Source organism: Xenorhabdus szentirmaii DSM 16338, from assembly GCF_002632585.1.
Taxonomy (GTDB): Bacteria; Pseudomonadota; Gammaproteobacteria; order Enterobacterales; family Enterobacteriaceae; genus Xenorhabdus; species Xenorhabdus szentirmaii.
The window spans coordinates 417,410-475,080 of sequence record NZ_NIBV01000001.1 but is presented as its reverse complement, the minus strand read 5'-3'; the positions used below and the strand labels follow the sequence as shown (position 1 = coordinate 475,080).

Below are 57,671 nucleotides of genomic sequence, written 5' to 3'. Positions count from 1 at the left end.
TGGTTTATATCTTTGATTAAATCAATGAATTTATTTGCAGTTATAATATGGTGAAATAATGCGAAAGGTTTTATTGAAAAAAACAAGTCTGGCGATTTTTATTAATGCAGTTTTAATATCATATTCTTTTGCTGAACAGGAACAGCAACAGAAACCGCCAAACAACATTGTTACAGACATTGTTAGTGAGATATGGAAGAATAATAAGGTAGAAGTTGATAAGAATGGGAAGAATGTGACAGGAGAAAATATAAGGGATGACAAATCTCGGATTAATGATGAAATGGAGTCTGTGTTATTTGAAAGGCCGAGAAAAGAGAGGGGTTCCGAGATTACTCACAATGCATTGGCGTTGCTCGGCTCGAGAATTCAAGATAACGCTGCCTATACTACTGCATTGAACAAATCGACTATTTCGTGGGGTTCCCATTTATCTTTTGCGTCGGGAAAATCAACCATTGATAATTTTTCTACACACAGTATCGCGATGGGGGAGTCGGCTATTGAGCGGCAGTCTGATTACTCTACTGCGTTGAATAAGTCAACAATTGGTGCGTTTAGCCAAAATTCTTTGGCTATTGGTCAGGGAGCAAAAGTTCACAATGAAGCAAACAATAGTATTGTAATAGGGCAAAATGCGTCTTCGTCTAAGGCAAATGGCATTGCTTTGGGGGAACATGCGAAAGCTAAAGAGATTAACTCAGTTGCTATTGGTGCAGGTGCTATAGCGAATGAAGCTGATACGGTATCATTCGGAAATGGACTCCAAGTACCTGAAGGAGTTACAAAGGAACAGATGAAGGAAAAAGGATATATAGGACGAAACAAGCGGTTGGTAAATGTTGCTGAGGGTATAAGTAATAACGATGTGGCCACTGTTGGGCAAATGAATAAACATGTCGCTAATAACATATTCTTTTTTTCGAATACTGATTCAACAACTCCAGCGTTGGCATCGTCATATTATGTGGGAAGCCCTTCTTTTAAATCCACGGAAAGCAATGTTGTGTCATTTGGTGATGACAAAACAAAATTGAAGCTAACTAATGTTGCAGATGGCGAAAAGGCTCACGATGCAGCAACTTATGGGCAATTGACGAAGGTAGAAACAGAATTGAAGGGCTCTATGGCAGGGCTAAAGGATGAAGTGAAAACATCTGAGAAAAATGCGGCGGATTCTGCGAAAGAAGCAGCAAAATCAGCAAGTGGTGCGTATCAATTTGCAGAAATATCGGCAGAAGCAGCGGATGGTGCGGAAGCTGCGAAGAAAGCAGCGGAAGAGTCAAAGGAGAAAGCGGAGGGCTTTGCGAAAGCAGCGGAAGAATCAAAAGGGAAGGCGGAGGGCTTTGCGAAAGCAGCGGAAGAATCAAAGGGGAAAGCGGAGGGCTTTGCGAAAGCAGCGGAAGAGTCAAAGGGGAAGGCGGAGGGCTTTGCGAAATCAGCGGAAGAATCAAAGGAAGAAACGGCAAAATTAACGCGTGATGCGGGGGGGTTTGCAGAATCAGCGAAAAGTGCAGCCAAGGAAGCTAAAAAGACCGCAGCAGAAATGGATAACAAAATCAAGTCAGCGGCTGAGCAAGCCAGTAAAGAAAAAGTTAAAGAAGTCGAAGAAAAAGCAGAAAAACTAGACCAGAAAGTGGAAGAGAAGACAAAAGAGGTCAAAAAAGAAATCAAGGAAGAAGCCAAGGAATTGTATAAATACGCTGATAATAAGGCTGACGCACTTCGTGATGAATCTGTTGCCCGCGTTGGTGAATTAAAGGCTGAAATGTACCAAGGCTTTAATAAGTTAGATAACAAAATCAATCGGGTAGGAAAGCGTGCTAATGCCGGTATTGCTGGTGTGGCGGCAATGACCAACATTCCATACAGTAATACCGATCGTTTTAGCGTGGGTGTGGGTTTAGGGAAATATCATGATGGCAGTGCGGTTGCGGTTGGCGCACAGGCTAAACTGACTGAAAATGTCAATATCAGGGCTTCTACAAGCTGGAATAATGACGAAGGTGCAGTCATGGGAGCAGGGGTCGCAATTGGTTGGTAATATACACGTAAAATAAACATTTATCAGGCGTCGATTGGCGCCTGATTTTTTTTGTGCGCCGAACGCCAAACATAGTATGTATTGCCCAGAGCTGTACTCTCTGCCCGCAATGAGGGGATTTTTTTGTGTTGACGTTGAAGCTGACATGCTGATGATACTTTGACACGGAAATACGCAGCCGTAATGAGCAGAAAAATGATATTGGGGAATGCCATAACATGGCCTACGGCCTCTGTTATTGTCAAATATCTTGCGGGACGAATTGGGCAAAAAACCGAGGGGCAGTAAGCTGGATGCTTATAAAACGGCGATTGAAATTTATTTATAAAAAATAGGTGTGTGTTTATAAAGAATAAAGCAGTACAGCCAACAAAAGGGCAGTTTGAAAGACGAAGGGTAATAAACCGTTATAAACAGATAAACACCTTCTCAGAGAGATAAATAAAGTTTTTCAGGGAATTTAAAACGGATAATGAATAGCAGAAAAATGTCGTTGCGTGAACTCGGGAACATATATATCAGGGGATAGGGATATAGCAACCAGCATGGCACGGTGCTGTAAGAGGACAGCGGGAGTCTTCCCGCCATCGACTCGATTGGATTAAAAACGATACTGAACGCCAGCGGAAATAGTATAGTTGGTATTACCCATACTACCCGTATTGCGATAGGTTTCAGAGCTGCGTTCACTATGATTAGTTAACTGCACATCCCCTTTTTTATTATTGTCGAATTTATTCCAAGTCAGTTCACTGAATACTTTTACATTTGGCGTAATATAATAGCCTGCATCAACGCCAATAGAATAATAGCGTGAGTTGCTTGTTTTTGCTTTGAACGTTTCGTTATTTAAAATATGCTCATCAGTGTCTTTTGCTTTAACCCACGGGCTGAATTTCAGCAACGCATTAAACTCAAAGTCCTGATAGCGATATTGCCCGGTCAGCCCCAAATAGGGAGTGTTGAATTTTTGTTTGTATGTGATCAAGGGTTTGTTTTCGAAAGTTTTGGGCTTATTTTCATAGATCCCATGCCCTCCAGTTGCCTCCCAACTGAAATCAGTTTGCTGATAACCAAGAACCCCGCCGAGCTTGTATTCTGGCTGTTTCAATATCCAGCCTTTTACATTGATATCAAATTCACTGGCGCTATTCAGCTTAGTATTTTCGTGATAAGACCAGTGAGTCCATTTAGATTGGCTACCGTTCATCCAATCATAATCGTCCATTTTTCCACTTTTGGATGATGATGCATACCAGCCACGAGCGTTCAGGGTTAAATACGGCAACGCATCCCAGGCTAGATCACCTTTAATAACCGCTGTATTCTTAATTTTCCAAATCAATTCACTGGTTTTATCCCCTGAGATTGGGTTATATAGATATTCCTTTGTCTCAGCTGAAAGTATACCTAATGAAGCACTGGCTGATATACTACTTGAATTGAAATTAATCGGGCTGGTATTTTCAACTTGCGTTGTTTGCACTGCTTGTGCTGCGTATGCGGTTTGCGCAGCAGCCAGACTAATAATACCTAAAGTAACTAATTTAAGTTTCATTGATAATAGTTCCTAGTTTACAAATATATCAATCATTCGAAGTTTCAATATCGGGCTATCTCAATATATTGAGGGCGTGGGATTTTAAAATTTTTTCTCTGAATGTTTTTTTGTCTACTAAATATATTTTTTTATCTGTTTAAATATCGCCAGATAGAAATAATTCATAATGATTTCATGATATTATGAATATATTTAGTAGCCATTATGTACTCTAAACGCCATCTTATTAACACAGTTTATGAGTGTTTACCATACTGATTAATAAAATAATAACTGGAGTATAGTTGAATTATTTGTTTTTATGATTAAATTTTAATTTATTATTTGTATAATTGATATTTATTCTAAAGTAAGTTGAAGTAGATATATTTTGGTTTTTTGATGCGCTATATGAGTGATATTTTATTATCACGTAATTTAAGAGCCTACTCTATTAGGCTCTTACTCAAATCAGTTATTCTGTTACTCAGAAAAATATTTATCCCAAATCTTCTGATAAGCCCCATCTGCTTTTATTTCCATAATGGCTTTATCTATTGCGGCTTTTAATTCTGCATCATTTTTGCGGAGCAATACGGCAGTTTTTGCTGCCTGAGTATCTGCGGCAACAATTCTTACCGGTGCATCCGGACGATGTTTTTTATAATCGAGATAAGATAGTTTATCGTTAATTGTGGCATCAGCACGGCCTGTGCTCACCAGCTCAACTTCCTGACTAAAACCGTTGGCACTGATAATGTCGGCACCATAATGTCTGGCGATCTGGGCAAAATTATTGGTCAGGGTATGGGCTGATCGCTTTCCTTTTAGATCGCTGAATGTCTTAATGTCGTTATTGTTTGTCCGGGTGATCAATACTGCCTCTGAAATAACATAAGGCTGGGAGAAACTGTATTTTTTCTCACGCTCCGGCGTAATGGCAATTTGGTTCATCACCGCATCAGAGCGCCCGGCATCAAGACCACCAATCAGCCCGTCCCATTTGCCTTCGATAAATTCAGGTGTCACTTTCATGCGCAGTGCGATTTCCCGGCCGATTTCCACATCAAATCCGGTCAGTTTTCCGGAGGCATCATGATAACTGAATGGGGCATAAGCACCTTCTGTCCCAATTTTGAATATTCCCGTGGAGTGAATAGCATTAAGGGTGGATTCAGGAGAGGATTGCGCATAAGCAATATGATTGAAGCCAAATTGGACTAAACCCACCAATAATATATTGAGTATGAATTTCATTTTATTTCTCCGAGAGGAAACAGTTATTTTTGGTCATTTTTTTGTGATAACAGTTTTTACTATAACGGGAATATAAAAACCTTTATATATAAAATATTGTTATATCATAGAGGGTTAGTGACTTATGATTGATGGTGAGTTTGTACTGTAAACTGTGTTTATTATCAGATGGCTGATTTTAATTAAACGGAAGCATGTCACAAAAATTTCTGAAAAAATTGTCATGACATAATGGCCTGATATATTTGGGTTTCTCTATTCATAATGTATAGCAATGAGATGGCCATTCTTTTACATAAAGCCCATTGGGTATATATCGATTATCCCACACCGTTAAATTCAATTGTAAATATAGGTGCCAAGTGCTAAGCCCATTATTCCGAAAGGGTATGGTTCATTCTCTACCTGTCTGTATCTCTTTCTTTCTTATTTTTGTGTCGATTGGCGTGCTTTATCAAAGCCATGGCGTTCCATTATTGGAAACGTTGGCCGGGTCATTACTCATATATGCCGCCCCGTTGCAGGTAGCTGCGGTTGGCTATTTGGCTGATGGCACATTATTTTCCATGATCATTCTGGCCTTGCTGATCAATTTTCGTTTTTTCCTGATGGCAATGGTGATGACGCAATATTTTCAGGGCATACCAAAACGGAATATTTTACTGTCGATGCTGGGGGTTAGTGCCAGCACGTATGCGGTAACACATTCATATATCTCTGCATCTGTGGGAAATATGGCAGATGGGAAATCTCAGTTTCATTTTTATCTGGGGGTTGCCATTCCTTGTTTTGTGATTACATTTTGTGCCACTTTATTGGGGTATATTTCAGCAGAACATTTGAATTATGAGTTCCTTTCTCTGTCTTTGGTGATGTTGGTTCCCATTCATTTTGCATCTCTGACTGCCAAACGATCGGGCAAGGATATGTCGGTACTGGCAACGGTAATGGGAGGAGTATGTGCTCCATTATTGAATGAAATGGATATTCAATTAATGGATCTGGCGTTACCGATTTTGTGCGGGGTTGTGATCGCACTTGTTGAGCGGAATCTGAGAAAGGATAAAGCATCATGATGTTGTTGATTGTAGCCATGGGGATGGTGAGTTTTGTGTTAAGGGCGGCTCCTTTTCTGGTCAGTAATCACCGATTGTTTAAGGGAAAAAATCTGCTGATTACTTCATTGGATTATGCTATCTGTTTTATTTTGGGAACCATTATTGTCAATATTTCCCTGAATAATTTATCTCTGAGTGAAGTAATTGATCAATTTAATATTAAATATGTGATTGCGTTGATAACGGTAATTTTAGCTTATTTCATCAGTAAATATACACATTCAATTTTAAAGAGTTTGGGATTTTCGTTGGTCTTCTTTATGGTCGTGCAGAGGTTATTAGGTTAAACGTTATGATTAAGCTAAAAGTGATATAAGATAAAAAACCACTGCAAAGAAAATTGCAGTGGTTTGAATAAATGCCAATCAGTATAAATTACAGTGCAGCGATGGTTTCTTTCTGTGCCAGTAACTTCGCTTTCGCTTCGTTATTGGTTGCCAGACGTTCACGCTCTTTGGCAACAACCGCTTCCGGCGCACGGCTGACAAACCCTTCGTTAGCCAGTTTGCCTTCAATGCCGTTGATCTCTTTATCCAGCTTCTCGATTTCTTTATCCAGACGTGCCAGCTCTGCCTCTTTATCAACCAGACCTGCCATTGGGATCAGTATTTCTGCTCCGTTGATCAGCTTGGTAACAGAAACCGGTGCTTCTTCACCTGCTGCCAAAACGGTAACAGCAGAAAGACGGCCCATTGCCTGAATGAAGTTGAGGTTTTCAGCAACACGGCGTTGTGCATCTTCGTTTGCATTACGCAGCAGAACTTCCAGTAGCTTGCTTGGCGCGATATTCATTTCTGCACGAATATTACGTACTGCAATGATGGCTTCTTTGATCCACTCCAGATCGTTCAGCGCCAGTTCATCCACTTTCTCCTGAGAGAATTCAGGGAAAGATTGCAGCATGATGGTATCGGCATCAATGCCTTTGACCACTTTCACGCGCTGCCAGATGGTTTCGGTGATGAAAGGAATGATCGGGTGCGCCAGACGCAGCAAACCTTCCAATACTTCAATCAGGGTATGGCGAGCCGCACGGACTTCCGCTTCTGAACCTTTGTTGATCGCAGGCTTGGACAACTCCAGATACCAGTCACAGAATTGGTTCCACGTGAATTCGTAAAGAATGTTGGCAGCAATATCGAAACGGTAAGTATCCAGCGCTTCGCGATAGGCTTTCACGGTCTGGTTGAATTCTGCCAGAATCCAGCGATCTGCCAGAGAAAGCGACATTTCACCGCCATTCTGACCACAATCCTGTCCTTCAGTGTTCATCAGCACAAAACGGCTGGCATTCCACAGTTTGTTACAGAAGTTGCGATAACCTTGCAGACGTTTCATGTCCCAGTTGATATCACGGCCTGTTGAAGCCAGTGCGGCCAGTGTGAAACGCAGGGCGTCAGTACCGTGGGCTTCAATGCCTTCCGGGAATTGCTTTTCAGTGCGTTTACTGATTTTCTCAGCCAACTGCGGCTGCATCATATTGCCGGTACGTTTTTCCAGCAGGTTTTCCAGAGAAATGCCGTCAATCATATCCAGCGGATCGATAACGTTCCCTTTGGATTTTGACATCTTCTGGCCTTCATCATCACGGATAAGACCCGTCATGTAGACCGTTTTGAAGGGCACTTGCGGTTTGCCGTTTTCATCTTTGATGAAGTGCATGGTCATCATGATCATGCGGGCAATCCAGAAGAAAATGATGTCGAAGCCACTCACCAGCACATTAGTCGGGTGGAAGGTTTTCAGGGCTTCGGTCTGCTCAGGCCAGCCAAGGGTGGAGAATGTCCACAGGCCAGAGGAAAACCAGGTATCCAGAACGTCTTCATCCTGACTCAGAACAATGTCAGCGCCCAGATTGTTTTCACGGCGGACCTCTTCTTCATCGCGGCCAACATAGACATTGCCTTGCGCGTCATACCATGCCGGAATACGGTGACCCCACCACAATTGACGGGAGATGCACCAATCCTGGATATCACGCATCCAAGAGTAGTACATGTTTTCGTACTGTTTCGGCACGAACTGAATGTCACCGCTTTCAACGGCTTCAATGGCGACTTTTGCCAGTGGTGCAGTACGGACGTACCATTGGTCAGTCAGCATTGGCTCGATAACCACACCACCACGGTCGCCGTAAGGAACTGTCAGGTCATGGGGTTTGATCTCAACCAGCAGGCCTTGTTTTTCAAACTCAGCCACAATCGCTTTACGGGCAGAGAAACGTTCCATGCCACGGTATTCGGCAGGAATGTCGCTTGAGTAGATTTCAGAAACTTCACCGTTGGTATCGAACACTTCTGCGGTTTCGCGGATGTCACCGTCGAAAGTCAGGATGTTGATCATGGGCAGGCTGTGGCGCTTACCGACTTCATAGTCATTGAAATCGTGGGCGGGGGTGATTTTCACGCAGCCAGTGCCTTTTTCCATGTCCGCATGCTCATCGCCAACGATAGGAATGCGACGGTTGACCAGCGGCAGCAGGATTTCTTTGCCAATCAGGTCCTTGTAACGGGGATCTTCCGGGTTAACCGCAACACCGGTATCGCCCAGCATGGTTTCCGGGCGTGTGGTGGCGACAATCAGGTAATCCTTGCCTTCAGCGGTTTTCGCGCCGTCAGCCAGCGGATAGCGCAGATGCCACATAGATCCTTTGACTTCACGGTTTTCAACTTCCAGATCGGAAATTGCAGTGCGCAGTTTGGGGTCCCAGTTTACGAGGCGTTTGCCACGGTAAATCAGATCATCCTGATAAAGGCGAACGAAGGCTTCTTTAACGGCCTTAGACAGCCCTTCATCCATAGTGAAGCGTTCACGCTCCCAATCTACGGAGTTACCCAAGCGACGCATTTGATTGGTGATGGTGCCACCCGATTCCGCTTTCCATTGCCAGATTTTATCGATAAAAGCGTCGCGGCCGTAATCGTGGCGGGTTTTACCTTCTTCTGCCGCGATTTTACGCTCAACAACCATTTGTGTCGCAATACCTGCGTGGTCAGTACCTGATTGCCACAGTGTATTTTTACCCTGCATGCGCTGGTAACGCACCATTGTATCCATAATTGTCTGCTGGAATGCGTGACCCATGTGCAGACTGCCGGTGACGTTGGGCGGCGGAATGACGATACAGAAACTTTCGCGGCTGGTATCGCCATTCGGTTTGAAATAACCGCTCTGTTCCCAGTGCTTATAAAGAGGTTGCTCTATCTCTGTCGGGTTGTATGTTTTATCGAGAGATGGCTCAGAATGCGTTTGATTAGCGGGTGTCTTTTCCATTGTATCTTGATATTCAATAGGTTGGCGGGGTTGCCATGGTCAAATTAAAGCCAACGCCACGATAGGATTTATATCGTTCGCGAGCTAACTGTTTTAGATTTTCATCAATAGGAACGAAGTCTATCACTTCATGGAAAGCTGTGGCAAAGTCTGCAAAGTGAGGAAGCAGTGTCACCAGAACATCCCGGGGGGCATTGCTTCTTTTTTGTGGCCAGCACAGTTCTACCGGTGCGCCATAACGCGGGCCTTCTCCGGCAAGGTTGTGCGGTACAAATTGACTGGGTTCCCGTTGCCATAATGCTTCGTCCAGTTTTTCGGCCTGTTGCTGGCTTTCACAAGCAATCAGAACCCGCTTCCCTGCCCGCCATTGGTCAGCAGCAAGCTGACATGCCAGCCATTCATGTGGCTGCAACTCATCAGAAAATGATGATTGTTCCGGTGACCGCGTTTCTAATGGCGGCTTTTCTAATGGTAGCTTTTCTAATAAATAGAAGGTGGCGTTTTTCATAGTTTATTGGCTGCAAGATTATAGGAAACGATGATGGAAAAGGGTATTGCATCTGCAATACCCTTAATGTCACTCATTCCCTTACTTTTATGCCACATTTTCATTAAATGTTTTCGTTAAATGAAATCTGCGGCCGGGCATTAATCATCAGAATTCAAACCTGAACGATTTAACAGGAATTGTGACAAGAGCGCAACCGGCCGGCCGGTGGCCCCTTTTGCTTTACCTGAACGCCATGCTGTTCCCGCAACATCCAGATGAGCCCAGTTGTATTTGCTGGTAAAGCGGGCCAGAAACGCGCCAGCGGTAATGGCACCACCCGAACGCCCACATGAATTCACCATATCGGCAAAATTGGATTCCAACTGCTCGGTATACTCATCGCCCAACGGCAGGCGCCATGCACGATCTCCGGCTTGTTCCGAAGCATTCAGCAGTTCATGTGCCAGCGGATTATGGTTGGACATCAGGCCGGTATAATGGCTACCCAGTGCAACAACACAAGCACCGGTCAGTGTGGCGACATCAATGACCAGCTCAGGGTCAAAGCGCTCAACATAAGTCAGGGCATCACACAGTACCAGACGGCCTTCTGCATCCGTATTGGTCACTTCGACGGTTTGGCCGGACATGGTGGTCAAAATGTCGCCCGGACGGTAGGCACGTCCGCCAGGCATGTTTTCACAGCCAGCCAGAACACCGATGACATTGATGGGCAATTTCAGCTCGGCAACAACACGCATGACGCCATAAACGGAAGCAGCGCCGCACATGTCATATTTCATCTCTTCCATGCCTTCGGAAGGTTTAATGGAGATGCCGCCAGAGTCAAAAGTCAGCCCTTTGCCCACCAGTACGACGGGTTTCGCATTGGCGTCTTTGCTGCCTTTATACTCCATGACTGCCATCAGGGATTCATTTTGTGAACCCTGACCCACCGCCAGATAGGAGTTCATGCCAAGCTCTTTCATCTGCTCTTCACCAATGACCTTGGTTGTCAGATTATCGGCATTGTCAGCAAGCTGGCGCGCCTGTGATGCCAGATAGGCAGCATTACAGATATTGGGTGGCATGTTGGCCAGATCTTTTGTCGCCTTAATACCGGATGCAATGGCAAGACCGTGCTGGATAGCGCGTTCACCGCTGGTTAATTCGCGGCGGGTCGGGACATTGAACACCATTTTGCGCAAGGGGCGACGCAGCTCATTTTTGCTGCTCTTGAGCTGATCAAAAACATACAGTGATTCTTTGGCTGTTTCGACTGCCTGACGCACTTTCCAGTAATTGTTGCGCCCTTTTACGTGCAGTTCAGTCAAGAAGCAAACTGCTTCCATTGAACCGGTTTCGTTGAGGGTGTTGATTGTCTTCTGGATAATTTGCTTATATTGACGCTCATCCAGTTCACGTTCTTTTCCGCAGCCAACCAGTAAAATACGTTCAGACAGCACATTAGGAACATGATGCAGCAACAAGGTTTGACCCACCTTGCCTTCAAGTTCCCCCCGGCGCAATAAGGCACTGATATAGCCGTTACTTATTTTGTCAAGCTGCTCTGCGATAGGGGAAAGACGGCGTGGTTCAAATACGCCGACAATAATACAGGCACTGCGCTGTTTCTCCGGGCTACCGCTCTTTACACTAAACTCCATGCGTTCTCCTGAATCTTAAAGACAAAGACGGATACAATCGCTAAAATATCACGTTGCGCATTAATTAATCCCAAAGGAAAGTAACTGTTATGCTAAGCTAAGCGCATTATTTTTTAGTACTTAGCTAACGATAAGTATGTTCTAATTTGGGAACCAATATATGGAATGCTTTGGTATCATTTTAGCAATGGGGAAGCCAAACTGATGCATATAAATGGTAGATATACGACGAAGTTAGCGACTTTCCTGCAAAAAGACAAGTTTTCACAGGCGTAATAAGCGTGATCATCATTAGATATCTAGTACGGGAAACCCTGAAAAGCCAAATTGCAATACTTTTCATCTTATTGCTGATCTTTTTCAGCCAGAAATTAGTTGAGGTATTGGGTGGGGCAGTTGAAGGCAATATTCCCGCAAATTTGGTTTTATCGTTGTTAGGTTTAGGTGTGCCAGAGATGGCGCAACTTATTTTGCCCTTGAGTCTATTTCTCGGGGTACTCATGACATTCAGCAAACTTTATACCGAAAGTGAAATCATCGTCATGCATGCCTGCGGATTGGGCAAAAGTGTCTTGGTGAAATCCGCCCTTATTCTGGCATTGCTGACAGCCGCAGTGGCGGCGGCCAACGTCATATGGTTCACTCCGTGGTCCTCTAAACATCAGGAGCAAGTGCTGGCGGATGCAAAAGCCAATCCAAGCCTTGCCGCCTTCGTGGAAGGGCAGTTTAAACCTTCCCGCGATGGTAATATGGTGCTTTATATCGGAAATGTGAAAGGCCATAACTTTGAGAATGTCTTTCTGGCCCAGCTCCAGCCGTCGAATGATCAGCGTCCTTCTGTTGTAATGGCCGATGGCGGGCATATGGAAGAACGCCCGAATGGCAATCAAGTTGCGGTGCTGCACAAAGGGACACGTTATGAAGGTACAGCCATGCTGCGTGATTTCCGTATCACGGAATTTACGGATTATCAGGCTGTCATCGGGCATAAAAAAGCGGATATCGATAACAGTAAAGTTGAGCAACAATCCATTGAACAGCTTTGGCATCACACCGATGATGATTCCCGGGCCGAATTTCATTGGCGCCTGACATTAATTGTTTCTGTCCTGATCATGGCGTTGATGGTTGTCCCCTTAAGTGTTGTGAACCCGCGTCAGGGGCGGGTACTCAGTATGCTGCCTGCAATGCTGCTGTATCTGGTTTTCTTCTTGCTGCAAAGCTCCCTGCGTTCCAATGGCAGCAAAGGCAAACTTGACCCCATGTTCTGGATGTGGCTGGTTAACGGTTCGTATTTTGCCTTGGCAATCGTACTTAATTTGTGGGATACCGTACCCATGCGCAAACTGCGTTCACGCTTTAAGAATCAAGGGGCGTCATGATGTTTGGGGTATTGGACAGATATATCGGCCGGACAATTCTGCAAACCATCCTGATGACTTTGTTTATGCTGGTATCACTTTCCGGCATCATCAAATTTGTTGATCAGCTGCGCAAAGTCGGTCAGGGGGAATACACGGCATTTTCAGCGGGCATTTACACCTTGCTGAGTGTACCCAAAGATATCCAGATCTTTTTTCCAATGGCAGCCTTGCTTGGGGCACTATTGGGGTTGGGGGCACTGGCAACGCGCAGTGAGCTTGTGGTCATGCAGGCTTCGGGATTTACTCGCTTGCAAGTGGCAGGCTCTGTCATGAAAACCGCAATTCCGCTGGTTTTGTTGACGATGGTGATTGGAGAGTGGGTTGCTCCGCAGGGAGAGCAACTTGCCCGTAATTATCGCTCCCAAAAAATGTTCGGTGGCTCATTGATGTCGACAACCAAAGGTTTGTGGGCAAAAGATGGTCAGGATTTTGTCTACATTCATAGCGTAGGTAAAGATAACGCTTTGAATGGTGTCAGTATCTACCATTTCAATGACAAGAAAAAACTGTTATCGGTGAGATATGCCGCTTCCGCAGTCTATGATGAAGACAATCATTTGTGGAAATTATCTCAGGTTGAAGAATCTGATTTAACGCAATTTAACCAGATCACGGGGTCACAGCGTATTTCTGCTGACTGGCCAAGCCGGCTGACACCTGAAAAGCTGGGAGTTGTTTCCCTTGATCCTGAAGCACTCTCCATCCGGGGCCTGCATCAATACATTGCTTACCTTAAACAGGGGCAACAGGATGCAGGGCGCTATCAACTCAATATGTGGAAAAAGATCTTCGCACCTTTATCCGTTGCGGTAATGATGCTAATGGCACTTTCTTTCATATTCGGCCCATTGCGTAGCGTACCGATGGGATTCAGAGTTGTTGTGGGCATCAGCATGGGCTTTATTTTCTACGTATTGAACGAAATTTTTGGCCCGCTCAGTCTGGTTTATAGTATGCCGCCAGTATTGGGGGCGTTGTTGCCAAGTTTGTTGTTCTTTAGCATCAGTATTTACTTGCTCTTGCATAAAAAAACCTGACAGATTGGCATAAAATCAAAAATCCCTATCGCCTCCACTTTCAATAGTGGGGGCGATTTTTTCTGAGCTCTTTTTGTGACTGCTCCCACCGTAAACGGCGAAGAGCAGGCACAGCAAGAATTAGGAAATCTATATTGGCTATCCGGTGATTTAATTGACGAATCGGCTCCCGGTATTTTAATTGACGCAGCGATGGATAAATTTGGAAGAATAGATGTTGCCATTAATAATGGGGTATTAATCATACAGGAACTATTAATGAAATAGATATTGATAAATGATGTCACATGGCTAGAGTTAATGTGTAAGCCGCATTTCGATTCACTTATCTTTTCCTGAAACATGCTGTTGAAGCTTTATGTGAAGCATTGAGTCTTGAATTTGCGAAAAGTCCAGTAAAGCTTTCATGTATTGCCCCAGGTCCTGTCCATACCGAATTGCATCGAGATCTTGCAATTCATCCGTCAATATCAAGAAATATAACTCGGCCATTAAATGCGGATGATGTGGCAGAGACAATTCGTTGGGTGATGACACAACCCAGCCATATTAATATTCCGCAGATTGTGGTATTGCCACAAGATCATTCAATATAGTGATAATCAAGTTAATAAGATATGCCTTTAAATAAGGATGAAAATATATGGACCCTTTTTCATTTGGATTAGTGATGGTTTCGGCAATTATGCATGCAGGTTGGAATCTTTTCGTCAAGAAAGATGAAGATAAATTTTTATCTCTTACTGTTATGGCCGCGACTTCAGGTATACTTTGCGCATTATTGCTTTTATTTACCCCCGGAATAAATGCAGGTGCTTGGAAAATTCTCATTATTTCAGCCCCGCTTCATGCTGGATATAGAATTTGTCTGAGCCTTGGCTATAAATATGGCGATATGAGCCAAGTTTATCCTATTGCACGTGGTGCAACACCATTACTTGTGACATTGCTTTCTGTCATTTTGCTTGATATTCATTTGGCTCTTTCTCAGGTAGTGGGAATTATCGCTATTGCTATCGGTATTATGTGGTTGAGTTTCCATCGGGGTCTTCCAAATAACCATGAAGGGCGGGCTATTAGTTTTGCTCTTGGCACTGCGGCTTTCATTACCGTATTTACATTGCTTGACAGTAAAGGTGCACGACTCAGTGGCGAAGCATTCTCGTATGTGCTTTGGTTGTTTGTGCTGGAAGGGGCTTTAATGTTTGTGATTGCTGCATCTGTAAATAGGCGGCGATTATTTGATTATATTAATCGCAATGGAAAAACGTGTATGGTTAATGGCGCCGTTATGTCTGCGGCACATGGTTTAATTATTCTTGCTCTTGCACGAAGTCCTGCTGCATTAGTATCTGCTTTGAGAGAAACCAGTGTGATCTTTGGCATTATTTTCAGTGCATGGATACTTAAAGAGAGGATAGGGCCAATAAAATTGTCTTGTACTTTACTTGTGCTGGTCGGCATTTTTTTTACCATTTTCAAATAGCAGTGATATTGTCAAAATCTGAAGTATTTATCTTGTCCATATGACTTTATTTACCCAAAACGCCATAAAGCCCATTACTCAGAGGGAGCCGCAAAAGTGAGCTTAACTTTTTGCGACTTCCCCTTTTCTTTAGGGCAAGGAGGCTATCAGGCTAAACCTGATGATGATTGCGTACCAATGCGGCCACTAATTCATTGACTCCGTTTGTCACACGGCTGAACTTGCTTTGCTCCTTGCGGGTAATCACCACAAATACACCAATATTTTGTTCAGGGATCATCGCCATATAGGTATTGAATCCGCCACCCCCGCCGGTTTTTTGGTAAATACCGGGGATATTATCTTTCGCATCCATATATACCCAACCCAGCCCGATGCCATCAGCGGTACCGGCAACATCCATCCCTTTGATTGATTGCAGATCCGCTCGCTTAAAATAGACCCCTTGTTCACGACTGGCGGTTTGTTTACGTAACTGATTTTGGGAAGACAAAAACTGTTGCATCCAGCGTTGTATATCTGAGGGGGTGGAATAAATACCACCGCTGCCTGCGGCGGCAATGGTATTCACGCAAGGGCTGGACTTAACGCCTTCTATCAAGCGGGCACATTGGGATTGCGTGGGTGTCAGCGTGGTATCTTTCATGTGATAAGGGCGGGTTATCTCCTTTTGCAGAAGACGGGAATAAGGCTCTCCAGTCGCTTTGGAAAGGGCATCCGCCAATAAATCATAGGCCAGATTGGAATATGACGCTGTTGTACCCGGTACTGCCTCTATTTCAGCGGTTTTCAGCCAAGTCCAGCGATTATCCTGAGTTGGCCAGATAAATACAGGGCGTCCCCACTTTCCCCCGGGTTGTTCCCGTGGCAACCCGCTGGTGTGACTTGCCAGATGATATAGCCGGATGGGTTTTCCTGAGCCATAATCCGGTACGCGAACACCGTGATGCGTATATTTTTGCAATGGATCGGTAATCTGAATCTGTTCTTTCTGTGCTAATTTGATCATGACCTCGCTGGTCATTAATTTAGTAATGGAAGCGATACGAATCAAAGAATCCTTATTGGGTTTAATACCGCTCCCTGGATAAGTTTCCCCAAAGCTGCGATGCACAACCTGATTGTTATCGATCACAACCATGGCCATTCCTGAAGGGTTGCTCTCATTAAAAATGGATTGAGAATATTGATCGACAAGTGCCATGGCCATTTTTTTGGTATTGTTATTACCCTGAAAAACTTCCCACTTTGCCGGCTGTACATGGGGTTTCTGGTATATGTTCTGGTCCGCATGATCAGAACTGGCACAAGCTGTAATCGTCCATGTTAGGGTGGAAACTGTGCAGAGTTTATAGAGCCATTTTTTCATTTTTGGGTTAACCAATCAGGGCGTGTTCGAATAGGGAAAAGTGGTTATTTCTTTTTCTTAAGCATTGCCATAATGGCACCGATAATGATACCCACTAGGATGCCTGTAAAAATCCAGCTGATAATAGTCATGATAATTCACCTCATTGCATTGTATTGTTTGGAATTATATAAGGAGTTTGAAGGTTGTCTATTGGCCGGAAGGAATTGTGTGAAAGTAATAAGGGCCGGTTATGGGTAGAATTGATTGTGTTTTGAACGAGATTGGTTAAAAAACAGCGCGAATGTCTTTTTTTTCATCACTTAAACAAGATTGGAAAGGATAAGTGTTGCGAATGATCTTCTGACAGGTATAATGGCCCCCGTTCTCCGAACCCTTCAGTGCCGAAGTGGCGAAATCGGTAGACGCAGTTGATTCAAAATCAACCGCCTTCGGGTGTGCCGGTTCGAGTCCGGCCTTCGGCACCATTCGTTAGTTTACTAACGTCTACCCAAGTCTACAAAATCCCTAAAAATCCCACCAAATCAAGATATTTCGTTATCCTGACGCCTACTGTAGTCCGTTGCAATCAAGATGCAGCGAAGGCCATAATTCGGGGCTCTTACCGTTCGATTATGAGAATGCCCTTAACAATGAAACTTAATGCACGACAAATCGAAACTGCAAAACCCAAAGAAAAAACCTACAAACTCGCCGATGGCGGCGGTCTCTATTTAGACGTCTCGTCACGCGGTTCAAAATATTGGCGAATGAAATATCGCCGTCCAACAGATAAAAAAGAAGATCGATTGGCTTTTGGTGTGTACCCGACGGTGTCCTTAGCTGATGCCTGAGCCAAACGAGACGAAGCTAAGAAATTACTTGCTCAAGGGATTAATCCCAAAGCCGAACAAAAAGAGGCACAATCCGAATCAGAGGGAATATTTACATTCGAGCATATTGCTCGCGAATGGCACGCGAGTAATAAACGGTGGAGTGAAGATCACAGTGGTCGGATTATGCGAAGCCTTGAACAGTACATATTCCCCCATATTGGCGCTCTTGATGTACGTACTTTGCGAACCAGCCAACTGTTAACTCCTATCAAAGCCGTTGATACTGATGGTAAACATGATGTAGCTCAGCGTTTACAACAGCGTGTAACTGCCATCATGCGTTACGCAGTCCAAAATGACATTCTTGAATATAGCCCTGCCAATGATATGGCTGGCGCTCTCATCACAGTAAAATCTAAACATCATCCTGCCCTACCTAATGAGTGTCTACCTGAGTTTTTGACTCGTCTTTCTTGTTACCGTGGGCGCTTACTTACTAAGATCGCGGTAGAACTAACTTTATTAACGTTTGTTCGTTCCAGTGAAATGAGGTTTGCCCGTTGGGAAGAAATCGATCTTGAAAGGGCTGTTTGGCATATACCGGCGACACGAAAACCCATTGAAAGGGTTAAGCATTCTCAGCGTGGTATGAAAATGAAAACCGAACATATTGTGCCGTTGAGTCGCCAGGCTGTATCACTTATTGAAAAATTACATGGATTGAGTGGGGATAGTGAAGTGATGTTCCCCGGCGATCACGATCCAAAGAAAGTCATGAGTGAAAATACCGTAAATAATGCTTTGCGTGCTATGGGCTATGACACTAAAACAGAAGTTTGTGGCCACGGATTCCGCACAATGGCACGCGGTGCGATGGGAGAATCCGGCCTGTGGAGTGATGACGCGATCGAGCGCCAGTTAAGCCATATCGAACGAAACAACGTCCGGGCAGCCTATATTCACACCTCCAAACATCTGGACGAACGGAGGCTGATGGTGCAGTGGTGGGCGGATTATCTGGATGCCAACCGGGAAAAACCCATTACACCGTATGACTTCGCCAAACCACTGCGCGACAGTAAAAACCGATAGTGCATTTTTTTAATCCATTAATTCTCATTGTAAGAAAAACAATTAACACTGTTCATTTAAGGGGGTTTTTTCAATAATTCGCCTGTCATCCAATAACGTCCACGATGAGCGCTCAAGGACTCGGTAACAGGAGAAAAAATATGACAATGACAGCACCGAAAGAAAATCTTATTCGTTTGCCGGAAGTTCAACGTAGAACGGGTTATAGCAAGGCGTGGATTTACAAATTGATTAGCAATGGAGAGTTTCCGAAACAAGTCAAACTCGGTTCTCGTTCAGTCGCGTTTATTGAATCAGAAATTGATAATTGGATTGCACAACGTATTGCAGGATCACGGGCAGCATAACACCTAAAAGAACATGACATAAAACACGTAATATAAAAAAACAACGCCCCAGAGTGCGCGAACACAACCGGGGCGTCTGACCAACAACCGTTAATTGAGGTAACGATGATGGCTGATATACAGCATACCCAAACTCACCCTAAATTTACATCTTCAGATAAGACCACGCGTCAAAAAACACTCGACCTGATCCAATCTGTGAAAAAATCTGCTGCCTGCGTGTGGCATCAATATCCCGGCAAAAGACAAACATGGTGCCTGCCCGATCTGCGGCGGCACTGACCGTTTTCACTTTATTGATGATCACCATCATGGTAACTGGCATTGCCGCCAGTGTGATACCCCAAACTATGGTGATGGGCTGGATTTGGTGGCAAGAACCAAAGGAATTTCTATTACTGAGGCGGCGAAAATCGTCGCAAATACACTGGCATTGCCTTTACCTGAACCCAAGCCAGCCAGAGAAACCACTTACACAACATGGCCAATTGCCGAAAAAGTGGCGGCACTGGTGGCAAAATCCGTTACCGGACATTCGCCATACCTGAGCGCAAAGGGGCTGCAATGCCCCAATCAGCAATTGCTTGAAGATGGCTCCTTATTGTTGCCACTAACAACACTGGACAAGAAAGTCACGGGTGCGCTGCTTATCAGGCCGGGTGGAAAAAGAAAACACCTGTTTGGTACTCAAAAGAAAGGAGCATTTATCGCCCTGTCTGAGCCGGGCGAACATCCCGACACAGTCATCATTACCGAGGGTTACGCTACTGCACTGACGGTCAGCCAGTTATATAATGGCCTGATTCTGGCGGCACTGGATGAGGGAAATTTATGCCCAGTGGCAAAAGCCGTTCGGGAGTACTGGCCGGACACAAAAATCATTATTGCCGCAGATAATGACTGGCACGAACCGGACGAACGGGATAAAAACGGCAAACCCAAAAAGAATGTTGGTAAAATCTCGGTAGAAAAAGCGGCTATTGCAGTGAATGGTTGGATCACGTTACCGCCGACAGAACATAAAGCCGATTGGGACGACTACCGCCAACAACACGGTGTAGAAACGGCAAAGCTGACGTTTGTTCAAGGGCTTTATCAACCGGCACCCATAACGAAAAAAGCTGCGATTCAGCCCAATGATGGCGAATCGTCAAAACTGACCTTATGTCAGATGGGTGCCAGCCAATGAATTTAAATAAAAATATTTATAGGTGAACAGTTTTATCCCTAATTCTTTAATAGGGTGGGGGGTTAAATAAAAATGGTTTTTCTGGCGGGTATAGTATTTTTCAAGATCCCTGATTTATCTGGCTAATACATTAACCAGATAAATCAGGGAAGACAAGCGTAGCGCGTCAGTGTCGTGTTAAACAAGCCAAGATGTTTATGTTCGGTGAAATAAGAAGATCTTCCTGACTGGCAATTAATTTGGGATTTCAAACCTAAGATGCTCTAGATTCTGCCAATCCAGCGTAAAATCTTCGATAATAGCACCATTATATATATTGCCAGACAATATTGACGGGAGTTTTCAATAACTTCTCAACTGTGTTGATAACTGACTGCAATCCTTCTTCCGTGTGGACAAGTTCCATTTCTCTGTCATTGCATATCAAAGCATAGCAGCCGAACGCGCCACAGTTCTGGTAATCTAACTCAGGAAGCGACAGTGTTTGTCCACAACAAGGGACTGCCCACTTTGTATGGATTTTTCCCAGCCTTGATTCTTGATGCCAAATATAATCCATTTTTTCATTCCACCATTCTGTAATATTACTTTTACAGCATCGGCATGAAGGTATTCTAAAAAGTTCCATACCATGAAACAGTTCTATATCTTCACCAACATAATGCTCAATATAAGGTATCCCTGCAAAATGCCTCGCCGGTTTTCTTCTCAGTGTATTTATATAATCGGTTGTGGCATCCATTGCTGATGATTCTGGAATATAGGAAGGGTCTTTAGGTACAAACATTAAATAGGAGTCATTCATATTATTTTATTTCTCTTCGGCACTTATTGTATAAATTCAACATCAGCTATGAGCTGATAAACTCATAGCTGACTACAACAACACGATATCAAGCGCAAAATCCGTTCTGACTGGCAATCAATTTTGCACCACAGGCGGTTTGCATACCTTCCAATGCAATGTTTTTTCCTTGATATTTTAAATTACTGCTCCCTTCGACAATCGGAAAGGTTCCTTTGCATTTTGGGCAGGCGACTAAATCACCCTTAGCGGCAATAGGTATACCTTGATAAACATAATCATTAATAGCGCTAATAACCTGACCACCATGATCTGTTGTGTCGTTTAATCGAATAACCGCTTTGCCTGCCATAGTTATATCTCTGCTATTAGTGGTAATAACTGTAAATCCCGCAAACAGATTTCGATATCATTGGATTTATTGATATGTTCTTTATTGTCTATATCAAAAATATCTTTTGTGGCAATAATCAATGTGCCCACATTACCTGCTTTATCAGGGATAGGTAAAAGTTCTGTTGCCATTGGAACTGAAGTTGTATCAATTTCTGTAGGTAAATAAATCATACAACCAGCCCCTAAGCGATCAGGAAATACCTTTTTTTTGTTTGCTGTATATCTATTTGCCTCAACTGCAATGTAAGAATAACATCTACTGGAAATAAGAAACCTAACAAATTCAACTAATAGTGGAAACTGGAACTCACTCTCTTTAATATTTAAATTCAAAGATATTTTTGTTTTACCCAACTGTTCCACTCGGTAATTTTGATAAAATATTGAACATGAAAGATCATCAGATTCCCCATCCCAAATTTGCTTTCCAATAAAAGGAAAGTTTTTCTTATAACTCGATTCAAATTCACAAAGCGCCTTATCTGTTGGAGCTTGATCATCAAAAACAGGATACAGAATAGCCTCTTTACGTGTATGCCCTGGTAAATACCAAGTTTTATTGCGTCCAAATAATCTATCAAGTTGCGAAGTTATTTGGTATAAATCAGAAAAAATTAATTTAGGTGTTAATTGTTCTTTCCAATCAAAATATACTTCTATTTCCAGTGATGAGATATTCATATATTCCTCAATTACTCTACGAATGGTGTGTGAAAAACTTTAATGTTTGTATGGATAGAAAATACATTGGAATAATAAGCAGCTATTTCAGCTTCCATAAAATGCCAATGAGAATTTGGAATACCCTCGAATGAAATACATACATTTTGTTGTCGCTGTGCTTGATTTTGCATCGATTCATGTCCCACCCACCATCCTTGAGGGGTACCATTTTTAAAAAATTGCTTATGTTTAGCTTTAGCTTCAAGAAACAGACATTGTTCAGGTTTCCAACCATCGAAACGAACAACCTTGCAGTTCCAAACCTGAATACGATTTGTTGCAGCGTCATATACAGAATTACAAATCTGAATCTGGTAAATGGTTGATATAGCTGAAATACTAACTACTTCCCAATAAGGACTGACATTACCTATAGCCGGGCATTCTTTACATTTAGTACGAGATGAAGTAATAACTTCTGTGTCTGATTTAGCATTATCTTTTTCATCTTCCTTATCTTTTGTGGCTTCATTGATACCGACTCCTACACCAACTCCAATTGCTATCCCAGCCATAGCAGTTAAAGTGTATTCAAATGCTGCCGCAATTGCAGGGACGGCAAAAAATAAAGGTACTGGCATCTTAATGTTTCCTTTTCATTAAATTATCTAGTATTAGCAGGTAATCACGGTATTGCTGTTCTGGATTATCACCTGCGTTCAACATGTTTTTAATTTCAGGGGATGCGTGATAATTACGATTAAATGCCACAAGATAGAGGTAAGAACGTATTAATTTCTCATCTTTAAACCCCATATCAATCAAATCCAGATACGCTTCTTTTAACCGTTTATGCAAGCTTTGTTCGCTTTCATCTCTGACTAATTCAGCATGTTCTGACTGAATTTGCTTTCGAACGTTGGTGATATAAGCTTCATCTTCCGCATCGATAAATTTACCGACCTGTTCCTGACTGAGTTTTATCATCGTTGTGCTCCTTTCACAGAATAAAACTGATCATTCAGCCAATATTCCCATTCATCAATCGATTGTGTGAATGCGGTTAGCTGTTCCTGACTAAAAATATCTGGGATTTGATGCAGAATGCGCGGATCGTAAAAACGTAGCAGGGCTGTTTCGCCGCTTTCCAATTGAACGTTCAAGTAGGGTTCGAAATGACGGGTCAGTGCATCCAACGACTGTGGCGTATACACCCATGAAACAGCAGGAAAAGTTTTTTCCAAAGTTAAGAACCGTTCCATTAATATCGTATCGTGAGTAATGTCAAATAACCACGGCCCGGCAAAGGCGATTTCAGAATCCGGAAATTGGCGAAACAGCGGATTATTCAGCCCTGCAAGGTAAGTTAATTCTTCATCAAAGAGTCGTTCATACTGTAAGCCATCAACCAACGCATACCTTTTCATATTAGGGTGCATTGTTTGATATTTCTGCCATTCTTCCTGTGACACTGAAATCATGATTGCCCCCTGATAACCATGGCAGAACCGCCTAATGCAGCTTTCATCAAGCAACTAATACAAATTTTCTCTGGCGGGGTGACTGACACTTTTTCCGCTTGAGCCACATTAATGGATGACAACTTATCTAACATATCCGGCAATTTTCCGCCCCAACCTGAACCATTGCCCGGTGAACCACTCCCCATATTAACGGCAGAGCTGCTGCTGATCCCGCCCGCATCGATTTTCAGAAAATGACCAGCGGCTTGAATGGTCAATTCAGAACCGGCATCAATCACAACTTTAGTTCCAGAACTCAAATGAATTTCATTGCCGCTTTGGGTTAACAGCGCATCGTCGGCTTTGATATGGAGCTTTTGCCCGGTTGACAGCGAAATATCATTGCCTGCCTGTACGCGATATTCATTATCAATGCGTAAATGGGCGTCATTTTTAATGTGGTGTGTCCGGTTATGGCCTACATTGTGGGTTTCATCATTGAGCACCTGCGCTTTGATGTCTTTTTGCGCATGAATAAACACTTCTTCACTGCCTTTGGCATCCTCAAAACGCAGTTCGTTAAACCCGTCGCCTTTGTGGGTTTTGGTTTTAAACGTGGTGCGGGTTTTGGCAGACGGTAAATCCAGTGGCGGGCGATTCAGGCCGTTATAGGCACAGCCCGTCACTATTGGCCGGTCAATATCGCCGTTGAGATAAGAGACTATCACTTCCTGCCCGATGCGTGGGATCGCCATAAAGCCAAACCCATTGCCGTTCCAACCCTGTGTCACACGCACCCAACAGGAGGCACTGTCATCGGCCTTGTCGTAGCGGTTCCAGTGAAAATGCACTTTGATGGCTCCATCTTTATTAACGAAGATTTCTTCGCCTTCCGGCCCAACAACGGTGGCGCTTTCATCACCGTCTGCCAGTGGCTTGTAATGAAACGGCGGTCGCCAGTCGGCAAAACCGTCGATAAAGCTGAAATCGTTGCTGAGTGTGGTGCCCTCGCCGCTGTTATCGCCCAATGCCTGTGGGCAACGCCCATGATGGCTGATTTCAATAACCTGCCAACGGGTATTGAGCGGGGTATGGGGGTGATTTTCGATTTCGAAGATTTTGCCCGGCTGCAGTTTGATGCAATTGCTCTGCCCATTACCCCGTTGCGTCTGGTTTTTCAGCACTTCATGGCGGTATTTCACGAACGGTTTGCCTTCTGCTTCCTGCTGGAAACGTCCGTAGCTCTCGTAAATGGTGTAGGGGGTGAGTGAGCCTAATGCCTGATATTCCGGGCTGCTCTCCAATTGGTACACCGGAGAAAGTGGCCTGTCCGGGTTGTAATCCCGGTGAATACTGCGTTTGGGTGCCATGCTGACGCCAAGACGTACCTGATAAATCACATCCTGCCCGTGGGCGGTGTCAGGCTGGGGCTGGTATTGCAGCGGTAGATTGGCCGTCATCCCCAGATGGCTGTCACTGAAAAACAGCGTTTCATCTTCAAACCAAAAACTGATCCCCTCTTCGGCCGCCAGCCGGCAGAAAAAAGCATAGTCCGACTCCCGTTTCTGGGTGGTGTATTCCCGGTTGTGATGGGGATTTTCCAGTTGCGAATCGGCACGGACATAATGTTTTTTCAACAACAAGTTAAGGATATCCGGCACACTTTGGCGATGGTAAATATGGCTGTCCTGATTGAGCGTCAGCCGCCAGAGGAAAGGGCGCACGGTGAAGGAATACAGGGTCTTGTTACCGTCAGTACCGCACCAGTCAGCGTGGGAAATAATCCCGGTGATTTTGCGTTGTTCAGATTCCCCGTGGAAGATTTGTAACACGGCTTCCTGCATCAACAGCGCAGTTAAATCGATTTCCGGCTTGGGTTTAAACGGGTTGTCAGGTAAAGACTGAACCAGTGTCAGGTTCAGGGTGAAGAGGTCAGACAGCCCTTCCCGCAGGGTAAAATCCGCCACGGCAAACGTCTCTTCGGGCAAATCCCCTACCCGGCAAAGAAAACGCAATCCACTTTTTAGCATTTTATCTCCTTATCTTCATTAACATCTCAAGGCACTACATTTCACTGCGCCGCCCGGTACGCTGCCGGAATGTCCATAACGCCTGTGACTCACCCTGCCGGTAAATGGTGAGCAGGATGAAATTATTCTGCACAACAAAACACGTCAGCAGTTCGTCGATTACCCGGCAGAACTGGTACATGATGCCGTCATTGTCATAACAGTCTGGATCAAGGGTGATATGCAGATAGTGACCATTAATGGGACGCCCCTGTCCCTCTTTCGTGTTGTCAATACGTGCATCTGACCGGGCGTCAATTTGCACAATGCCGTTAATATGCTGCTGTATCCGGCGGCTCAGCATGCGATCATGATCCGCATAACAATCATACAGACGCAAAAATCCTTTCAGCGATTCAGCATTGAACAGCAAAAAAGGCGGACAGTTTAAAAAATCGATCAGCGGCCAGTCGGATTTACCCATCACCATGGGTGGAAAATCGGGTGACACCGCCGTGATATTGCGGGCGTGTAAATGCGCCGGCACTGATGCCTGTGTGTGCGTAATTTCACCAATACCCAATTGCATGGCCTGAATATGGTAGCCGGAAACATGGGCGCACACTGTCTGGGGTGGCAAATTCTTCGCCGCCGCGCCATCCATACCAATAAAGCGGATCTGGTTATGCAGACGTCCCAGTAAATCGTCTGTGACCCATGACTGAAAGTAGACGTTATCAGGATCGCCCTCATTCAGCAGCCAGTCGCTTTTGGATTGGAATTGGTCAATGGGCAGGAAGCAGCAGGGTTTACCACGCGAGGCGCTTCCTGGCACCGTTTTTTCGCCGGGCTGTTTGGCTGTCTGAATGTTTTCCGTACGGAAAAGCCGCACGGTATCTGCCAGCGTCAGCGGATAACAGGCATTACCCGGCTCTAATGACATGGGCTGACTGACCATCGGCTCCAGATGAACCGCAGGCACACAACCAAGCTGAAAAGCATCCCCCAGTGAATCCAGCGGCAGTTCCCCGTTCAGGCGGATAATCAGCTCACAAGTATTATCCGGATTTAACTGCAATTCGCGTTGCTCCCTGATATCCAGCGTCATGAAACTGAACACATGAGGCAGGCAGTAATATTCAGTCATTTGTTGCAGACGGGCAAAAGGCAGGTCTTCGGTGGGCAATAATGTTTGCCGGAAGTTTTCACTCCAGCCCAGAAAATCACTGCTTCTGAGCCTGATTTCGTTTTCCGTTGTCAGCAGATAAACCTCCTCAATCTGCATATCCAGCCATAAACTTAACTGGGCGGCGCGGTTTGGGTCGGAACCCAAAAAGAAATGCAGTTTTCCGCCTGACCAGACAGGAGATGTATTTCCCGTTTGCTGTAGCGTCAGCACAATATCGCTGTATTCGCGGGTTTTTTGGATCTGTTTATCCAACACCACAAACGGCTCAACAGGCAAATCACGGCAGGTATGAAACTGTAGATTCTGTTCTCCCTCAGCGGCCGTTACCGGTGTATCCTTGGGAATATGAGCGGCACCCTGATGCACGCCCTGGTGGGGCGTGAACTGCATAATCGTGGTTGGAGGTACAGGCCGCAGGGTATGCGGCCAGATACGGGCGAGTGTTTCATGGGACACTTCGGGGCAGGTATCATCAATTTTACTGCACACACCGGAAGACAGCAGGGCAAAACCCTCCATAATCCGCAGGATATCCGGATCATTGGGATGCTCCAGCAATTCGGCCAGATAGAAGTTTTCCGCTGCGGTTAACTTCATTTTTTCGCGCAACCAAGCCAGCTCTTGCAGGTATAGAGATTCTTTATGGTTTTTCATGTCTCTCCTTTTTTGCGCAGATGTCCGAGTGAATAATCTATCGGCATTTCATTTGAAATATTTATAAATAAAAAATAATTTGGACTAAATTTGGCTATGATACGCAATTATCCGTTAATTTAATTGATGGGTTTCATTTTTTTTACGATTCAAGAAAAATCTTAAAAAACAATCGCAGTAATCATTTGACCCCCTTCACTTCAACCGATAACATCTTTGCTGACAATAACGATCCATCGCCTGTCAGGATCGCCTTCGGGTGGCGAAATAAATCTCCCGTAGCCTGAAAGGGAGAGCAAGTATTGCGGTACATCTGCGCACTTTTGGAAGCAGATATCGTTGGACAATAACCCCTCGTCTGGCGATGAAAGTTATCCGGTTTCTGGACTCACCGGCTCATCATTCACGCAGAGCAGTCCCCTGCCACGTTTATCATCACAATTTAACCCTGCACGATCTTAATCCATACTTTGATTAACTCGCGATAAGTCCCGAATACTGTGCGGCGTCACTTGTGTATGAGCTGCTCGATTACCAAGTGACGCCGCCGGGCGGCAAACGTTCAGAGCACAACCAGACTGGCTTTTCGACCGATTTGAACCCGGTATTACTGGGTGACAGCGCTTTCACAGGCACTTTTTCACCTCTTACCGACTTATTCCGTTTGTTTTTCACCCACTGCCTTGCAACAGGCCGATGCAGTAAAAAAGGAGACATCACACCACGTCACGATTAATGAGGCGTTCATCCTGAGCTATCAGGCTCTGAACGGGGAGCATGTCATCGCCGTGCTGAGCACGCAGCGAACTCCTGCAAAAACTCAACATAACCCTCGCCCTGCTACACATTATCTGACGTACCACGGAATGGTGAACCTGAACCGACACGCAGAGATTTGTTTAAAAACGAATGAAAAATGAATAAAAACAGAGGCAAAGTGGCAGGAGATGCGGAGATGGCGCAGAAATCAGTGCGTTCAAAAGTTGAGCGGTTCAGGAAAGAATTTATCACTCATGCCCGAAAAGCCGGTGGGAGTTTTGCCACGGTCGCTGACCGGGAGCGCATTGCCAGGCAGTTCCTCGACTATTTGAAAAACAACGGCATTAAACTCAGGCAAATGGATAGCCTCAAGGCGAAATATATTGAGCGCTATATTGCTCAGCGTAAGACTGACCATATCAGTCACAGGGCACTGCAAAATGAGATGTCAGCACTGAGAGCGATTTTAGCGCAGGCCGGAAAGCTTAAGTTGGCCGCACCGGACAATCCGCGTCTGAGCAATCGGGCACTCGGTATTGCGGATATGAGCCGCAAGGGCACGAAGGCTGCGCTGACACTGACAGCGTTCAGAGAAATTTTTCAGCAGGTCGAGCAAAAAGACCGGGGCGTGGCCGCCGTGATGCAACTGACCTATGTGCTGGGGCTGCGTACTAAAGAAGCCGTGTGATGTGGCACACTAATTTTGGTCACCATTACAGAGGTGATATTCTTACCTCAATAAAAAATAGGTGACATTATGCAAAGACGTTTTAGTTCAGAATTCAAACTGGAATCCGCACTACTGGTGCTTGAACACAACTATTCTATCGCCGAGGCAGCCAGAGTCATGAATGTCAGTAAATCTGCCATGGGGAAGTGGGTTAATCAGTTAAGGGATGAGCGACAGGGACTCTCACCCAAGGCAACGCCAATCACACCGGAGCAGCTTGAAATCCGTGAATTAAAGAAAAAATGTAACGCCTTGAAATAGAAAATGAAATTATAAAAAAGGCTACGGCACTCTTGATCTCGGACTCCCTGAACAATTTGCGTTAATTGAACGATTCAGAGTGCATTACCCCGTCGTTTTGCTTTGCCAACTCTTCGGCATACATCGCAGCAGTTATCAAGCCTGGCGAACCCGAAAAAAATCGCCAGATCCCGAACGTGTTCGACTAAAGAGCTTAATTCGCGAAGCTTTTCAGGAAAGCCACGGCTCTGCGGGAGCCCGGACTATGGCGTTGATGGTCACCGCGAAAGGTCGGCCATTAGGGCGTTGGCTGGCGGGCAAATTAATGGCTGAAATGGGGCTGGTCAGTTGCCAGCCATCACGGCATAAGTCCCCGCGGGGAACACCAGAACACCTTGATATCCCTAATCACCTTGGACGTCAATTTGCGGTCACCGAACCCAATCAGCTCTGGTATGGCGACGTGACATTTGTGTGGACAGGGAAAGGTTGGGTTTATCTGGCGGTGGTGATTGATCTGTTTGCCCGGAAACCTGTCGGCTGGGCAATGTCTTGTTCACCGGATTCAGCATTAACCAAAAGGCGCTCAAAATGACTTATGAATCAAGAGGAAAACCATAGGGTGTTCTGTTTCATAGTGATCAGGGCAGTCATTATACCAGTAAAGCGTTCAGGAAATTATGGAGTCATTACCAGATCAAGCAAAGCCTGAGCCGTCGGGGTAACTGTTGGGATAATGCGCCAATGGAGCGTTTCTTCAGGAGTCTGAAGAGTGAATGGATCCCATTGACAGGGTATCGAAATGCGGAGGAAGCCACGCGCTCTATCATCAGTTATATAACGGGCTATTACAGCCAACTTCGTCCCCATTGGTATAACAATGGGTTGACACCGAATGAATCAGAAAATGTATTTTGGAAAAACTCTCAGGAGGTGACCAATTTTCGTTGACCATATATGGACGTTCCCGGTTATGCAAACATTGAATTGATACGGTTTTGCGACCATATATCCGGCGTCATTGTGGGCTAAATCACCCGCGCCATAATGTCATTCGAACCCTGTTTCCTTATCACAACATAGGTATATCACTACCTTGGTCAACTACAGGCTATTACAGGGACGGTAGCCGTTTTTTCATCAGTGTATGCAAACTCAATAAAACGTCTTTTTCAATCTGTTAATTCACCGCTTTCTTCACCATAAAATCCACATCATCTTTCAAAATGCGCCAGATAATGCGCACTAGTTTGTTCGCTAAAGCGACTGTGGCCTTCATGAAGCTACATCGGGCAAGTAACTTTCTTAACCACTCGCCCAATGCATCATCACGTTTTTGACAACAGCGCATCACCGCCCGGGCACCGTGTATGATTAACGTTCGCAGGTGACGGTTGCCCTGTTTGGTCATGCCTGACAGATGGATTTTCCCTCCAGAACTGTATTGACGTGGCACCAGCCCACACCAGGCCGAGAGCTGACGACCCTGCGCGAACTGATCTACATTGACGTCACTGACAAAAGCGGCGGCAATCAACGGCCCCACACCGGGAATGGTCAGTAAGTGGGCGTAACCCGATTGCTGACTTGAAACCGCCTGAATCTCTTTATCCATTTCGTGAAGACGAGCATCAAATCGCCGCATATCGTCCTGTAATGAATGCAACAGGCGACGAAGAACAAAGGATAAAGCATTGTTTCCGTCTTCCAGAATATCAGGCAGGGCTTGCCGGAGTTGCTGAATGCCCGCGGGGAGCACAAGACCTTGTTCAGCGAGCAACACCCGCATTTGATTAACTGATGCGGTACGTTGTTCCACGATGAGTTGCCGTGCACTACGCAGGGCTTTGATATCCTGTTGTTCGACCGTTTTGACAGGAACAAAATGAATCCCGGGGCGGCAGGCGGTTTCACAAATGACCAGCGCATCATTAGCATCATTTTTTTGATTTTTACAGAATGCCTTGACATGCTGAGTCGGGATAAGCTTGATTTCATAGCCCATGTTCTGGAGCGTTCTTCCCCAGTAGTGCGCGCCCTGGCAAGCTTCCATCGCAATGAGGGTATTGGGCGGAAACGTCCTGAGTGTATCCAGCAATTTTTGCCGTGAGATTTTTTTATTCTAGGCCACAGAATTATCCGTTGACCAGACACAGACTTGGAAAACGTTTTTGGCGAGATCAATGCCCACCACTTTAATTGTGTTCATGAGAAGATCTTCCGAAATGCAATATACTCAGTATAAAGTTAAAGATGACACTGTCAGCCACTGAAAAAGGGAACGTCCATCACATCACAACACCTTTGAGTTCCTGAGTGAGGCAAAGAGCTTTTATAAGGTGTTACCTAAGCGACTAAATAAATACAGTCTGGAATTACACGGTGACAAATCGCAACTCATTCCTGCGGGACACATCGCAGCACTGAGAGCAAATCAGTTTGGCAAGCGTCTGCCTACGTTTAACTTTCTGGGGTTTACCTGCTATTAGGGACAATCATGAAAGGGTTTCTGGCGACTGAAATTTAGTAGCCGAAAAGACCTCTTCGCCGCCAAATTGAAAGGACTCAGGGACTCCCTCTGAAAGAGCTGGATAAACGTCTCAGCCATCTGAGTACACAACAAGAGGATAACTGACTCTACCGAGTATCGATCCTCTGGGAGTACCAGCTTTGATGATAGTCTTGGGCTACAGCACAAACTTCAAGAATGGTCGCCATTTTGCCAGTATCTGGGACTGGTTCAAGAGAACATAGCGGCTGAGGTAAAGTCAGGTTACCCGCTCCAAAAACCTTGCGTAACCGTCTACTGTTGGCGAATGCGGGTCACTTCGATAATCAGTATTTTCAAAAGGTCTCGCAGTGCTGGGTGGTCGAAGAACGCCGTTATTGTCTGTGGTTGACGAACTTATCTGCAACCGAATTTACCGCTGACGATATTATGGCCGTTTACCGTTGTCGTTGGTAGGCTAAGTCTCTGTTTAATTAACTTAAATCGCATAAAAGTGGGCGAAGTTTTGCCACAGGCCATAAATCTCTGGAAGAAAATATTCTCTGGCGGGGCTATTGTTTAGATTTAGTCTGGTAAGACGTTTACTTCCGGCAGTGTTTTTATTGGAAGCCTCCAGCAATAGTTGAATTTGGTTATGAGCCATATTAAATGGTGTTTTTCATAAGGCATGGTCAGAAATCGTTTTTGTTTACAGAAAACGAAGGAATACTTAACCCAAAATGCTTTCAAGACACCAGAAAAAAATAAGCAAAACAGAACATTGGATGATGTGTTTTGAAAAAAATTAATTGTTAATACCCAGTGTATGAATACAACATATAATCTTTTTCTTTCATGTATTAATAATATTAATTATTTTAATTTTCTTAATATTTGTGATTATTAAGTTTCATTGATTTCATTCATATATAGGGAATGCTAATGCTTTATAATTGTGCAAAGAATTTAATTAAGTTTTTTAGTGTATTTCTAATTTCAGGAACTAGCTTATCCACATGGGCTATCACTAATTCAGATAAAAATTTGAGTGGATTAGACGAAAATGTGAGAAAAGTAGATATTACAGAATTTGGGGGAGCTCGCAGACTTACACAAGATCAAACGGAAGCACTTCGGACCGCATTGAATAATGAAAAAGCTCATAATATTATTTTGTTTATTGGTGATGGGATGGGGGACTCTGAAATAACTCTAGCACGTAATTATGCTAAAGGAGCAAGAGGGGTATTTGAAGGAATTGATGCTCTACCTTTTACAGGACAATATACTCATTATTCCTTAGATAAAGAAACTAAAAAAATAAATTATGTTTCGGACTCTGCATCCTCAGCAACTTCTTGGGCAACGGGAGTAAAAACTTACAATGGTGCATTATCGATCGATGTTTTTGGCAATTCTTACCAGACTTTATTGGAGCTAGCAAAAAAGAATGGAAAAGCAACTGGTAATGTCACTACAGCCGAGGTTCAAGATGCCACACCTGCAGCATTGTATGCTCATATTACAAGGCGTGAATGTTATGGACCAATAGAAACTTCAGAAATGTGTCCTGATGATTCTCTTGAAAAAGGTGGAAAAGGGTCTATTACGGAGCAACTTCTGGCTATACGTGCAGATGTGACATTAGGAGGGGGAATAGATATTTTTTCCCAGCGGTCAATGGCTGGCATCAATATAGGAAAAACGTTGAAACAACAGGCGTTGGAACAAGGGTATCAATGGGTAACAGATGTTGCATCATTGAATATGGTTAAAGCCGCAAATCAAAACAGCCCTTTATTGGGAGTATTTAATGAAGAGGTTTTACATGAAATGTGGGAGGGGCCAAAAGCAATTTATCATGGAAATATTAACGAAGCTCCTGTGAAATGCAAACTGAATTCGAAAAGAAGTCCACAGCAGCCGACATTAGCACAAATGACTAAAAAAGCTATTGAACTATTAAAAACCAATAAAAATGGCTTCTTTTTGCAAGTAGAAAGTGCATTGATTGATGATTATGAACACTCGGCAAACCCATGTGCACAAATTGGTGAAGTAGTTGCTTTGGATGAGGCAGTACAAGTTGGTTTGAAATTTGCCAAACAATACGGGGATACATTAGTGATTGTCGCAGCGGATCATGGACATTCTAGTCAAATTATTGAACCTAATGTTAAAGCTCCTGGTTTGACCCGTTCACTGATTACTAGAGATGAAGCTGTTATCACGGTGAGTTATGGTAATTCTGAAACAACTTCTCAGAAACATACCGGTACACAATTACGTGTAGCAGCTTATGGCCCACACGCTGCAAATATTGTTGGATTAACCGATCAAACAGATATGTTTTTTACCATACGGGATGCTATGGGTTTGAAATAATATATAGGATAGTTTCTTATAACAATCACTCGCGCAATATTCATGATGTACGAGTGATTTTACGTAACCTGAATTCTGTCTAAGCCATCACTGACGGTTTTCTACTCAGAAGAAGATTTTCCGGTGACGGCTTAAATGAAATTCGGGCTACTTGCTTCTTTTGGGTTCTTTAAATTGAAAAAATGATAATCGGTACTCTCATTTTTCTTAAACGAATGGTATTACCTCTATGAAAATAAGTTTTTACTCAACTAGAAGCCGAACGATAACCACGTAATGAACGTTTCCAAACTAATCGTGATATGATAAAGAAAAAGGTAGCTATTCCTAGCGAACCTAGTGCTAGAGGTAAATTTAACATCCCTAACAGTGCCATAACTGGAGCACTGGTCATGACACCAATGGGGATTAGAAAACTAAATATTAGCCTCCAAGGCATACCAAATAGGTGTATAGGCCAGCGAGCAAAACCCAATAATGAAGAGATAACATTGGTCAAGTTTTGTATGCGAATTAATGTAAAAGAGGTAGCAATCGCTAGAATAAACAAAGCGTAAGTTGTGGCAAGCCCTCCTATTGATAAAATGATAGCCATAGCAACGTTAATAATCGATGGCTGAATATCTAGCTGTATAAGAGCATAAATAATCAGACCAAGCCCAAAGAAAAAATCAATCAATTTCCATAGTCTGATATCAATAAGCGAACAGAGAAACAGTGAATCGACTGGTCGGATTAAAATATAATCAAATAAACCTGTTCGAATACCTGACATGGCAGATGAAAGACTGGGAGAAATTAAGCCTTCGACAGTAGCAGTTAACATCATATACCAGCCCATTAGTACCAGCATTTCATCAAAAGACCAACCTGCAATAGAGCCTCGTTCGTTAAACAATACTAACAATGGTAAAAGTTGCAGCACCGCCATGGTAAGTGAGAGTAAACCGTCTATTATAAAATCCCAACGGTATTGTATTGAACGTTTTACACTTAAAATAAATGCCATACGAATGACTGAAAGAGAATGTCTCATTATCCAAACGCCAAATAACGGCGGACGCCTTGCCGCCAGACCAAAAGAGCAGTAGCACACAGTAGGGCCACGAATATGAACTGTAAAATTACCCATTGAGTAGCAATAAGCAGAGAATGTTTTCCGGTTAATATCTCTACTGGCAACGAAATTACAAATCGGAATGGCAGCCAATTGGCAATATTTTCTGCCCATTTTGGTAATAAGGCTAAAGGAAACATATAGCCTGATAGGACACTACTGGCAGCTACATACATTTTATGTATAACCAATGAACGCTCAATCCAAAAAGTCAAACCTCCAATCAGCAAATGAATACTTTGATTGATTAAAAAAGCCCCTGATAATGCAAATATAAATAAGCTAAATTGTGGTAAACTGAATGGTTGGCTCAGAAAATTCATCGCCAGAGTCAATATCAAAATAGGTATAGCAACAATTAGACTTAATATCAGTTCGGCAATAGTAATTGCCAGGTAGTTAATGAAAGGATGAATAGGGCGCATTAACCAAAATGAAAGTTCACCAAGACGGATATTTTCGTTAACTTCCCAGACACTGTTACAGCTGGTTAATATAGTGGTAACAAGAACGGCAATATAGTAAAGATTAAAATCCTCTGTGGTATAGCCTTGAAAAGAACCATCTTGAGTTACTGAGCGCCAAAAAACCAGCATGATTAATGGCATACTGAGTGTGACGAGCCAGAGCAGAAATTCGGCTCGGAATGAGAATGTTTCAAATAATCGGACTTTTATAAGAGCGAAAAGCATGTCGGTTCGCCTCTATTCAGAAAGTTATTTTTGTTTGGCTTTAGATTTTATTTTGGTTGGGATGACCAAAAATCTGGCGTAGTATTTCTTCCAAAGGAGGATCTTCTATAGTGAGATCAATCGCCAGTTGTTGCTCAACCAGAAAATGTACAAGTCTAGGTACATGATCGCGATGTACTCGAATTTGGGAACGTTCTTCGGTTTGTGAAATGAGTGAACCAAAACGTGAAAAATCGGGAATATTAATCTGGCGATTCATCGAAAATGAAATTATTTTCTCAGGGTTTTGTTTTGCTGTGAAGGTTCGCAGGTCTCCATCATAGAAAATCGCGCCCTGATCAACAATAATAATTCGTTGACACAATACTCGTACATCTTCCATATAGTGTGAAGTCAGTAGAATAGTGGCATTGTGGCGGTGATTATATTCAGCAACGAAATCACGTAAAGAGGCTTGCATAGCGACATCAAGGCCAATAGTTGGTTCATCAAGAAAAAGAACCTTAGGTTGATGTATCAATGAGGCTGCCACTTCACATCGCATGCGTTCCCCTAATGAAAGCTGACGGGTGGGTTTGGTCATGATGCTGCTCAATTGCAGTAATTCGCTTAATTCTTTCAGCGTTTTGTTATGTACAGGTAAGGGAATTTCGAACAGTACTCGGATCATTTCAAACGTATCAACGGGGGGCAAATCCCAGATTAATTGCCCTTTATTACCCATAACAAGACCAATGCTATGCAGAAAAGTTTTTTCACGTAAATAGGGTGTGTATCCCTCGACGGTTATTCGTCCACTGCTGGGATGTAATAACCCACTGAGTAACTTTATCAATGTGGTTTTTCCTGCACCATTAGGGCCTAGTATTCCTACTCTCTCACCATCTTCTATCTGGAAGCTGACATTTTTTAGTGCAGCAACAGTTTCATACTTCCTTTTCCAAAGTGAGAGCAGTGCTGAATGGAAACTCTCGTTACGCTGATGCACTCGATAAGTTCTGGAAATTTCTTCTGCTCGGATCATATTCAGTCAACTCCAACAACATGCTGTGCGACACGTAATGCATTTGCTTGAATGGTGAGAGTGGGATTTAATCCGCCGGGGAAAGGCATAAAACTGCCATCCACAACATAAAGATTTTCTAGTTCGTGGACTCGACAATTAGGATCTAAAACTGAACGGGTCGGATCTGTACCACTGCGGCATGTGCCATGTAGGTGAGTACTTCCTTCTTCAGAACGAGTACGCTTAGAATAAATTTGTGTGGCACCTGCGGCGTGAAGAATATCAACAGCTCGTTCAGCCATATAGGACAGTCGTGCCAAATCATGAGGGACTGTCTGATAGTCGATCATTATTTTAGGTATTCCCCAAATATCACGATGAGAAGAGAGTTTCACCCGATTTTCATAGGCCGGAGTATCTGCAATGATGGTTTCTAATTCTAAGGGTAGTAGTTTAGGGAATTCATCGGGGGCAGAGATGGTACGAGCTTCGTAAATTAATCCCCCCATTCCACTAGGGCAACGAGCATCAAGATAGTGGTCCAAGATCGCCAACGTAGAGAAAGGGCCACGAAGACCAATAGCATGATTACTCATGGTATTAGTTACTGGCACTACACCACGTATACGCTGACTGAGTTTCATACATAGTCCACGACCAACGAGATCATGCCGATTACCAATACCATTGGGAGCAAAATGGGTGACTGATCGCAATAAAAGTGCCGCACTCTGTATTGCATTACAGGCAACGAAAAAATACCGTGCTTTTACATGGCGAATATTACCATCTTCTAGATCTAGACAACGCAGTGCACTAATTTGCCCTGCGCGTTCTTGCTCCAGCGCTACGCCTCGGATACCTGAAAGGAGAGTAAAATTGCAGTGGTTAACCAACTGTTTGATATAGATATTCAAGACATCACTTTTAGCACCGTTGGGGCATTGGAAATCAATACAACGTTTTTCTTGTGTGCAGAGTTTAGGATCAATCGCCATCGGAGTTGTGAATGGATGATAACCGAGCTGTTTTGCCGCCGCTGCCATGACATCCGCAGGCAATGATCTTGGGAGGGCATAGCCTCCCTCTTTTGCGGGTGCTGTGTATGGCCCGCCACTGACACGCAATTGTTTCTCAACAATAGCATAGTATTTTTCTAAATCAGCTAAATTAATTGGCCAAGCAATATCAAGTCCAATACCTGATAACCAAGAGCGAGCATCAAAATCACAATCCTGATAACGGAAAGATGCACCGCCATAAAAGAGTGTGCCCCCGCCTACATTTCGCGTACTCCAGGGCCATCCTCGCTCTTCCCAGCCATTTACCCCTTTAATTTCTGCCATGGGTGAATAATCATCCACCTCTTCTTGTGTGACTTTAGGCGCAAGTAGGTTTCCTTCTTCAACCATAATGACCGACCAACCACATGCTTGCAGTGCATTCGCAACTACTGCACCACTAGCACCACTACCTATCACGCAAGCGTCGGCAACTAACTCAATTGGTGCCTGTTTTAATCCATGAAAATGGCGCGCACCTAACTGTATCTTTTTTTGAATTGACATCTTATTATTTTCTCCAAAATCTGTTATCACTACTTGCTTTCATCGGTAGCACGCTGCCATACTGTGTAATAATCGGCTATAAGCTATTCCCACGTCATTCCATGACCAATGAGTTCGGGGAACAGGGGTCAGCCCCGAAATACCCTCTTCTTTCAACCAATCAAGTAAGGCGTTGTTATCTTCAATGAGGTGAGCGGCAAAACGACGTGTAGCACCCGAATGGGCATAAGCCACAACCGGTATACCCAGTTGTACGGCTTCGGCGGATAGAAAATTAAATGTCTCGTGATAATCACTTAATACTAGTGCGGCACTGGCTCCACCAAAAATCAGCTCGTGATCGTGTTCCAGATCGTAATAATCGAAAACCTTATGTCGTTCATCCAAATTTAAGCCATTAAAATAGTGCTTGGCTTCTTTGCCCCGTTTAGACCAGTTATTAAAAAGGATGTGCAGATGCAATCCCTGCTCCAGACAAGCCTCTACAACCGGAGAGAGTTTCTCGAGTGCTATTTTACCTGCTAATAAAACTACTGGGCCGTTGGGGGAATGGTAATTACGGGCGGGAATATGATCTGCTGCCCAAGGAATGTAATGTCGTTTGGGAAAGCAATATGTCCATGGGGCCTCATAAAAAAAGATATCGGCGGCGTAGGCGTCTGGAGCAGCGGTAGTGGCAATACAATCGGAGGAATTTGCTCCAAGCTGATGGGCATGGCAGGCAGACAAAATAGCATGGGAGTCAGTGAGTAATGAAACATCATGCCAAACTCGGATAGTGCGTTGTCTCAGAGACTCTGGCGCTTGTTGACCAGCACGAAATAACTCACTTTCCATTAACGGAATGATAGCTGTGATATTTTGGGATGAAATTTTCTCTGCCAAGTTATCAAATGTTGGGTATTCTTGTGCAGAATACCAAATGACCTCAACGTCACAGAGAGGCAGGATGTGCGCAAGATTCCAATAGGCCGTTTCTATTCCCCCCCATCCACGACGATCAAAATTGTCTGGATACCGCTCTATCAATACCACATATTGTGGCGTTTTTTTAAAGGACATAATCAAACGCCTCACTTTTTTGATGTGAGCGGTTATTACAACGGCGGCAAATTTCCGTTGCATTTCGATTTCCACATGAAAGCGCTTCACGAGCTTGACGGAATTGGGGTGAATTCCAGATTTCCATGATAGGGCTATCAAATATATTGCCGAGAACCACTTCTTCTTTGTTATCTTCATAGCAAAGTACGACATTCCCTGTGATAGTTATAATCAACATATCTGAGGGAGCAAAACAGGGAAGATTTGAGACAATTTCTGGCCCGGCAATCACATTGCCCGCACGATTGGTTAGCTGTAACTGATCAGGAATAAGCCAGATAAGATCAGGTTTGGGGGCTCCAGGTTTGCTGTCGTGCTGAGTGATAATAAACTGTTTAATACCATTTTTATGTAGCAGCTGATATTTTTCATCAGTTAGATAATCACCATTACTATACAGGATTTGCCTCACCTCCGGCAGCCGTTTAGTGACTCTGGCGACAAATTGCGGTAATTTAGGATGTAGTAGTGGTTCATTATAAAAATGGTAAGAAAGTCTTCCAGTAAAATTCGCCTCTTCTAATCTGTCGATGATACGCTCAAATTGCTCGGGTTTCATTCTGTTAGGGGCATCGCGCGGTGCTATGACGTTAGGACAGTACACACAACGTCGGTTGCATCGTGAATTAATTTCAATCTCTACCATCGAAAACATATGCTTTATCCTTAAGAGTGTTATTTGGTAACAGATTGCTCTACTAGCTCGTGATAGATATTTATTAATCGCGGCAGTACAGTGTCTGGTGCAAAGATTTCTATCGGATTTTTAGTACCATCATTCTCATTGATGATGGGAGTGCACTGAGGTTGGGCTAGTGCTCGGTTGATACAGTTAACTAATTGCTTTATATCTCCGGCAGGAGCAAGTAATTCAGGCGAAATTTTGCCCAGTATTTCGTTAATGCCGCCAACTGCATAGGCTGCCACCGGTACTCCGACAGAAGTCGCTTCAATGGAAACACCACCAAACTCTTCGTGTTCTGACGGCATGACAATGACATGACATGCAGCAATTGCGGTTGCCACCTCATCATTGGGGATGAATCCCGTGATAGTAAATTTGGATTCTAGATGATATTGAGCAATAGTCTCTTCGAGTCTGTGTCGTTGTGGGCCATCTCCTACCACTAAAAAATGCAAGTCAAGATGACGCAGACGATCAGCTACAGCAACAAAGTGTGTCCAGCCTTTTTCTTTTGCTATACGACCAATAAAGCCAATGTTTTTTGTTTTTAATCTATATTTCTGCCGAAATGCCTGTATTGCTGATTCTCCGGGATGCCGGAATTGTTTGGGATCGACAACGTCAGGAATGATTTCTACGCGACGAGCATAAGGACGAATAACAGCAGTAGTACGTTCAGTCAGGGCGATGGTTGTTGCTGCGAGTTTCACTGCTTTACGCTCCAGAGAGCGAGCCAGTTTATGTGTCATGCGATCCCAGATAGACATCGGTTGATAAACGGAAAGTCGTGAACAGTGGATAGTCAGTATCAGAGGGCAAGGTAACAATTTAGGAACCAGATAAGCGACCAGCAACGCTGGGATCTGTCCATCAAGATGGAGATGAATCAGATCAAAAGGCTTTTGTCGCGTTTTCTTGCGGATCGTAAATAATGTAGCCAGTGCCCAAGATAGAGTAAGGCCCTTTAATCCAGACAGTTCTGAGCGGAATTCAGGTAACTGAATATAAGTTCTCTCTACACAGAGTTCGGGATGTAAATGGCGTTCGTGTGGCAGTCCGGGAAAGCCGATAGTCATTACATGCTGTTGTACTCCCTGTTGAGCCATCCACATCGCTTGTCGCCAGATTTGAATTTGCATTCCCCCTACAGAGTCATATTTAGCGGGCCAGTTTTTGACATCAGGATGATGAAAAAAGGGAGTTAACCGTAATACACGCATTACTATTTCCTCTTTAGCTATTTAATCATACAGAGCCATACGGTCACGTTGGTTATTAAATTCCTGATGGGAAAGACAAGTGCCACAAGGAAAGTTGTTGTATTCTCGCTCGTCCTGTAATCCTTCAATTTCTAAATGACTAGGAACTGGAGAATAACAATCACATTTCACCATGGAGATATTTTCACCCTCTATGTAATAGTTGAAACCATTGCGGATCTGGTCACAGATGAAATCACCACGGCGTCCATGTTGGTAAATATGATCCCAACGATCGAAAAATGCCTTACGTTCCAAAAAGGGCGCTTTATGGAGTTGTTCGTAATTGAGATGTACAGTAAGTGGTCGCCCTTTCGTGGCTAATAGGGGTAAAAAATGTAAACGGCCAGAGAAATTACGAGCCTGTAAGGTATCTATAAATTCATTGATCTCTTCAACGGATTGGCCGTGATAGACACATTGTAGTTCAGCAGAAAGGTTGACTGCATGATCTAAAATAATATCGATTTGTTTTTGTTTTAAACCACGAGCCTTATTCATTTGCTCAGTATGTCCATCAACAGAAATGACCCAGAGCAAATCGGGACGCAAACAGGCAGGAAAACGTGTGCCATTTGTGAGCACTTCGATGAAATAGCCTTTTTTCACACTTTCCGCCAGAAAATCGAGTATTTTCGGGTAAAGTGTAATCTCTCCATCCGCTTCAACTCGAAAGAGAGTATCACTCGGATTAAAACGCTCCATAATTCGCGTTATTGAATTAATAACTGCTTCCGTATTCACTTTAGCTCGTTTTACTTCGCAATAGCTGCAACGTAAGTTACAGGAAGTTTTAATCACAATATTACGATAACGGCGTACCCTGCGGGTTACGGGAGGCCAAGCTGAAGGCGGTTGAATACTATGTATTACATTAGTTATATCTGACATAACACCCCCTAAGAATCTGATTACTGCGTATAGAACACATTTGTAATAATCTCTAACACTACAGTTATAAATCATTTAAAATCAATTGGATAAATAACAAAAGCAAATTAAGGGATTGCACAATTTCAATCTATTATATGAACCAGATACCTCATTAAAATGATTAGTACGGCTGTAGTACTGGAACAGAGAACGCTAATAGTACTGAGCAGTTTTAACTTCTTTTTTTGCGCGTTCCGTTGAACAAGTGCTGGACAGGCTGTAATTAGATTATGGTTAATTTATTGAATTTATTTAAAAATATTCTGCTTCAACATTGATTCGACTAGATCAGCAGGCACAAGCGTTAAGGGATTTCCTTCACTACTCCAAAGAGGGACTCCCAATTCCTTTAACAAAATCATTGGAATTTCATTGGGTTTAGCGTGTAGATAGCCACGTTTATTATCAGATTGCAGTATCTGCATAATAGCTTCCGGTGTTGTTCCTACTGGTGCCTTGATATCGACGCCGTTAAGGTGAATCAGGCGGTAGTGCATATCACGTGCTTCTGATGTCAACAAACCAAAGGCGTGAGAAATTTCGGCAGCGACTATCATGCCAAGTGCCACAGATTCGCCATGAGTCAGTCTTCCATTACAGCTTAATTCGATAGCGTGTCCTACAGTGTGGCCATATTCGAATATAAGAGCATGATGCCTTTCCCTCTTATCGTTAACCATGGCTTTTTGTTTGGTGAGGACCCCCGCTTGAACGATGTGTGCAAGCGTTTGTTCGTCGTAATGTGCTTTTGTATTTAGTGTACTGGTTAAAAATGGGATATTTTCGGTTTCTAATATCAGCACATTTTTAATGATTTCGCATAATCCAGATCGCAAGTGTTGGGGCGGCAATGTCATCAGGAAAGCAGTATCAGCAAAAACTGCTTCTGGCGTATGAAAACAGCCCATCAGGTTTTTGCCTTGTGGCATGTTCACAGCTTGTTTAAGAGAAATAACAGAATCGCTCATTGCAATCAGGCTGGTGGGGATATGTACAAAACGAATACCACGAAATAGTAGTGCGGCTAGCAGCCCTGCTATATTGCCGATGACTCCCCCTCCCATAGCGACAATAACACTTTTTCGATCAATGCCTGCATTAACTAATTGATTAGAAATAAAATCTAATGTTGTGAGTGATTTGTTTGCTTCTCCTTCTGGAATTGACCAGCTCCAAACAGGTATCTTTGTTTTTAGAGCTAGCTGCTGTACGAAAGGAGCTGCATGAAGCTGGTTTACGGTATCGTCAGTAATGATGTGCAGAGAAGATGCCGACATTTTAACTAAATGTGCTGAGATTTCGTCTGTACAATGGCTCCCTATCCAGAAAGGATAAGCAACATCTTCAAAACACAATTCGATTTTACGCATAGAATGCGCATTATCTTGAAGTGCACAGGATAACACATCCCTTTTTTTAGTTAACACATTGTTATTAAAAGGTACATCAATACCATTTTTTTCGGTGTTTATCATTTTATTACCTATGATTAAGGTGATAGTGGCATTGGTTCATCAGATGATTGTGCATTAAGCTTATTGTTTATTATTTCTACAAGGTTATTAATTTCCATTGATAGATGTTCGTATTTAGACCAACTCAGAGTGCAGTCAAGGAGCGCTTCCAGACGTACCATAAATTCAATAGCATCCCGTGCAGGGATCTCTAACCGTCCTCGCTCGATTACTTCTTTTGCATCATCTCCCGTTGTCTCGCAGGCGATTTTGATAATTAATTGGCGAATATAACTTGTTGATATTAACATTCTTTCTCCCAAAATCTTTCTGCATGGTAAACTGCTTGCTCGGTATGGAAATTTTTTTGTGCCAAACGTTGTGCATGGAAAATAATTGCATCAATCGTTTCCTTATCAGTTTGGCTGGCATAATTAGATAGTGCTGCGTATTTATCTGCTAATGTTTGATCAATACTGATGACTTCTAGTATGCTAAATTTTCTCTCTGTCAACTGCTTTTCCAGAATATCCAATGAAAATTCAGCCGCATAGGGCAAGTCTTCGTAAAAAGCTAGTTGCCATTGATGATTCTGTAGTGAGCAAATAGCGTGATGGACAATCTGATGGTCGATATGGTGACCTATGGCGGCTGGCGCAATCACAATATCAGGGCTTGACTCTGCCAAGATCTGCTGTAGCTTCTCCAATACAATTGAAGTTCGTATGTCATCAGTAAGTTGTTCCTGAGTAAATTGGAGTTGGCGCTCATTTCCATCGTTATAGCCAGACAAACTGGAATCTGATAGCCCAAGTGGGTATAACTTCATCTTAAAATTTTCACAAAAAGCCTGCTCTTCTTTTACCCGTACTTTACTAACAACGGCGGCTCCTGAATTACGCAGGGATTTAGGGAGTGCCCATTGGCTTTGGGTGAATACGGTTACAACCTCTAATGTAGATACAGCCGCAAGTTGTGAGATGAAGCCGCCTATCGAATAAGCAATATCATCGGGATGTGGAGCAATTAGGGTTATGTGTTTTCCATACCAGTCTTTTATTCTGCTCATATTGCATACCTTTGTAACCAATGGATAGCATTGGCAGCAGGCATAACATCACTAGCACCGTCGATCATATTGAATGCAGCTTCCATTTGCCGTTCAATAGGGACATGGATTGGGTGCTGCATAGAAAAATTCTGAGCAAGTTCTGAAAATACCTGTTTGAAGCGTATCTCCAATTCCGTTAAAACGGCTTCAGTTGCCAGCGATATAGCCTGATTATCAAACTTATACAGTAGCAGACGGTGTCTAGCACAAGCAGTATAAAAAGCTTCATCCAATTCAGGCGTTGCACAAATAAATTGTAGTAATGGCCCATCTCCCATCACTTTTATTGGCAATTCAACCTGTGTAATCAGTGTGCATAATGTGTTTGCCAGTATTGATCCGCACGTAGCTAGACGCTTATAGCCTTGTTCTCTATGCATATATTTCAATGTGGCTAAGGCCGCAACAATAGGTACTGTGTCAAAGTAAGCGGTATAGGTCATATGTTTAGTTTTTTGCATCATGTCAGAAGATCCGACGAGGCAAGATAAACGTTGCCCGTTGCATAGTCCTTTAGCAAAGGTATAAAAATCAGCCTGGATGCCAATAACCTGTGATAATGCAGAACCCGCCACTGAACGATACCCATTTTTGACTTCATCACTGCAAAAGAGAACGCCATATTCACGGGCAAGAGAGGCTATTTTTTTTAATGTTTCTGGTTTGAGATGTACATAATCAGGAGAAATCATCACCATTGCGACTTCGCCATGATAATTTTCTAACACATCAGCCAGTAATTCGGGGATGAAGTAGAAATCGATAATGCCGTTTTCATTTGGTTGCAAAAAATGGGAAGATGAAGACCATAAATCTCCCCAACCGTGGTAACCTGCGCTGGCGATGATTTTTTTTCCTGTTATCTTCCGGGCACACTGGACAACGGCGCGGCAGGCTTCAGTTCCTGAGCTGAAAAAAGCAACTTGCCCATTGGAGATACCACTATCAGCAACAATGATTTCTGCAAGATCTTCAAAAGGTTCTGACCAACAGGTGGAAGACCCCAGTTTATTATTTAAACTGGCGACTATTGCTTCTGTGACTGTCGGATGATGATGTCCCAACGTGATGTTACCTTTGCCATTCATCAGGTCAATATAGTCTCTTCCATCACTCAGTTTGACGACAGCACCACTTGCGGATAGAGCGCGTAAGTTTGGTACTGGTACGCCGACAGCAGATGCGATTTTTTCAGGTTTACTCATAGACACTCCTCGATATTTCAGTCGGTTGCATATTCGCGATGCTTTCGATAATCAAGTGGTGGTACTGGATAAAAGTTTGGAATAACAAGGTGAGATCTTCACATAAGCGCATCTTACCTATAGAGCTAAATTGACGTATTTCCCGGCGGAAACCGTCAAGTAGTAAAAGTAACGCAACAGGTAAGGAAGTGAATATCACTGGTGAATTATCATTCTCTGTCTGGTTACTGTTGCATATCAGCTGTAATGTGGCGGGCGGTAGTTGATATACCAATAGAAAAACAGCTATCTCCAATTCTGGCCAGCTTATTCCTCCCCAGTTAGCCTCCTGATGAAAACGGTAGAGATTCCCGTCCTTGCCAACTTGCCAGTGCCAATCACCAAAGGCATAGCTAAGGGAAGAGCGTATTGGTCGGGTACTTCCTGCAAAAGGAGGAATATTGAGTGAATATAGCCACATAGGTAAATCAGGTAATTTGTGTTCACTCAATTTACTTTTACCCATTTTGTGTTGCAGGCGTTCCCATGCATTACGAATGGCTGCACCTATTGGAATCTGAGGTAGCTGGCCGGCAATATCTATTAATGGTGATAGGCTGACAGACTGAATAATAGCGTTGCACTGTGTAAGCCAAGCCTGATGATTTTCATGAGGTGTTTCAGCCATAAGATCCCGTAATGGCCGCAATCCTGGAAGATGTTGAGCAATATGATAACCATCAAGAAACCACGCCTTAGGATGGGCAGTATTGGCTTGTTTCACCCGATTGAATTCTGTGAGTCCATAGGTGCTTTCCCCGATAAATTTCAGGTGCAACAATGGTGTTTCATGTTTATCCGTGACCAACAAGGGGGTTTTCTTGGGATTAATCAACCTCCTTGCATATTTTTCCATTGCTGGCGAGTTCCAAGGCAACCAAGCCTCACCCAAGCCATATCTCTTTTCCATTGTTGGGCAATGGATAAGGATCTGTGTATCAGCATCATTTATTATTGTCGAATTCAGTAAATCCGATGCTGGTATCGCGGAAGTCAATGTAGAAAGAAAATGGCGGTGATCATTTTTTAACAACAATTGCCAGAGTGGACGTCGTTCACGTGTCATCAGAGGTGATCGCACAAATACAGTTGACCATGAAGCTGATGTTGTGATTTTTCTCACATGTCCAATGCTGGCAAACCAGATGTTTTCCGCTTTAAGAGCTAACCATTGCGCTAGTTTTTTAACCGTACTGCCTGTATCTGGTTGATCATCAACAATCACGACATCTGGACGTTCCGGTAGTGTGCCAAAAAGACGAAATAAAGAATCCAGTTCTGAAGGGTGATATTGACAATAAACATCAATATTCCTTAAAGGACGTAGTGTTAGCCATGCAGGAGACACACCATTAATCTGCGTTAATCCTGCAACCCAGCGGGGAGCAAGAAAACTCCCTCCACTGCGGAGACCGACAACCACTATGGGACGTCCAGAGGAAAATTGGTGGGCAAAGCGGATTGCATCATCCATACAAACTTCAGTATCCCCTAAATCATAGCCATAACACTCTGGCAAAGGGAGTGTTAGAATACGGGTTAGCAAATCTATCCAAGGAGAAAACTGGCCTTGCATTACAAGGTTTATTTGTGAAGGCATCTTTTCTGGCATGATTTTGCGACCACAAGCGATAGACAAAGCGGCTTGCTGTGCATGTATAGCAGAAAATCTGGCTTGATGACGGATCGATGACGACTGTTGGCTTGCTTCAGCAAGAAGACTCAGATCACTCCATATTTGTCCCAGAGCGCAGGTTGATACATAACCATCACCATCTTCGGCATATTCGGTGGTGAACAATTTCGACACTAATTCTGAGGGCGTAATCTGTATTCTGCCAACATTGTCTTTTGCCCTCATTTTGTGCGTACCGCGCTAATAATCGCAATCGGATCAACTTCAAACAATTTAAAACGACCTTTCTCCGCAGCGGCGATATGAACCAAATCTTGTTGAATATACATCTCAATTTCTTCTGTTATTCCATAAGGAACAAGACTGAGCTGCCTAATAAACTGTCGACGCAGTCTCTCAGGAAGTACATTCGCATGATAGGCAAGTAAATATTCTTTGCAGCGTTTAAACTGAGTTTGCCAAATAGCGATTTCATTTGCGATCGCAACGGCTGAGTCAGCATTTACTGCAACATCAGGAACGTGGTGCAAGACTAAATGACGCAATCCCGTATTTTCCGGTACAGTAATTAACTGCTGTAATGTGATTACCAAATCACGACGATGTAACAGACTGACAGCAATTCGTTCAGCCGCAACAAAAGACAAGGGGTACTGTACCATCTGCATAAGGGTCTGCTTTGGCCATTTCGCTGACAGGAGCAGTCCCATTTGTCCGGCAGTGGTATAAAGACACTCCCACTGTTCCTGATCATCTTCTGTTTTTTCCAACTGATTAATAATACGCTGAAAAGCTTCCCAAGAATGGTCAAAACCAGCAAGGCAAGCACGAGTGACCTCATCACGAACGAATTCATTCAGGCAGATTGCAGCGAGCATTGACGCAAAGGGCAATGAATAGACTGTGATACGTTGGATAGAAAAATCAACCACAGATCGATAATCAACATAAGCTTGGAACAATTCACGCCAGGGGGAATGGCCCAGCATTTCATTCACATGTAAAACTTCATCATTAGGTACATAGGAGAAATCATAAGCGGTATCGAACAGTACCCGTAACCAAAGCACTAGCTGTTCTAGTTCATTGTTCTGCCAATGTAAGCCATCAATACGCTTTAAGCGCAGGAAAAGTGTCCAGGTACCGAGCTGACAGACTCGATTTGATGATATCTGCCATTGAGGATTCCATTCCGCGATACGCGACGCTAAGGCATTGAAGACATGTAAGCGACCGATATCCTCTTCAGGGGCATTTGGAAGTTCACAAAATTCCACAACCAATTCTTTGTCATTAAAGAGGAAGCTCGCTTTATGTACGACAAAAGGGAGTGAAATCTCAAAGAGGTTATTAGATAACCTTAACAAGCAAGAACGGGCATCACCAAAACCATCCGCGATGCTGATCAATTTACGCAAACGGGTAGGTAGTTCAGATCCTGATTCAGCCCGGAAACGAACCAGCATCCATTGATGTAATAAATTATGCAACTGATGCGCATTTTCTATTGGTAGCTGTTCCGGTGACATATTACCTGCAATGGGTATTAAGGACTGCCAACGTAAGAAGTCATCCCCTAATATTTCCACAATATCTTCTTTTAATTCAAGGAAGAAGGTGTCTGGTACAGGGGAGTGACGCACATGTTCTATCCACTTCTGAAAAGAATATAATGCTGCTTTTTCATTGACAGAAAGTGTTGATAGTTGTGCGAATTCCATCCAACTACTCAGTAAATCCAGATAATTCCTATACGTTATTGCATCACGTCTATCTACTAAATCGCCTAATACTGCCTTGAGTACCTGATCATAAGTATCCACTAAACCTATACGGCAAAGTGCTCCCAAGGTAGGTAACTTCGCTTGATATAGCGCTTTCATCATACGGTCAGCGGATTTTAGTAAATCGGCCGCTTCACTTGCTCCGGCTAATGCAGCGGTGGCGGTAAAACGTCTGAGTGGTGCCAGAAAAGCAATATAAGCAGCAAATGCTTTGGGTGCACAGACCAAATTAGCCAGTGCGGTGGGCGGGAGCTGGCCATGATAAATGACTTCAAGCAGCTCTTGAACAGAAAATGTGGATCCCACTTGATTAGCTAACACGTGTAAAATGTTTACCCGGTCAGTATCTTCATAAATGGGAAGGATCTCTGTATCTGTGAGTACATGCAGCATACATTCTAATAATAAACGGCCATCCTCATTTGGGGACACTACCGCCGCATAGACCCATTGTGCCAATGGTAAACCAGGTATTTTCTCAACCCATGCTTCGGTTTTGATGAATAACATAAGCAGGCGCAAATCATTTAGTTGATTAACTTTATCTGCTAATTCTGGGATCGCCTTACATAAATTCGGTAATATCGATTGAGGAGCTGCTTTGGCTCTTAAAGCACAAAGGTAATCTGTTGTTTCTTCCGTTACTGACCAATCAGAAGGATAGAGAGCCATCACTTCCTCACCCATCTGTGTGAGCAACCACCCCGTTAAACTTGGGCTGCGGACAGTACCACCATGATGTATCCAAGTGTCCGTTGGGAAGAGGCTACGTTGCATGAGTTTGAAGACCACTTTTTCCTCTAAAAATGGCAATCCCGCTAATACATTTTGTAAAACATCATAAAGATATTGAGAGGTTAGCTCTGTGTTAGGTAAGGATTCACTATCGTCAAATATACGCTGTACAGAAGCAGGCAAATTAACCGCTTCAGTGGATTCTGTTTTCAATTCGATTAGCGGTTTTTGAGAACTGAAGTAGGCTTGTTCTCCCACACTATCAATAGCAACCCATGGGACCGATGGGATATTGGTTAACTGGGTAAGAAAAACCGGTAATTTTTGCTGACGGAACATAATACCGGCATGTTCACTAGCAACACCGGATTCAACGAAGACAGCAACAAGCGTGGATTGTACTGATGGAGAAAGGCGCAGGTAACGCGACCATGCATCGTCTAACGTTGATGCTGAAAGAAAAGCACCTAAAGCAGGCTTAGTGGGATACAGTAATGCTGCCACAGGAAATACTCGCATACAGCGTGCCAGCTCTGTTTTTATTTCAGAAGTTAATTGTTCAACCTGACGCTCTAGTGCATATCCCGGAGCAGGGCGAGCCTGCACTAACCAAATCTTATTTACATGAACCTGACGTAATTGTGTACCCTGCCACAGGGGAGAGGTTAAAGTTGGCCAATGATAGGCAACAGAATTCACTCTTGAGCCGGGAGATTGTGCAGATGCAAAACCAAAGCCGAAGGCTAATTCTCCCCGAACTCCGTCAACGCCATTTAACGTCAATCCAGTCGCCGATACCAAGCCATGATCTGTTTCCAATACCCACTCAGTATCTAATGCTACTTCAGAAAAATATTGATGCAATTGATTGATAATATTATATAAATAATGGAGTTTATCAGCTGTAAGATAAGGAGCCTGTAAGGTATCCATGATAGGTGGAATACCTTCTGACGGTGCATCTTCAATCAATTTTTGAACGAAACAACTGATAGGTTGTGGTTGATAACTAGGATCACTTAACCTCTGCTGTTCAATGGATTGAAGTTCAAATCCACTAAAAGCTACTGTAGAAAGCGTATCGCTAAAATCTGCAGAGCAATGACAGATGATACTGGCATAGCCTCCGGCATTGACGAAGGTATTACCATCTTCCAGACCGGCACTGCGAATAATCCAGGGCGGAGGACCACAAACTTCCTCTACCTGTTTAATCCAGTCAAGGTGTTCAGCAATGTATTTACTGTAGAGAGTGCGTAATAACATGCTATCAGCATGTGGATGGCTTTCTACAATGGCAAGTGCTTTATCAGCTGTAAACCCCACTAAAGGTGGAACAAGTATTGAAAAATCAGGGTGCTGAGAAAGTTGTTCTAATCGTTCAAATTTAGCCGTCATACGTTTATCTTCTTACCCTTAAAGCCATAGTCTTAAGTGATTTTTCGCGTTAGTAAGAACGATCCGCGATTTTCCACCTATCTCTTCATTTTCTATAATATGCAAGGCACTATTACTTATGCGTATACGCCATTGGCTCAGCATAGAGACATCCAATCCCAGCAACACAAAAATTGCCAGTTCTATAGTGAATGCATGGGAAACGATCACAGTGACTTTTTCCTCACCCCGTTCTTGGTGTCTTTGACATAAAAAATCAGCTACCCGTGTTCTCTGTGCAGCGACAGTTTCTACTTCAGGTCTTACATTAATTGTGGGGTTATTTAAACGCTCTTGTAGCATTGTATCCCATTGAGACAAACTTAATGCTGGCGTCAGTGAAGGTTTTATGCGTACTTCTTCCAAACGCTCATCAGAGACCAATGGTAAATTATGTCGTGTCTTGAGTAAGTTGGCAGTTTGCATTGCTCGAATCATTGGACTGCTAAATATTTTATTTCCAATTAATTCCTTTGGAATATTATTGGCCAATAATTGTGCTTGTTGCTGACCAACCGTAGTCAACGGAGAATCCGGCATTACAGAACTGATTAATGCATGTGCATCTTGTAGATTACATGTTGCCTCTGCATGTCGGATAAAGACAAAACGATGGCTCTTTATTGAAGGCATGTTGATTGGTGATTCACAGTTGCTCAACATGGTGCATGACCTTACTAAGAGCACGTTGTATATCAAGCATGTCTGATTCTTCTGCAAGCAAAAAGCGATGTGGTAATGCAATATGGCTATGAGCAAATGCTTCCGCTATTGGCAAACTAAAACGCTGTGGCTGAATAGCTGATTGAAAGTCTTGGTTTAATGCGAAACGCCGTCGGCTTGAAGGTTGGTATAAAGGACATTGATTGAGTGATGAATACATCGGCTTACAGGGGAGATGAAGCTCTGCTGATAGAGCTTCTGCCAGTTTTGCCACTGAAGCTTTCGCTAAGACCGATTCAGGTAATCTAATGGCATAGTTATAATAAACACGTTCTGTGGTACCAGAAGTAGTTTGCTGAGGAATACAGCCAATTTGCTGCATTAACTCATCCAAATATTTGGCATTACGGCGTCGGGTGATATTCTCTGCATCAAGCTTTTCTAACTGGGCTAGCAAAATGGCGGCATGAAATTCAGATAGACAATAGTTTGACCCCATCAGTTCAGCTGTTTCTAATAATTCCATATGATCCAACGGAGGTGGCACATTACTAAGTGTGCGCCCATCTGCGCGTAAGTGGGCTAATCGTCTAGCAATTTGTTCATCATTAGTCAGTACTGCACCTCCTTCACCACTAGTCAACAGTTTGCTGTGTTGCATACTAAATGTTCCGGCTATCCCAAAAGTACCAACATGTTGACCAGCAAAACGAGCCCCATGTGCTTGAGCGCAATCCTCGATGAGTGGCAGATTGTATTTTTCTGCAATATGTAGCAGGGCATTTAAGTCAGCAACTGCCGAGCCGAGATGAACAACAGTAATAGCACGGCAACGAGGAGTTATAGATTTTTCAACAGCATTTGCATCTAAGCAACCCGTCATCGGATCCACATCAGTGAGCACGGGAATAGCATTAATGCTCAAAACGGCTGATGCTGAAGCAACCCAAGATAATCCTGGTACAATCACTTCGTCACCAGCACCAACTCCAATGGCTTCTAAGGCCATAGCTAGACTAGCAGTTCCGCTAGAAGCCGGAATACAGTAATGGGCATTAGTATAACTAGAATACATTTTTGCAAAACGTTGTTCAAAAGAAGGAGTTCCGCGATAAGGGCCACTTATTGACCAACGTTGACTGTCTAAAACAGAAAGTAAGTTATCTACAGTTTGGGGAGTACTTGTAGGCCATCCTGGCCAAGACATTGTTCGAGTAGAAGAACCACCATGTATTGCAAGTTGGGACACCATAAGTAATCTCCTTTTTAAATTAAGGTGATGATTAATTAATTTATGCTCTAAATAAGAAAAAGAACTAATTATTTCAATAAGTGTCAAAGTTGAATATTCAACTATTTTTTTAAAAAAATTTTCCGCGATTAATACTATGTATTAAATGGAGATAAGCAATATATTAATTATTTAATGTTGAGTGTTGCGATTTGTATCATGAGCATTTATGAAACTGATTAACATAAATTATAAAATATATTAAAAGTTTTTTTATTCAGAATGTTGTTGTGACGTTATTGTCTCAGTTAAAGAGTAGATTTCTGGACAAAATTAAATCAAGCCAACATTCTAATAGAATCAGTGTGATAAAATCAGAATAGAATATTATTTAGTAAAAGTTGACCACCTCTCAGACAGTCGTTAATATTTTCCCATTATTTCATGATTCTATCGTCTGTAAGGATCACCTTTGGGTGTCACTAAAACTCCCGTAGCCTGAGGGAGAGCACACCACGCAGTATATCTGCGTACTTTTGGAAGCAGATGTCGTCGGACAACAACCCTCCGTCCGGCGATGAAAGTTATCCGGTGTGATCCACAACAGGCTTACCACGCAATACGGGCAGCATCTGCTTTGCCCTGTTCTGAAAAACATTATCCTGCGTTTTGAACATTCACGATAAACGTCCTGAATCCTGTACCGGCGATTACGTAGCAGGATCAGTGGGCGTCAATGATTTCAGCGTCCACGGTGGTGCGGCGTCACTTGGGTAAAAATGCAACGATTACCAAGTGACGCCGCTAAGCGGCCAACGTCCAGTGCACGCCCGGCCTGCCTTTACGACCCATTTGATCCACGTATTACTCAAAATCACTCGTTGTTACGGGTATTTTTCTGTCTGAATCGTTCTGTTTTGTTTGCTTTTCACCCACTGCCTGACAACAGGCTGATACCGAAAAAAGGAGAAATTACCCACGTCACGATAATGAGGCGTTCATCCTGACTGAATCAGGTCCTGAACGGGGAGCATGTCATCGCTGTGCTGAGCACGTAGCGAACTCCTGCAAAAACTCAACACAATTCTCGCCCTGCTACACATTATCTGACGCACCACGGAACGGTGAACCTCACCGACACGCAGGGAATGTTTCGAAATAAGTAAATAATGATCTGAAAAACACAGGGGAAATACGGATAGCGAAGCGATCACGAACGAGAATAAAGAACAAAGATTGATGTAGCCGTCCGTATTCTCCTCTGAGTTTGTGTGATAACTGAGGGCAGGATTCACTGCGCCTTTACCTACAAAATAGCTTAACTTTCTGTTTGATAGCGCATGAGTTCAAATAAGTTTGAAGTAGGTTTATAGCCGTTCAACTTAGCAGTTCAGTTATTGAGTTAGATAAAACAATCCGTTCAAGTATTCCCGCCATTAGCAAAATCTAGTGGTCAGGGATTTGCACCCCTGTTAGAACGATCCACTGGTAGGAAGTTCCTGCCAGTGTGCCTGCTCACACCTATTCAATGGTGGTTCAGGCAGGGGAGGCTTCGGCCTCGCTGGTGTGAACCCAGTCTGCTAACCCTGCCTTGAATCACCACCATCAATGATGAATTAATGGAAGGGGTAGCAGGAATGAATAACGTTAGAAATGACTGGCATCAGGCCGACATTATTGCGGCATTGCGTAAATGTGGTACTACCTTAGCGGCAGTCTCCCGTGAAGCGGGACTGAGTTCTTCTACACTGGCAAATGCATTCAGCCGTCCGTGGCCGAAAGGCGAATGGATAATCGCGAATTTTCTAGGCATTCATCCTTCAGAAATCTGGCCTAGCCGTTATTTTGATATTAATGGCTAGCTAATTGAACGTAAGGTTCGCGATAAACCACAGAAATAACCTTCTCCCCAATTTGTGATCTACTTCGTGAAAAGAATAAATTTTTATATAAAGCCTGTGACTGAAATGGTGTTTGTAATTTAGCCGCCTTGGAGTCTTATGGCTTTTTCACTTCACAACGTGGTAATTTATAAAATACTATATAAAATTATTTTATATCAATCAGATGAATAAATGATGGGGATAAATTTATCTGGGGCATTAAAAGGGGTATTAAAGGGTTGGTTGATTTTAAATTTGTTTTAATTCAAATTGTTATTGTTATTTGCGAGCCCGGCCTTACCATTAGCAAGTTTCTCAACGTCCATTCAAGTCTACAAATTCCCTGAAAACCCCACTAAATCAAGATATTTCATTTTACATTTCAACACGTTGTTGTTTTTTTATTCAGTTCACGTATTTCAATCTGCTCCGGGGTAATGGGAGACGCTTGAGGGGTTTTCCCCTGCCGTTCATCACGTAACTGTTTCACCCAGTGCTTCATGGTCGACAGGTCAATATTCATTACTTTTGCGGCATCAGCCACCGTGTAATGCTGATCAACAACCAGCTGGGCTGATTCGCGTTTAAATTCTGCATTGAAATAGCGTTTTTTCATCGGATCACCTATGTCGTATTGAGATGAGCATATCACCTCTGTTTAGGTGGCCAAATTTATTAAACCATATATGGACGTCCCCCGGTTGATGGAGCATATTCGTGATAACTCAGCGAAGGAAGTTTATGAAGATGCATTTTTTAGTATTCGTTACTATCAAAGGGTATTGCGCACTTATCTTTCAAGCGTATGGAGTTGATTAAGAAGATAAACAATATCATTGCTAAACACTATCCGGGAATGCTGGCTGCAAGGTAAGTTAAGTGTCGTATGTTTGCTATGATCAAGAAATGATCAAAGGAGAATAACATGACTATAAAAGCTCGTGTTCAGTCACGACTGAAACGCTCAAAGCGTTATGTTTTCACTCGTGACGATTTCAAGGATCTTGCTGGCTACGATCGAATTGGCAGAGCACTGCGTGAACTGGTGAAAGAAGGGCAACTGTTGAAAGTAGGCTATGGCGTCTATACCAAAGCGCGGCAAAATGCGATTACCGGTAAGTTGATGCCTGCTGCTCCTGGAGGTTCTGCTGCGGTAGTGATTGAGACATTGGAACGTCTGAAAGTGGATTACCGCCTAGTAGGAGCAACAAGCGCCTATAATAGCGGTAAATCCACTCAGATCCCCGCGTCACTGGAAATCAAAACCTCACCACGTTTTAAGAGAACGTTGTCAGTAGGGAACAGCAAATTAAGTGGATGATTTAACAAAGCTATTCCCAGACGTTGCCGATGCTCTGGGCATTGAATCAGTTGCAATTGTAGAGAAAGATTATTACATCGTTGAGTTATTGAGATTGCTCCAGCCTCCAGCCTCTGGCCTTTGATACGCATCAACTGGTTTTTGCCGGTGGAACGGCATTGTCAAAAGCGGGGATATCTTTGAACAGGATGTCGGAGGATGTGGACATTAAGCTTGTCCCTGTCGTCGGTTTTTCCCAGCAATATTCCAGAGGTCAGCGTAAAAACATCCGTAAAGGTATTATTCAGATTATTATCGAAACGATTACAGCCTCAGGTACGTTTCGCATGGATGAAGAGTACCCAAAGGTTACTCGTGATGAATATCGCTATAATGAAATTCCGGTGCGTTACCCGCAGGAATATGCACAAGCTCCCTGCTTAAGGCCATTTATCAAACTGGAACTAATGGAAACGGATTTACTTGAGGCTGCGGAAAACCGCGCTATTAGCTCATTGGTAATGGATCTAACAAAGAAGGACGAAGTAGTGAGGACATTCCCCTGCGCAACAATCGCCAGCACGCAGGCTGAAAAGCTGATCTCGATGATGCGCAGAACGGCTGCAAGTATACGTGATTTGGAACGAGCAGTGGATGAATCACTGGTGCGTCATATCTACGACAATTTTTGTATTGTTAGAGAGAAAGGTGCCGATGTTCCTGTTTTGAAGTATTTCGTGCAGGATATTAAACGTTACGGTGCCCAGTACCCTGAGTTCTGTGAATCACCTGTTGAAGAACTGAAAAGAGGGCTGGAAGAACTCGTGAGCAATCCTATCTACAAGGAACGCTATTTGCAGTTTGTCACGCCAATGGTATTCGGTGAAAGCCAGGTTTCCT

Annotated in this window: 47 protein-coding genes, 1 tRNA gene and 9 pseudogenes (1 of these 57 cut by a window edge); 23 read left to right on the top strand and 34 right to left on the bottom strand. The window is 43.5% G+C overall.

Translation table 11 applies throughout. From position 1 onward, the window contains the following. Nucleotides 1–58 precede the first annotated feature (58 nt). Nucleotides 59–2,044, top strand: a complete 1,986-nt coding sequence (locus Xsze_RS22050) for a YadA-like family protein (RefSeq protein WP_051462477.1) — start codon at nucleotides 59–61, stop codon at nucleotides 2,042–2,044. A gap of 23 nt (nucleotides 2,045–2,067) precedes the next feature. On the opposite strand, the gene Xsze_RS02220 is transcribed toward Xsze_RS22050, so the two are convergent. From Xsze_RS02220 to Xsze_RS02210, 3 genes are all read right to left on the bottom strand, one after another. Beyond that, entirely contained in the window at nucleotides 2,068–2,259 is a 192-nt protein-coding gene (locus tag Xsze_RS02220) for a hypothetical protein (protein WP_038240289.1), read from the bottom strand. 386 nt (nucleotides 2,260–2,645) lie between these two features. Next, the gene (locus Xsze_RS02215) at nucleotides 2,646–3,602 is read right to left on the bottom strand and encodes an omptin family outer membrane protease (RefSeq protein ID WP_038240291.1); all 957 of its coding nucleotides are present in this window, start codon (nucleotides 3,600–3,602) and stop codon (nucleotides 2,646–2,648) included. A gap of 465 nt (nucleotides 3,603–4,067) precedes the next feature. After that, entirely contained in the window at nucleotides 4,068–4,841 is a 774-nt protein-coding gene (locus tag Xsze_RS02210) for an amino acid ABC transporter substrate-binding protein (protein WP_038240293.1), read from the bottom strand. 389 nt (nucleotides 4,842–5,230) lie between these two features. Between Xsze_RS02210 and Xsze_RS02205 the strand changes: the two genes are divergently transcribed. Continuing rightward, nucleotides 5,231–5,917 carry an AzlC family ABC transporter permease gene (locus tag Xsze_RS02205; RefSeq protein ID WP_038240296.1) on the top strand — a complete coding sequence of 229 codons (687 nt, stop codon included), beginning with the start codon at nucleotides 5,231–5,233 and terminating at the stop codon, nucleotides 5,915–5,917. Next, complete coding sequence (locus Xsze_RS02200; protein WP_038240299.1) at nucleotides 5,914–6,246, top strand: AzlD domain-containing protein; 333 nt, start codon at nucleotides 5,914–5,916, stop codon at nucleotides 6,244–6,246. The genes Xsze_RS02205 and Xsze_RS02200 overlap by 4 nt, the downstream gene beginning before the upstream one ends. 88 nt (nucleotides 6,247–6,334) lie before the next feature. Here Xsze_RS02200 and Xsze_RS02195 read toward each other — a convergent pair whose 3' ends face one another. From Xsze_RS02195 to pepA, 3 genes are all read right to left on the bottom strand, one after another. After that, nucleotides 6,335–9,232: a valine--tRNA ligase gene (locus Xsze_RS02195; protein WP_038240301.1), complete on the bottom strand. Its 2,898-nt coding sequence runs from the start codon at nucleotides 9,230–9,232 to the stop codon at nucleotides 6,335–6,337. A 13-nt stretch (nucleotides 9,233–9,245) separates the two neighbouring features. Next, nucleotides 9,246–9,740 carry a DNA polymerase III subunit chi gene (locus Xsze_RS02190; protein ID WP_038240303.1) on the bottom strand — a complete coding sequence of 165 codons (495 nt, stop codon included), beginning with the start codon at nucleotides 9,738–9,740 and terminating at the stop codon, nucleotides 9,246–9,248. A gap of 140 nt (nucleotides 9,741–9,880) precedes the next feature. Then, entirely contained in the window at nucleotides 9,881–11,389 is a 1,509-nt protein-coding gene (gene pepA, locus Xsze_RS02185; protein ID WP_038240305.1) for a leucyl aminopeptidase, read from the bottom strand. A 281-nt stretch (nucleotides 11,390–11,670) separates the two neighbouring features. Here pepA and lptF point away from each other — a divergent pair, with 281 nt between their 5' ends. From lptF to Xsze_RS02165, 4 genes are all read left to right on the top strand, one after another. Next, nucleotides 11,671–12,771, top strand: a complete 1,101-nt coding sequence (gene lptF / locus Xsze_RS02180) for an LPS export ABC transporter permease LptF (RefSeq protein ID WP_038240307.1) — start codon at nucleotides 11,671–11,673, stop codon at nucleotides 12,769–12,771. Beyond that, on the top strand, nucleotides 12,771–13,850 hold the full coding sequence (gene lptG, locus Xsze_RS02175; RefSeq protein ID WP_038240308.1) for an LPS export ABC transporter permease LptG: 1,080 nt from the start codon (nucleotides 12,771–12,773) through the stop codon (nucleotides 13,848–13,850). The genes lptF and lptG overlap by 1 nt, the downstream gene beginning before the upstream one ends. 75 nt (nucleotides 13,851–13,925) lie before the next feature. Further along, nucleotides 13,926–14,117, top strand: coding sequence for a hypothetical protein (locus Xsze_RS22365; RefSeq protein WP_038240310.1), 192 nt, complete (start codon nucleotides 13,926–13,928; stop codon nucleotides 14,115–14,117). 376 nt (nucleotides 14,118–14,493) lie between these two features. Next, complete coding sequence (locus tag Xsze_RS02165; protein ID WP_038240313.1) at nucleotides 14,494–15,336, top strand: EamA family transporter; 843 nt, start codon at nucleotides 14,494–14,496, stop codon at nucleotides 15,334–15,336. A 151-nt stretch (nucleotides 15,337–15,487) separates the two neighbouring features. On the opposite strand, the gene ampH is transcribed toward Xsze_RS02165, so the two are convergent. Continuing rightward, the gene (gene ampH / locus Xsze_RS02160; protein ID WP_038240315.1) at nucleotides 15,488–16,705 is read right to left on the bottom strand and encodes a D-alanyl-D-alanine-carboxypeptidase/endopeptidase AmpH; all 1,218 of its coding nucleotides are present in this window, start codon (nucleotides 16,703–16,705) and stop codon (nucleotides 15,488–15,490) included. Between the two features lie 382 nt (nucleotides 16,706–17,087). Between ampH and Xsze_RS02155 the strand changes: the two genes are divergently transcribed. The 6 genes and pseudogenes from Xsze_RS02155 to Xsze_RS02140 all read left to right on the top strand — a co-directional run bounded on the left by Xsze_RS02155 (nucleotide 17,088) and on the right by Xsze_RS02140 (nucleotide 20,148). Next, nucleotides 17,088–17,172 (top strand) — tRNA-Leu (locus Xsze_RS02155). A gap of 165 nt (nucleotides 17,173–17,337) precedes the next feature. Beyond that, nucleotides 17,338–18,612 (top strand): annotated as a pseudogene (locus Xsze_RS02150) (tyrosine-type recombinase/integrase). A gap of 140 nt (nucleotides 18,613–18,752) precedes the next feature. Further along, nucleotides 18,753–18,959 (top strand): helix-turn-helix transcriptional regulator, encoded by a 207-nt coding sequence (locus Xsze_RS02145; protein WP_038240319.1) that lies wholly within the window; start codon nucleotides 18,753–18,755, stop codon nucleotides 18,957–18,959. 108 nt (nucleotides 18,960–19,067) lie between these two features. After that, nucleotides 19,068–19,241 carry a hypothetical protein gene (locus tag Xsze_RS22045; protein WP_169924451.1) on the top strand — a complete coding sequence of 58 codons (174 nt, stop codon included), beginning with the start codon at nucleotides 19,068–19,070 and terminating at the stop codon, nucleotides 19,239–19,241. Beyond that, nucleotides 19,225–19,272, top strand: a pseudogene (locus Xsze_RS23180) (hypothetical protein); the annotation flags it as partial. The gene Xsze_RS22045 and the pseudogene Xsze_RS23180, both read left to right, overlap by 17 nt. A 57-nt stretch (nucleotides 19,273–19,329) precedes the next feature. Further along, nucleotides 19,330–20,148 carry a toprim domain-containing protein gene (locus Xsze_RS02140; protein WP_342210418.1) on the top strand — a complete coding sequence of 273 codons (819 nt, stop codon included), beginning with the start codon at nucleotides 19,330–19,332 and terminating at the stop codon, nucleotides 20,146–20,148. A 307-nt stretch (nucleotides 20,149–20,455) separates the two neighbouring features. On the opposite strand, the gene Xsze_RS02135 is transcribed toward Xsze_RS02140, so the two are convergent. The 9 genes from Xsze_RS02135 to Xsze_RS23080 form a co-directional block, all read right to left on the bottom strand. Beyond that, nucleotides 20,456–20,953 (bottom strand): hypothetical protein, encoded by a 498-nt coding sequence (locus tag Xsze_RS02135; RefSeq protein WP_038240321.1) that lies wholly within the window; start codon nucleotides 20,951–20,953, stop codon nucleotides 20,456–20,458. 88 nt (nucleotides 20,954–21,041) lie between these two features. Further along, nucleotides 21,042–21,305: a PAAR domain-containing protein gene (locus Xsze_RS02130; protein ID WP_038240323.1), complete on the bottom strand. Its 264-nt coding sequence runs from the start codon at nucleotides 21,303–21,305 to the stop codon at nucleotides 21,042–21,044. A gap of 2 nt (nucleotides 21,306–21,307) precedes the next feature. After that, complete coding sequence (locus Xsze_RS02125; protein ID WP_038240326.1) at nucleotides 21,308–22,030, bottom strand: Imm52 family immunity protein; 723 nt, start codon at nucleotides 22,028–22,030, stop codon at nucleotides 21,308–21,310. 11 nt (nucleotides 22,031–22,041) lie between these two features. Then, nucleotides 22,042–22,653 carry a restriction endonuclease fold toxin 5 domain-containing protein gene (locus Xsze_RS02120; RefSeq protein WP_038240328.1) on the bottom strand — a complete coding sequence of 204 codons (612 nt, stop codon included), beginning with the start codon at nucleotides 22,651–22,653 and terminating at the stop codon, nucleotides 22,042–22,044. A 1-nt stretch (nucleotide 22,654) separates the two neighbouring features. Continuing rightward, nucleotides 22,655–22,999, bottom strand: coding sequence for a hypothetical protein (locus Xsze_RS02115; protein ID WP_038240330.1), 345 nt, complete (start codon nucleotides 22,997–22,999; stop codon nucleotides 22,655–22,657). Next, the gene (locus tag Xsze_RS02110; RefSeq protein ID WP_038240332.1) at nucleotides 22,996–23,493 is read right to left on the bottom strand and encodes a DUF4123 domain-containing protein; all 498 of its coding nucleotides are present in this window, start codon (nucleotides 23,491–23,493) and stop codon (nucleotides 22,996–22,998) included. The genes Xsze_RS02115 and Xsze_RS02110 overlap by 4 nt, the downstream gene beginning before the upstream one ends. Next, nucleotides 23,490–25,505, bottom strand: a complete 2,016-nt coding sequence (gene tssI / locus Xsze_RS02105; RefSeq protein WP_038240334.1) for a type VI secretion system tip protein TssI/VgrG — start codon at nucleotides 25,503–25,505, stop codon at nucleotides 23,490–23,492. Before tssI ends, Xsze_RS02110 begins: the two co-directional genes overlap by 4 nt. A gap of 34 nt (nucleotides 25,506–25,539) precedes the next feature. Next, nucleotides 25,540–27,327: a type VI secretion system baseplate subunit TssF gene (locus Xsze_RS02100; protein ID WP_099139102.1), complete on the bottom strand. Its 1,788-nt coding sequence runs from the start codon at nucleotides 27,325–27,327 to the stop codon at nucleotides 25,540–25,542. 181 nt (nucleotides 27,328–27,508) lie between these two features. Further along, nucleotides 27,509–27,640 (bottom strand): hypothetical protein, encoded by a 132-nt coding sequence (locus Xsze_RS23080; RefSeq protein WP_255296583.1) that lies wholly within the window; start codon nucleotides 27,638–27,640, stop codon nucleotides 27,509–27,511. Between the two features lie 301 nt (nucleotides 27,641–27,941). Here Xsze_RS23080 and Xsze_RS02095 point away from each other — a divergent pair, with 301 nt between their 5' ends. From Xsze_RS02095 to Xsze_RS02085, 3 genes and pseudogenes are all read left to right on the top strand, one after another. After that, nucleotides 27,942–28,247, top strand: coding sequence for a hypothetical protein (locus Xsze_RS02095; RefSeq protein WP_038242508.1), 306 nt, complete (start codon nucleotides 27,942–27,944; stop codon nucleotides 28,245–28,247). 35 nt (nucleotides 28,248–28,282) lie between these two features. Then, nucleotides 28,283–28,771: pseudogene (locus Xsze_RS02090) on the top strand (phage integrase N-terminal domain-containing protein); the annotation flags it as partial. Between the two features lie 72 nt (nucleotides 28,772–28,843). Beyond that, nucleotides 28,844–30,007 (top strand): annotated as a pseudogene (locus tag Xsze_RS02085) (IS3 family transposase). Between the two features lie 229 nt (nucleotides 30,008–30,236). On the opposite strand, the pseudogene Xsze_RS02080 reads toward Xsze_RS02085, so the two are convergent. Beyond that, nucleotides 30,237–31,265: pseudogene (locus tag Xsze_RS02080) on the bottom strand (IS110 family RNA-guided transposase). Nucleotides 31,266–31,356: 91 nt separating this feature from the next. On the opposite strand from Xsze_RS02080, the pseudogene Xsze_RS02075 reads away from it, so the two are divergent. After that, nucleotides 31,357–31,635, top strand: a pseudogene (locus Xsze_RS02075) (group II intron reverse transcriptase/maturase); the annotation flags it as partial. A gap of 851 nt (nucleotides 31,636–32,486) precedes the next feature. Continuing rightward, the gene (phoA, locus tag Xsze_RS02070; RefSeq protein WP_038240527.1) at nucleotides 32,487–33,929 is read left to right on the top strand and encodes an alkaline phosphatase; all 1,443 of its coding nucleotides are present in this window, start codon (nucleotides 32,487–32,489) and stop codon (nucleotides 33,927–33,929) included. A 247-nt stretch (nucleotides 33,930–34,176) separates the two neighbouring features. On the opposite strand, the gene Xsze_RS02065 is transcribed toward phoA, so the two are convergent. The 16 genes from Xsze_RS02065 to Xsze_RS01990 form a co-directional block, all read right to left on the bottom strand. Continuing rightward, complete coding sequence (locus Xsze_RS02065; protein WP_038240526.1) at nucleotides 34,177–34,965, bottom strand: ABC transporter permease; 789 nt, start codon at nucleotides 34,963–34,965, stop codon at nucleotides 34,177–34,179. Then, complete coding sequence (locus tag Xsze_RS02060; protein ID WP_038240525.1) at nucleotides 34,965–35,738, bottom strand: ABC transporter permease; 774 nt, start codon at nucleotides 35,736–35,738, stop codon at nucleotides 34,965–34,967. The genes Xsze_RS02065 and Xsze_RS02060 overlap by 1 nt, the downstream gene beginning before the upstream one ends. Nucleotides 35,739–35,778: 40 nt before the next feature. Continuing rightward, nucleotides 35,779–36,762, bottom strand: coding sequence for an ABC transporter ATP-binding protein (locus tag Xsze_RS02055; RefSeq protein WP_038240524.1), 984 nt, complete (start codon nucleotides 36,760–36,762; stop codon nucleotides 35,779–35,781). 2 nt (nucleotides 36,763–36,764) lie between these two features. Further along, nucleotides 36,765–38,312 carry a GMC oxidoreductase gene (locus Xsze_RS02050; RefSeq protein ID WP_051462485.1) on the bottom strand — a complete coding sequence of 516 codons (1,548 nt, stop codon included), beginning with the start codon at nucleotides 38,310–38,312 and terminating at the stop codon, nucleotides 36,765–36,767. Nucleotides 38,313–38,351: 39 nt separating this feature from the next. Next, on the bottom strand, nucleotides 38,352–39,374 hold the full coding sequence (locus Xsze_RS02045) for a glycosyltransferase family protein (RefSeq protein ID WP_038240523.1): 1,023 nt from the start codon (nucleotides 39,372–39,374) through the stop codon (nucleotides 38,352–38,354). Then, nucleotides 39,364–40,071 carry a radical SAM/SPASM domain-containing protein gene (locus tag Xsze_RS02040; protein ID WP_051462484.1) on the bottom strand — a complete coding sequence of 236 codons (708 nt, stop codon included), beginning with the start codon at nucleotides 40,069–40,071 and terminating at the stop codon, nucleotides 39,364–39,366. The genes Xsze_RS02045 and Xsze_RS02040 overlap by 11 nt, the downstream gene beginning before the upstream one ends. 20 nt (nucleotides 40,072–40,091) lie before the next feature. Further along, nucleotides 40,092–41,321, bottom strand: a complete 1,230-nt coding sequence (locus Xsze_RS02035) for a glycosyltransferase (RefSeq protein WP_038240522.1) — start codon at nucleotides 41,319–41,321, stop codon at nucleotides 40,092–40,094. Between the two features lie 21 nt (nucleotides 41,322–41,342). Beyond that, on the bottom strand, nucleotides 41,343–42,251 hold the full coding sequence (locus tag Xsze_RS02030) for a radical SAM protein (protein ID WP_038240521.1): 909 nt from the start codon (nucleotides 42,249–42,251) through the stop codon (nucleotides 41,343–41,345). A gap of 290 nt (nucleotides 42,252–42,541) precedes the next feature. Then, nucleotides 42,542–43,768, bottom strand: a complete 1,227-nt coding sequence (locus Xsze_RS02025) for a 2-deoxy-scyllo-inosose synthase (protein WP_051462483.1) — start codon at nucleotides 43,766–43,768, stop codon at nucleotides 42,542–42,544. A 14-nt stretch (nucleotides 43,769–43,782) separates the two neighbouring features. Continuing rightward, on the bottom strand, nucleotides 43,783–44,058 hold the full coding sequence (locus Xsze_RS02020) for a DUF6137 domain-containing protein (RefSeq protein ID WP_038240520.1): 276 nt from the start codon (nucleotides 44,056–44,058) through the stop codon (nucleotides 43,783–43,785). Next, nucleotides 44,052–44,816, bottom strand: a complete 765-nt coding sequence (locus Xsze_RS02015; protein ID WP_038240519.1) for a PIG-L deacetylase family protein — start codon at nucleotides 44,814–44,816, stop codon at nucleotides 44,052–44,054. Before Xsze_RS02015 ends, Xsze_RS02020 begins: the two co-directional genes overlap by 7 nt. Further along, the gene (locus Xsze_RS02010; RefSeq protein ID WP_051462482.1) at nucleotides 44,813–46,063 is read right to left on the bottom strand and encodes an aminotransferase class III-fold pyridoxal phosphate-dependent enzyme; all 1,251 of its coding nucleotides are present in this window, start codon (nucleotides 46,061–46,063) and stop codon (nucleotides 44,813–44,815) included. Before Xsze_RS02010 ends, Xsze_RS02015 begins: the two co-directional genes overlap by 4 nt. Next, on the bottom strand, nucleotides 46,056–47,963 hold the full coding sequence (locus Xsze_RS02005; RefSeq protein WP_038240518.1) for a hypothetical protein: 1,908 nt from the start codon (nucleotides 47,961–47,963) through the stop codon (nucleotides 46,056–46,058). The genes Xsze_RS02010 and Xsze_RS02005 overlap by 8 nt, the downstream gene beginning before the upstream one ends. Continuing rightward, nucleotides 47,960–51,655, bottom strand: a complete 3,696-nt coding sequence (locus Xsze_RS02000; RefSeq protein ID WP_038240517.1) for a hypothetical protein — start codon at nucleotides 51,653–51,655, stop codon at nucleotides 47,960–47,962. Before Xsze_RS02000 ends, Xsze_RS02005 begins: the two co-directional genes overlap by 4 nt. Nucleotides 51,656–51,673: 18 nt before the next feature. Beyond that, nucleotides 51,674–52,357 (bottom strand): histidine phosphatase family protein, encoded by a 684-nt coding sequence (locus Xsze_RS01995; protein ID WP_038240516.1) that lies wholly within the window; start codon nucleotides 52,355–52,357, stop codon nucleotides 51,674–51,676. After that, on the bottom strand, nucleotides 52,341–53,696 hold the full coding sequence (locus Xsze_RS01990; RefSeq protein WP_209435301.1) for a DegT/DnrJ/EryC1/StrS aminotransferase family protein: 1,356 nt from the start codon (nucleotides 53,694–53,696) through the stop codon (nucleotides 52,341–52,343). Before Xsze_RS01990 ends, Xsze_RS01995 begins: the two co-directional genes overlap by 17 nt. Before the next feature lie 671 nt (nucleotides 53,697–54,367). On the opposite strand from Xsze_RS01990, the gene Xsze_RS21765 reads away from it, so the two are divergent. Continuing rightward, nucleotides 54,368–54,595 carry a hypothetical protein gene (locus tag Xsze_RS21765; protein WP_143707569.1) on the top strand — a complete coding sequence of 76 codons (228 nt, stop codon included), beginning with the start codon at nucleotides 54,368–54,370 and terminating at the stop codon, nucleotides 54,593–54,595. Nucleotides 54,596–55,225: 630 nt separating this feature from the next. Further along, nucleotides 55,226–55,450 carry a helix-turn-helix domain-containing protein gene (locus Xsze_RS01985; RefSeq protein ID WP_038240181.1) on the top strand — a complete coding sequence of 75 codons (225 nt, stop codon included), beginning with the start codon at nucleotides 55,226–55,228 and terminating at the stop codon, nucleotides 55,448–55,450. Nucleotides 55,451–55,868: 418 nt separating this feature from the next. Here Xsze_RS01985 and Xsze_RS01980 read toward each other — a convergent pair. Then, a pseudogene (locus tag Xsze_RS01980) lies at nucleotides 55,869–56,087 on the bottom strand (transposase); the annotation flags it as partial. 82 nt (nucleotides 56,088–56,169) lie between these two features. On the opposite strand from Xsze_RS01980, the pseudogene Xsze_RS22545 reads away from it, so the two are divergent. From Xsze_RS22545 to Xsze_RS01965, 3 genes and pseudogenes are all read left to right on the top strand, one after another. After that, nucleotides 56,170–56,345 (top strand): annotated as a pseudogene (locus Xsze_RS22545) (DUF4942 domain-containing protein); the annotation flags it as partial. 51 nt (nucleotides 56,346–56,396) lie between these two features. Beyond that, complete coding sequence (locus Xsze_RS01970; protein WP_038240161.1) at nucleotides 56,397–56,792, top strand: DUF6088 family protein; 396 nt, start codon at nucleotides 56,397–56,399, stop codon at nucleotides 56,790–56,792. Continuing rightward, nucleotides 56,785–57,671: pseudogene (locus tag Xsze_RS01965) on the top strand (nucleotidyl transferase AbiEii/AbiGii toxin family protein); it runs 56 nt beyond the window's last position. The gene Xsze_RS01970 and the pseudogene Xsze_RS01965 overlap by 8 nt, the downstream one beginning before the upstream one ends.

Excerpts from the sequence above, each read along its gene's own strand:
- Xsze_RS02130 (WP_038240323.1), bottom strand. The coding sequence starts at position 21,305 with ATGGCAGGCAAAGCGGTTATTCGATTAAACGACACAACAGATCATGGT.
- ampH (WP_038240315.1), bottom strand. The coding sequence starts at position 16,705 with ATGAAAAAATGGCTCTATAAACTCTGCACAGTTTCCACCCTAACATGG.
- Xsze_RS02215 (WP_038240291.1), bottom strand. The coding sequence starts at position 3,602 with ATGAAACTTAAATTAGTTACTTTAGGTATTATTAGTCTGGCTGCTGCG.
- Xsze_RS02000 (WP_038240517.1), bottom strand. The coding sequence starts at position 51,655 with ATGACGGCTAAATTTGAACGATTAGAACAACTTTCTCAGCACCCTGAT.
- Xsze_RS02015 (WP_038240519.1), bottom strand. The coding sequence starts at position 44,816 with ATGAGCAGAATAAAAGACTGGTATGGAAAACACATAACCCTAATTGCT.
- Xsze_RS02065 (WP_038240526.1), bottom strand. The coding sequence starts at position 34,965 with ATGAGACATTCTCTTTCAGTCATTCGTATGGCATTTATTTTAAGTGTA.
- Xsze_RS02100 (WP_099139102.1), bottom strand. The coding sequence starts at position 27,327 with ATGAAAAACCATAAAGAATCTCTATACCTGCAAGAGCTGGCTTGGTTG.
- Xsze_RS01985 (WP_038240181.1), top strand. The coding sequence starts at position 55,226 with ATGAATAACGTTAGAAATGACTGGCATCAGGCCGACATTATTGCGGCA.
- Xsze_RS02220 (WP_038240289.1), bottom strand. The coding sequence starts at position 2,259 with ATGGCATTCCCCAATATCATTTTTCTGCTCATTACGGCTGCGTATTTC.
- tssI (WP_038240334.1), bottom strand. The coding sequence starts at position 25,505 with ATGCTAAAAAGTGGATTGCGTTTTCTTTGCCGGGTAGGGGATTTGCCC.
- Xsze_RS02145 (WP_038240319.1), top strand. The coding sequence starts at position 18,753 with ATGACAATGACAGCACCGAAAGAAAATCTTATTCGTTTGCCGGAAGTT.
- lptG (WP_038240308.1), top strand. The coding sequence starts at position 12,771 with ATGTTTGGGGTATTGGACAGATATATCGGCCGGACAATTCTGCAAACC.
- Xsze_RS02210 (WP_038240293.1), bottom strand. The coding sequence starts at position 4,841 with ATGAAATTCATACTCAATATATTATTGGTGGGTTTAGTCCAATTTGGC.
- pepA (WP_038240305.1), bottom strand. The coding sequence starts at position 11,389 with ATGGAGTTTAGTGTAAAGAGCGGTAGCCCGGAGAAACAGCGCAGTGCC.
- Xsze_RS02165 (WP_038240313.1), top strand. The coding sequence starts at position 14,494 with ATGGACCCTTTTTCATTTGGATTAGTGATGGTTTCGGCAATTATGCAT.
- Xsze_RS02135 (WP_038240321.1), bottom strand. The coding sequence starts at position 20,953 with ATGAATGACTCCTATTTAATGTTTGTACCTAAAGACCCTTCCTATATT.
- Xsze_RS02035 (WP_038240522.1), bottom strand. The coding sequence starts at position 41,321 with ATGCGTGTATTACGGTTAACTCCCTTTTTTCATCATCCTGATGTCAAA.
- Xsze_RS02045 (WP_038240523.1), bottom strand. The coding sequence starts at position 39,374 with ATGTCCTTTAAAAAAACGCCACAATATGTGGTATTGATAGAGCGGTAT.
- Xsze_RS02115 (WP_038240330.1), bottom strand. The coding sequence starts at position 22,999 with ATGATAAAACTCAGTCAGGAACAGGTCGGTAAATTTATCGATGCGGAA.
- Xsze_RS02040 (WP_051462484.1), bottom strand. The coding sequence starts at position 40,071 with ATGTTTTCGATGGTAGAGATTGAAATTAATTCACGATGCAACCGACGT.
- Xsze_RS22045 (WP_169924451.1), top strand. The coding sequence starts at position 19,068 with ATGGCTGATATACAGCATACCCAAACTCACCCTAAATTTACATCTTCA.
- phoA (WP_038240527.1), top strand. The coding sequence starts at position 32,487 with ATGCTTTATAATTGTGCAAAGAATTTAATTAAGTTTTTTAGTGTATTT.
- Xsze_RS01995 (WP_038240516.1), bottom strand. The coding sequence starts at position 52,357 with ATGTTGAGCAACTGTGAATCACCAATCAACATGCCTTCAATAAAGAGC.
- Xsze_RS02025 (WP_051462483.1), bottom strand. The coding sequence starts at position 43,768 with ATGATAAACACCGAAAAAAATGGTATTGATGTACCTTTTAATAACAAT.
- Xsze_RS02110 (WP_038240332.1), bottom strand. The coding sequence starts at position 23,493 with ATGATTTCAGTGTCACAGGAAGAATGGCAGAAATATCAAACAATGCAC.
- Xsze_RS02200 (WP_038240299.1), top strand. The coding sequence starts at position 5,914 with ATGATGTTGTTGATTGTAGCCATGGGGATGGTGAGTTTTGTGTTAAGG.
- Xsze_RS02005 (WP_038240518.1), bottom strand. The coding sequence starts at position 47,963 with ATGAGGGCAAAAGACAATGTTGGCAGAATACAGATTACGCCCTCAGAA.
- Xsze_RS02020 (WP_038240520.1), bottom strand. The coding sequence starts at position 44,058 with ATGTTAATATCAACAAGTTATATTCGCCAATTAATTATCAAAATCGCC.
- Xsze_RS02010 (WP_051462482.1), bottom strand. The coding sequence starts at position 46,063 with ATGAGTAAACCTGAAAAAATCGCATCTGCTGTCGGCGTACCAGTACCA.
- Xsze_RS23080 (WP_255296583.1), bottom strand. The coding sequence starts at position 27,640 with ATGTACCGCAATACTTGCTCTCCCTTTCAGGCTACGGGAGATTTATTT.
- Xsze_RS02125 (WP_038240326.1), bottom strand. The coding sequence starts at position 22,030 with ATGAATATCTCATCACTGGAAATAGAAGTATATTTTGATTGGAAAGAA.
- Xsze_RS02195 (WP_038240301.1), bottom strand. The coding sequence starts at position 9,232 with ATGGAAAAGACACCCGCTAATCAAACGCATTCTGAGCCATCTCTCGAT.
- Xsze_RS21765 (WP_143707569.1), top strand. The coding sequence starts at position 54,368 with ATGCAACGATTACCAAGTGACGCCGCTAAGCGGCCAACGTCCAGTGCA.
- Xsze_RS02120 (WP_038240328.1), bottom strand. The coding sequence starts at position 22,653 with ATGCCAGTACCTTTATTTTTTGCCGTCCCTGCAATTGCGGCAGCATTT.
- Xsze_RS02055 (WP_038240524.1), bottom strand. The coding sequence starts at position 36,762 with ATGATCCGAGCAGAAGAAATTTCCAGAACTTATCGAGTGCATCAGCGT.
- Xsze_RS02030 (WP_038240521.1), bottom strand. The coding sequence starts at position 42,251 with ATGTCAGATATAACTAATGTAATACATAGTATTCAACCGCCTTCAGCT.
- Xsze_RS02190 (WP_038240303.1), bottom strand. The coding sequence starts at position 9,740 with ATGAAAAACGCCACCTTCTATTTATTAGAAAAGCTACCATTAGAAAAG.
- Xsze_RS02205 (WP_038240296.1), top strand. The coding sequence starts at position 5,231 with ATGGTTCATTCTCTACCTGTCTGTATCTCTTTCTTTCTTATTTTTGTG.
- Xsze_RS02060 (WP_038240525.1), bottom strand. The coding sequence starts at position 35,738 with ATGCTTTTCGCTCTTATAAAAGTCCGATTATTTGAAACATTCTCATTC.
- Xsze_RS22050 (WP_051462477.1), top strand. The coding sequence starts at position 59 with ATGCGAAAGGTTTTATTGAAAAAAACAAGTCTGGCGATTTTTATTAAT.
- Xsze_RS01970 (WP_038240161.1), top strand. The coding sequence starts at position 56,397 with ATGACTATAAAAGCTCGTGTTCAGTCACGACTGAAACGCTCAAAGCGT.
- Xsze_RS02050 (WP_051462485.1), bottom strand. The coding sequence starts at position 38,312 with ATGTCAATTCAAAAAAAGATACAGTTAGGTGCGCGCCATTTTCATGGA.